The sequence below is a fragment of the Micromonospora sp. LOL_025 genome, from assembly GCF_048060285.1.
Taxonomy (GTDB): domain Bacteria; phylum Actinomycetota; class Actinomycetes; order Mycobacteriales; family Micromonosporaceae; genus Micromonospora.
The window spans coordinates 1-55569 of record NZ_JBHMIR010000002.1 but is presented as its reverse complement, the minus strand read 5'-3'; the positions used below and the strand labels follow the sequence as shown (position 1 = coordinate 55569).

52 protein-coding genes (1 of these 52 only partly in view) are annotated in these 55569 nt (G+C 74.9%); 27 read left to right on the top strand and 25 right to left on the bottom strand.

Features of this window, described 5'->3' with window-relative positions:
* The 3 genes in view from hemE to hemQ are tightly spaced (at most 5 nt apart) and all read left to right on the top strand, a layout consistent with a single transcriptional unit that may run on beyond the window.
* Nucleotides 1-982: the 3' portion of a uroporphyrinogen decarboxylase gene (hemE, locus tag ACFHW0_RS03025; protein WP_416605320.1), read on the top strand. 116 nt of this gene lie to the left of the window's left edge; 982 of the gene's 1098 nt are visible here — the last part of the coding sequence; the start codon falls outside the window, past its left edge; its stop codon occupies nucleotides 980-982.
* A gap of 5 nt (nucleotides 983-987) precedes the next feature.
* Nucleotides 988-2394 (top strand): protoporphyrinogen oxidase, encoded by a 1407-nt coding sequence (hemG, locus tag ACFHW0_RS03020; RefSeq protein WP_416605319.1) that lies wholly within the window; start codon nucleotides 988-990, stop codon nucleotides 2392-2394.
* Nucleotides 2391-3092, top strand: coding sequence for a hydrogen peroxide-dependent heme synthase (gene hemQ / locus ACFHW0_RS03015; protein ID WP_366638648.1), 702 nt, complete (start codon nucleotides 2391-2393; stop codon nucleotides 3090-3092). The genes hemG and hemQ overlap by 4 nt, the downstream gene beginning before the upstream one ends.
* Nucleotides 3093-3381: 289 nt before the next feature.
* Here the strand turns inward: hemQ and ACFHW0_RS03010 are convergent, their stop codons facing one another.
* The 3 genes from ACFHW0_RS03010 to ACFHW0_RS03000 form a co-directional block, all read right to left on the bottom strand.
* On the bottom strand, nucleotides 3382-4485 hold the full coding sequence (locus ACFHW0_RS03010) for a lytic polysaccharide monooxygenase auxiliary activity family 9 protein (RefSeq protein ID WP_416605317.1): 1104 nt from the start codon (nucleotides 4483-4485) through the stop codon (nucleotides 3382-3384).
* A 111-nt stretch (nucleotides 4486-4596) separates the two neighbouring features.
* A complete protein-coding gene (locus tag ACFHW0_RS03005; RefSeq protein ID WP_416605315.1) occupies nucleotides 4597-5055 on the bottom strand; it encodes a GNAT family N-acetyltransferase in 459 nt (152 codons plus the stop codon).
* A 71-nt stretch (nucleotides 5056-5126) separates the two neighbouring features.
* Nucleotides 5127-5387, bottom strand: coding sequence for a Prokaryotic metallothionein (locus ACFHW0_RS03000; protein ID WP_121395918.1), 261 nt, complete (start codon nucleotides 5385-5387; stop codon nucleotides 5127-5129).
* A 161-nt stretch (nucleotides 5388-5548) separates the two neighbouring features.
* Here ACFHW0_RS03000 and ACFHW0_RS02995 point away from each other — a divergent pair, with 161 nt between their 5' ends.
* The 3 genes from ACFHW0_RS02995 (at nucleotide 5549) to ACFHW0_RS02985 (ending at nucleotide 7337) form a co-directional block, all read left to right on the top strand.
* Nucleotides 5549-5824, top strand: coding sequence for an isoamylase early set domain-containing protein (locus ACFHW0_RS02995; protein WP_366638651.1), 276 nt, complete (start codon nucleotides 5549-5551; stop codon nucleotides 5822-5824).
* Between the two features lie 119 nt (nucleotides 5825-5943).
* The gene (locus ACFHW0_RS02990; RefSeq protein ID WP_416605314.1) at nucleotides 5944-6684 is read left to right on the top strand and encodes a lytic polysaccharide monooxygenase; all 741 of its coding nucleotides are present in this window, start codon (nucleotides 5944-5946) and stop codon (nucleotides 6682-6684) included.
* Nucleotides 6685-6752: 68 nt separating this feature from the next.
* Nucleotides 6753-7337, top strand: a complete 585-nt coding sequence (locus tag ACFHW0_RS02985) for a DUF305 domain-containing protein (protein WP_416605312.1) — start codon at nucleotides 6753-6755, stop codon at nucleotides 7335-7337.
* A gap of 87 nt (nucleotides 7338-7424) precedes the next feature.
* Here the strand turns inward: ACFHW0_RS02985 and msrB are convergent, their stop codons facing one another.
* Nucleotides 7425-7838 carry a peptide-methionine (R)-S-oxide reductase MsrB gene (gene msrB, locus ACFHW0_RS02980; RefSeq protein ID WP_101414752.1) on the bottom strand — a complete coding sequence of 138 codons (414 nt, stop codon included), beginning with the start codon at nucleotides 7836-7838 and terminating at the stop codon, nucleotides 7425-7427.
* A 47-nt stretch (nucleotides 7839-7885) separates the two neighbouring features.
* Here msrB and ligD point away from each other — a divergent pair, with 47 nt between their 5' ends.
* On the top strand, nucleotides 7886-8911 hold the full coding sequence (gene ligD / locus ACFHW0_RS02975; protein WP_416605311.1) for a non-homologous end-joining DNA ligase: 1026 nt from the start codon (nucleotides 7886-7888) through the stop codon (nucleotides 8909-8911).
* Nucleotides 8912-9006: 95 nt separating this feature from the next.
* On the opposite strand, the gene ACFHW0_RS02970 is transcribed toward ligD, so the two are convergent.
* Entirely contained in the window at nucleotides 9007-9318 is a 312-nt protein-coding gene (locus ACFHW0_RS02970) for a hypothetical protein (RefSeq protein ID WP_416605310.1), read from the bottom strand.
* 152 nt (nucleotides 9319-9470) lie between these two features.
* On the opposite strand from ACFHW0_RS02970, the gene ACFHW0_RS02965 reads away from it, so the two are divergent.
* Genes ACFHW0_RS02965 through ACFHW0_RS02945 form a run of 5 tightly spaced genes read left to right on the top strand, consistent with a single transcriptional unit; the run spans nucleotide 9471 to nucleotide 17418 of the window.
* Nucleotides 9471-12665, top strand: coding sequence for an FtsX-like permease family protein (locus tag ACFHW0_RS02965; RefSeq protein WP_416605309.1), 3195 nt, complete (start codon nucleotides 9471-9473; stop codon nucleotides 12663-12665).
* Between the two features lie 37 nt (nucleotides 12666-12702).
* Entirely contained in the window at nucleotides 12703-15414 is a 2712-nt protein-coding gene (locus ACFHW0_RS02960) for an FtsX-like permease family protein (RefSeq protein ID WP_416605308.1), read from the top strand.
* Between the two features lie 2 nt (nucleotides 15415-15416).
* On the top strand, nucleotides 15417-16415 hold the full coding sequence (locus ACFHW0_RS02955) for an ABC transporter ATP-binding protein (protein ID WP_416605307.1): 999 nt from the start codon (nucleotides 15417-15419) through the stop codon (nucleotides 16413-16415).
* Complete coding sequence (locus ACFHW0_RS02950; protein ID WP_416605306.1) at nucleotides 16412-16681, top strand: hypothetical protein; 270 nt, start codon at nucleotides 16412-16414, stop codon at nucleotides 16679-16681. The genes ACFHW0_RS02955 and ACFHW0_RS02950 overlap by 4 nt, the downstream gene beginning before the upstream one ends.
* Nucleotides 16678-17418, top strand: coding sequence for an ABC transporter ATP-binding protein (locus ACFHW0_RS02945; RefSeq protein ID WP_416605305.1), 741 nt, complete (start codon nucleotides 16678-16680; stop codon nucleotides 17416-17418). Before ACFHW0_RS02950 ends, ACFHW0_RS02945 begins: the two co-directional genes overlap by 4 nt.
* A gap of 274 nt (nucleotides 17419-17692) precedes the next feature.
* On the opposite strand, the gene ACFHW0_RS02940 is transcribed toward ACFHW0_RS02945, so the two are convergent.
* The gene (locus tag ACFHW0_RS02940) at nucleotides 17693-18145 is read right to left on the bottom strand and encodes a GNAT family N-acetyltransferase (RefSeq protein WP_416605303.1); all 453 of its coding nucleotides are present in this window, start codon (nucleotides 18143-18145) and stop codon (nucleotides 17693-17695) included.
* Nucleotides 18146-18219: 74 nt separating this feature from the next.
* Between ACFHW0_RS02940 and ACFHW0_RS02935 the strand changes: the two genes are divergently transcribed.
* Nucleotides 18220-18732 carry a potassium channel family protein gene (locus ACFHW0_RS02935; protein ID WP_416605301.1) on the top strand — a complete coding sequence of 171 codons (513 nt, stop codon included), beginning with the start codon at nucleotides 18220-18222 and terminating at the stop codon, nucleotides 18730-18732.
* On the opposite strand, the gene ACFHW0_RS02930 is transcribed toward ACFHW0_RS02935, so the two are convergent.
* Nucleotides 18659-20248 carry an alpha/beta hydrolase gene (locus ACFHW0_RS02930; RefSeq protein WP_416605300.1) on the bottom strand — a complete coding sequence of 530 codons (1590 nt, stop codon included), beginning with the start codon at nucleotides 20246-20248 and terminating at the stop codon, nucleotides 18659-18661. The genes ACFHW0_RS02935 and ACFHW0_RS02930 overlap by 74 nt on opposite strands.
* 32 nt (nucleotides 20249-20280) lie before the next feature.
* Nucleotides 20281-21393, bottom strand: coding sequence for an ATP-dependent DNA ligase (locus tag ACFHW0_RS02925; protein WP_416605299.1), 1113 nt, complete (start codon nucleotides 21391-21393; stop codon nucleotides 20281-20283).
* Between the two features lie 135 nt (nucleotides 21394-21528).
* On the opposite strand from ACFHW0_RS02925, the gene ACFHW0_RS02920 reads away from it, so the two are divergent.
* Together ACFHW0_RS02920 and ACFHW0_RS02915 are read left to right on the top strand one after the other, a co-directional pair.
* Complete coding sequence (locus ACFHW0_RS02920; protein WP_121395905.1) at nucleotides 21529-21741, top strand: hypothetical protein; 213 nt, start codon at nucleotides 21529-21531, stop codon at nucleotides 21739-21741.
* Nucleotides 21742-21938: 197 nt separating this feature from the next.
* Nucleotides 21939-22361 carry an SRPBCC family protein gene (locus tag ACFHW0_RS02915; protein ID WP_416605297.1) on the top strand — a complete coding sequence of 141 codons (423 nt, stop codon included), beginning with the start codon at nucleotides 21939-21941 and terminating at the stop codon, nucleotides 22359-22361.
* Here the strand turns inward: ACFHW0_RS02915 and ACFHW0_RS02910 are convergent.
* The gene (locus ACFHW0_RS02910; protein ID WP_416605295.1) at nucleotides 22336-22827 is read right to left on the bottom strand and encodes a GNAT family N-acetyltransferase; all 492 of its coding nucleotides are present in this window, start codon (nucleotides 22825-22827) and stop codon (nucleotides 22336-22338) included. The two genes, ACFHW0_RS02915 and ACFHW0_RS02910, sit on opposite strands and share 26 nt — an antisense overlap.
* Nucleotides 22828-22912: 85 nt before the next feature.
* Here ACFHW0_RS02910 and ACFHW0_RS02905 point away from each other — a divergent pair, with 85 nt between their 5' ends.
* Complete coding sequence (locus ACFHW0_RS02905; RefSeq protein WP_416605294.1) at nucleotides 22913-23416, top strand: DUF1990 family protein; 504 nt, start codon at nucleotides 22913-22915, stop codon at nucleotides 23414-23416.
* Between the two features lie 124 nt (nucleotides 23417-23540).
* Here ACFHW0_RS02905 and ACFHW0_RS02900 read toward each other — a convergent pair whose 3' ends face one another.
* The 10 genes from ACFHW0_RS02900 to ACFHW0_RS02855 all read right to left on the bottom strand — a co-directional run bounded on the left by ACFHW0_RS02900 (nucleotide 23541) and on the right by ACFHW0_RS02855 (nucleotide 35314).
* Nucleotides 23541-24461, bottom strand: coding sequence for a DNA-3-methyladenine glycosylase family protein (locus ACFHW0_RS02900; protein WP_416605293.1), 921 nt, complete (start codon nucleotides 24459-24461; stop codon nucleotides 23541-23543).
* 168 nt (nucleotides 24462-24629) lie between these two features.
* Nucleotides 24630-25259: a hypothetical protein gene (locus tag ACFHW0_RS02895; protein ID WP_416605292.1), complete on the bottom strand. Its 630-nt coding sequence runs from the start codon at nucleotides 25257-25259 to the stop codon at nucleotides 24630-24632.
* Nucleotides 25260-25477: 218 nt separating this feature from the next.
* On the bottom strand, nucleotides 25478-26257 hold the full coding sequence (locus ACFHW0_RS02890) for an anti-sigma factor family protein (RefSeq protein ID WP_416605291.1): 780 nt from the start codon (nucleotides 26255-26257) through the stop codon (nucleotides 25478-25480).
* A complete protein-coding gene (locus tag ACFHW0_RS02885) occupies nucleotides 26254-26949 on the bottom strand; it encodes a sigma-70 family RNA polymerase sigma factor (RefSeq protein WP_121395899.1) in 696 nt (231 codons plus the stop codon). Before ACFHW0_RS02885 ends, ACFHW0_RS02890 begins: the two co-directional genes overlap by 4 nt.
* Nucleotides 26950-27124: 175 nt before the next feature.
* Nucleotides 27125-27982, bottom strand: a complete 858-nt coding sequence (locus ACFHW0_RS02880) for a spermidine synthase (RefSeq protein ID WP_416605290.1) — start codon at nucleotides 27980-27982, stop codon at nucleotides 27125-27127.
* Nucleotides 27982-28941 carry a hypothetical protein gene (locus ACFHW0_RS02875; protein ID WP_416605288.1) on the bottom strand — a complete coding sequence of 320 codons (960 nt, stop codon included), beginning with the start codon at nucleotides 28939-28941 and terminating at the stop codon, nucleotides 27982-27984. The genes ACFHW0_RS02880 and ACFHW0_RS02875 overlap by 1 nt, the downstream gene beginning before the upstream one ends.
* Nucleotides 28942-28978: 37 nt before the next feature.
* Entirely contained in the window at nucleotides 28979-31453 is a 2475-nt protein-coding gene (locus ACFHW0_RS02870; RefSeq protein WP_416605286.1) for an AAA family ATPase, read from the bottom strand.
* The gene (locus ACFHW0_RS02865; protein WP_416605285.1) at nucleotides 31453-32601 is read right to left on the bottom strand and encodes an exonuclease SbcCD subunit D; all 1149 of its coding nucleotides are present in this window, start codon (nucleotides 32599-32601) and stop codon (nucleotides 31453-31455) included. The genes ACFHW0_RS02870 and ACFHW0_RS02865 overlap by 1 nt, the downstream gene beginning before the upstream one ends.
* A 67-nt stretch (nucleotides 32602-32668) precedes the next feature.
* Nucleotides 32669-34423, bottom strand: coding sequence for an ATP-binding protein (locus ACFHW0_RS02860; RefSeq protein ID WP_366638699.1), 1755 nt, complete (start codon nucleotides 34421-34423; stop codon nucleotides 32669-32671).
* 144 nt (nucleotides 34424-34567) lie between these two features.
* Entirely contained in the window at nucleotides 34568-35314 is a 747-nt protein-coding gene (locus ACFHW0_RS02855; protein ID WP_416605283.1) for a pyrimidine reductase family protein, read from the bottom strand.
* A 150-nt stretch (nucleotides 35315-35464) separates the two neighbouring features.
* Here ACFHW0_RS02855 and ACFHW0_RS02850 point away from each other — a divergent pair, with 150 nt between their 5' ends.
* From ACFHW0_RS02850 to ACFHW0_RS02825, 6 genes are all read left to right on the top strand, one after another.
* On the top strand, nucleotides 35465-36010 hold the full coding sequence (locus tag ACFHW0_RS02850; protein WP_416605281.1) for a plasmid pRiA4b ORF-3 family protein: 546 nt from the start codon (nucleotides 35465-35467) through the stop codon (nucleotides 36008-36010).
* 353 nt (nucleotides 36011-36363) lie between these two features.
* The gene (locus tag ACFHW0_RS02845) at nucleotides 36364-37656 is read left to right on the top strand and encodes an ABC transporter substrate-binding protein (protein ID WP_416605280.1); all 1293 of its coding nucleotides are present in this window, start codon (nucleotides 36364-36366) and stop codon (nucleotides 37654-37656) included.
* A 156-nt stretch (nucleotides 37657-37812) separates the two neighbouring features.
* Nucleotides 37813-38784, top strand: coding sequence for a carbohydrate ABC transporter permease (locus tag ACFHW0_RS02840; protein WP_121395890.1), 972 nt, complete (start codon nucleotides 37813-37815; stop codon nucleotides 38782-38784).
* 11 nt (nucleotides 38785-38795) lie between these two features.
* The gene (locus ACFHW0_RS02835) at nucleotides 38796-39638 is read left to right on the top strand and encodes a carbohydrate ABC transporter permease (RefSeq protein WP_121395889.1); all 843 of its coding nucleotides are present in this window, start codon (nucleotides 38796-38798) and stop codon (nucleotides 39636-39638) included.
* Nucleotides 39635-41068, top strand: coding sequence for a GH1 family beta-glucosidase (locus ACFHW0_RS02830; protein ID WP_416605277.1), 1434 nt, complete (start codon nucleotides 39635-39637; stop codon nucleotides 41066-41068). The genes ACFHW0_RS02835 and ACFHW0_RS02830 overlap by 4 nt, the downstream gene beginning before the upstream one ends.
* Before the next feature lie 85 nt (nucleotides 41069-41153).
* Entirely contained in the window at nucleotides 41154-42200 is a 1047-nt protein-coding gene (locus ACFHW0_RS02825; protein WP_121395887.1) for a LacI family DNA-binding transcriptional regulator, read from the top strand.
* A 151-nt stretch (nucleotides 42201-42351) separates the two neighbouring features.
* On the opposite strand, the gene ACFHW0_RS02820 is transcribed toward ACFHW0_RS02825, so the two are convergent.
* Entirely contained in the window at nucleotides 42352-43566 is a 1215-nt protein-coding gene (locus ACFHW0_RS02820; protein ID WP_416605276.1) for an acyl-CoA dehydrogenase family protein, read from the bottom strand.
* On the bottom strand, nucleotides 43566-44654 hold the full coding sequence (locus tag ACFHW0_RS02815) for a phosphotransferase family protein (protein WP_416605721.1): 1089 nt from the start codon (nucleotides 44652-44654) through the stop codon (nucleotides 43566-43568). Before ACFHW0_RS02815 ends, ACFHW0_RS02820 begins: the two co-directional genes overlap by 1 nt.
* A 151-nt stretch (nucleotides 44655-44805) precedes the next feature.
* On the opposite strand from ACFHW0_RS02815, the gene ACFHW0_RS02810 reads away from it, so the two are divergent.
* The gene (locus ACFHW0_RS02810) at nucleotides 44806-45510 is read left to right on the top strand and encodes an amino acid-binding protein (RefSeq protein ID WP_416605275.1); all 705 of its coding nucleotides are present in this window, start codon (nucleotides 44806-44808) and stop codon (nucleotides 45508-45510) included.
* 123 nt (nucleotides 45511-45633) lie between these two features.
* On the top strand, nucleotides 45634-46695 hold the full coding sequence (locus tag ACFHW0_RS02805) for a GNAT family N-acetyltransferase (protein WP_416605273.1): 1062 nt from the start codon (nucleotides 45634-45636) through the stop codon (nucleotides 46693-46695).
* 34 nt (nucleotides 46696-46729) lie between these two features.
* On the opposite strand, the gene ACFHW0_RS02800 is transcribed toward ACFHW0_RS02805, so the two are convergent.
* The gene (locus tag ACFHW0_RS02800) at nucleotides 46730-48295 is read right to left on the bottom strand and encodes an aldehyde dehydrogenase family protein (RefSeq protein ID WP_416605271.1); all 1566 of its coding nucleotides are present in this window, start codon (nucleotides 48293-48295) and stop codon (nucleotides 46730-46732) included.
* 444 nt (nucleotides 48296-48739) lie between these two features.
* Here ACFHW0_RS02800 and ACFHW0_RS02795 point away from each other — a divergent pair, with 444 nt between their 5' ends.
* Together ACFHW0_RS02795 and ACFHW0_RS02790 are read left to right on the top strand one after the other, a co-directional pair.
* A complete protein-coding gene (locus ACFHW0_RS02795) occupies nucleotides 48740-51676 on the top strand; it encodes a glycoside hydrolase family 9 protein (protein ID WP_416605269.1) in 2937 nt (978 codons plus the stop codon).
* Nucleotides 51677-51848: 172 nt separating this feature from the next.
* Nucleotides 51849-52373, top strand: a complete 525-nt coding sequence (locus ACFHW0_RS02790; RefSeq protein WP_416605267.1) for a DUF488 family protein — start codon at nucleotides 51849-51851, stop codon at nucleotides 52371-52373.
* A gap of 81 nt (nucleotides 52374-52454) precedes the next feature.
* Here the strand turns inward: ACFHW0_RS02790 and ACFHW0_RS02785 are convergent, their stop codons facing one another.
* The 3 genes from ACFHW0_RS02785 to bioB are packed head-to-tail and all read right to left on the bottom strand — an operon-like array spanning nucleotide 52455 to nucleotide 54191.
* The gene (locus ACFHW0_RS02785; RefSeq protein ID WP_416605265.1) at nucleotides 52455-52961 is read right to left on the bottom strand and encodes a GNAT family N-acetyltransferase; all 507 of its coding nucleotides are present in this window, start codon (nucleotides 52959-52961) and stop codon (nucleotides 52455-52457) included.
* A gap of 4 nt (nucleotides 52962-52965) precedes the next feature.
* Nucleotides 52966-53199, bottom strand: coding sequence for a hypothetical protein (locus ACFHW0_RS02780; protein WP_416605263.1), 234 nt, complete (start codon nucleotides 53197-53199; stop codon nucleotides 52966-52968).
* A complete protein-coding gene (gene bioB / locus ACFHW0_RS02775; RefSeq protein ID WP_132233178.1) occupies nucleotides 53196-54191 on the bottom strand; it encodes a biotin synthase BioB in 996 nt (331 codons plus the stop codon). Before bioB ends, ACFHW0_RS02780 begins: the two co-directional genes overlap by 4 nt.
* A 156-nt stretch (nucleotides 54192-54347) precedes the next feature.
* Between bioB and ACFHW0_RS02770 the strand changes: the two genes are divergently transcribed.
* A complete protein-coding gene (locus ACFHW0_RS02770) occupies nucleotides 54348-55484 on the top strand; it encodes an 8-amino-7-oxononanoate synthase (RefSeq protein ID WP_416605261.1) in 1137 nt (378 codons plus the stop codon).
* Nucleotides 55485-55569 lie beyond the last annotated feature (85 nt).

Here is a 55569-nt window from a genome sequence, read left to right as displayed (position 1 = left end):
CTGGTTCATGCGCCAGGCCGGCCGGTCGCTGCCGGAGTACCGCGAGATCCGGGCCAACGTGGCGATGCTGGAGTCCTGCCGCCGCCCCGACCTGGTCACCGAGATCACCCTCCAGCCGGTACGCCGGCACGGGGTGGACGCCGCGATCCTGTTCAGCGACATCGTGGTGCCGGTCGCCGCCGCCGGGGTGGACCTGGACATCGTGCCCGGCACGGGCCCGGTGGTCGCCGAGCCCGTACGCACCCTGACCGACGTGGAACGGATCCGGCCGATCACCCGTGACGACGTCTCCTACGTGGACGAGGCGGTCCGGATGCTCGTCGCCGAGCTGGGCGACACCCCGCTGATCGGCTTCGCCGGCGCGCCGTTCACCCTGGCCAGCTACCTGGTCGAGGGCGGCCCGTCGCGTACCCACGCGAAGACCAAGGCGATGATGTACGGCCAGCCGGAGCTGTGGCACGCGCTCTGCGCCCGGCTGGCCGAGGTGACGCTCGCGTTCCTGCGGGTCCAGGTGGCCGCCGGGGTCTCCGCGGTGCAGCTCTTCGACTCGTGGGCCGGGGCGCTGTCGGAGGCCGACTACCGCCGCTTCGTGCTGCCGCACTCGGCGGGCGTGCTGGCCGGGCTGGCCGACGCGGGCGTGCCCCGGATCCACTTCGGGGTGGGCACCGGCGAGCTGCTCGGCGCGATGGGCGAGGCCGGCGCCGACGTGGTCGGCGTCGACTGGCGTACCCCGCTGGACGCGGCGACCCGGCGGATCGGGCCGGACCGGGCGGTGCAGGGCAACCTCGACCCGTGCGTGCTGTTCGCGCCGTGGCCGGTGGTCGAGGGCGAGGTGCGGCGGATCCTGGAGCAGGGCCGGGCCGCGCCCGGGCACGTGTTCAACCTGGGGCACGGTGTGCTGCCGGAGACCGACCCCGACGTGCTGACCCGGGTGGTCGCCCTGGTGCACGAGCTGTCCGCCCAGCCGGCCGACCGGGGCTGAGCGGCATGCGGGCGCCGTGGCGGGTGGCGGTGGTCGGCGGCGGGATCGCCGGGCTGGCCGCCGCGGTCCGGTTGCGCGACCGCGCCCCCGGCACCGAGATCACGGTGTACGAGCAGTCCGGCGCGCTCGGCGGCAAGCTGCGCACCGGGGAGCTGGCCGGCTCGGCGGTGGAGTTCGGCGCCGAGTCGTTCCTGATGCGCGACCCGGCCGGGGGCGAGTCCGCCGCCGTGGCCCTGGTCCGCCGGCTCGGCCTGGGCGAGCGGATCGTGCACCCCACCGTCGGGCGGGCCGCGCTCGTCGTCGACGGGGGGCTGCGCCCGATCCCCGGCGGCACCCTGGTCGGCGTACCCGGGGACCTGGAGCGGGTGGCCACGGTCGCGCGGCCGGCGGCGGACGCCGACGTCGACGCCGGCCGTCCGCTGCTCGGCGCGGACGAGGACGTCTCCGTCGGCGCGCTGGTCCGGGCCCGGTTCGGCGACGAGGTGGTCGACCGGCTGGTCGACCCGATGCTCGGCGGCGTCTATGCCGGCCGGGCCGACGACCTCTCCCTGACCACCACCATGCCCGCGCTGGCCCGGGCCGCCCGGGTGGAGCACACCCTGGTGGGCGCGGTGCGTGCCGCGCAGGCTGCGGCCCCCCGCGCGCCGGGGGCGCCGGTCTTCGGCACCCTGGCCGGCGGGCTCAGCACGCTGGTCGAGGCCGCGGCGGCGGCCAGCGGAGCGACGATCCGGCGGGGCGCGGCGGTGCGCGAGCTGACCCCGGCCGGGGCCGGGTGGCGGCTGACCGTCGGCCCCACCCGGGATCCGGAGTCGGTCGACGTCGACGCCGTGGTGCTGGCCGTGCCGGCCCGCCCGGCGGCCCGGCTGCTCGCCGGCCCGGCCCCGCAGGTGGCCGAGGGCGTCGGCGGGCTGGACTACGCCAGCGTCGCGCTAGTCACCCTGGCGCTGCCCGAGCCGGAGCTGCCGGAGCTGTCTGGCTTCCTGGTGCCGAGCACCGAGGGTCTGCTGATCAAGGCGTCGACCTTCTTCACCACCAAGTGGGGTCACCTGCGCCGGACCGACCGGCTGGCGCTCGTCCGCGCCTCCGTGGGCCGCTACGGCGAGGAGCGGCAGGTGCAGCGCACCGACGAGGACCTGGCCGCCACCGTGCACCGGGAGCTGTCGGCGGTGCTCGGCGTGCCGCTGCCCGCACCGGTCGCCGGCCACGTGCAGCGCTGGGGCGGGTCACTGCCGCAGTACACCCCGGGTCACGCCGACCGGGTGTCCACCGCGCGGGCGGCCCTGCGGGCGAGCCATCCGACGCTGGTCCTAGCCGGCGCCGGGTACGACGGGGTCGGCATCCCGGTCTGCGTCCGCTCCGGCGAGACGGCGGCCGAGGAGATCATCACAGCACTGGGAGGATCGGGGACATGACCGAGCAGACCAACGCGGCCCGGCTGCGGGAGCTCAACGACAGCATCCGCTACACGATGTGGTCGGTGTACCGGGCCACCAGCCCGCTGCCGTCGCTGCGCGAGAACGTCACCGGCGAGGTCGAGGCGCTCTTCGCGGAGCTGGCCGGCAAGGACGTGGTCGTCCGCGGCACGTACGACGTCTCGGGGCTGCGCGCCGACGCCGACCTGATGATCTGGTGGCACTCCGCCTCCAGCGACGACCTCCAGGACGCGTACCTGCGGTTCCGCCGCACCACGCTGGGCCGGGCGCTCACCCCGGTCTGGTCGCAGATGGCCCTGCACCGGCCGGCGGAGTTCAACAAGAGCCACATCCCGGCGTTCCTGGCCGGCGAGGAGGCCCGCCCGTACGTCTGCGTCTACCCGTTCGTCCGCTCCTACGAGTGGTACCTGCTGCCGGACGCCGAGCGGCGCGAGCTGCTCGCCGAGCACGGCAAGATGGCCCGCGGCTACCCGGACGTGCGGGCCAACACGGTCGCCTCGTTCGCGCTCGGCGACTACGAGTGGATGCTCGCGTTCGAGGCCGACGAGCTGCACCGGATCGTCGACCTGATGCGCGACCTGCGGGGCTCGGGCGCCCGCCGGCACGTCCGGGAGGAGATCCCCTTCTACACCGGTCGTCGCCGCTCGGTGGCCGACATCGTCAACTGCCTCGTCTGACGCGCGACTGCCCGTCGAACGCCGTACGCCGTACGCCGTACGTCGCCGGAGTGGACTGGCGGCGGTGGTCGGCGTTCCGGACCAGGCGCACCACGTGACCGGGGCGGGCGGCGGTCGTTCGCGTTCCGGCCCTGTCGAGCTGCCCCGTGGGGCGGGGCGGCTGCCCGCCGGGTGGCGGTCCCACCGGTGGGGCAGCTCGACAGCGGCCTGATGGTGCCGGTGCGCGGGCCGGCCGGGGGCGCGCCCCGGAGGGAGTGGGACGCGACCCCGGCCGGGGTTCCGGTGCGGATCAGACGACGGTCGTGCAGGTGAGCGTCGGCACGCTGTTGGTGCCGGACCACGAGCCGAGGAAGCCGAACGTGGTGCTCGCCGCGGGGGCCAGCGCCCCGTTGTGGGCCGCGTTGCGGGCGACGACCCTGGTTCCGCTGGTGGTCAGGGTCGCGTTCCACATCGACGTGACCTGCTGGCCGTCGGCGTAGGTCCAGGTCGCGGACCAGCCCTTGACGGCCCCGCCGCCGGCGGTCACCGTCACCTCACCCTGGAAGCCTCCACCCCACTGCCCGGTGACCCGGTAGGCGGCCGTGCAGGCCCCGGCCGGCGGCGGGGTCGTCGGCGGCGGGGTCGTCGGGGGCGGCGTGGTGGGCGGCGGCGTCGTGGGCGGGGGAGTGGTCGGCGGCGGCGTCGTGGGCGGCGGGTTGGTCGGCCCGCCCGAGAAGTCGACGTCGCTGCACAGGTAGTACGACTGGTCCAGGTGGCTGGCCTGCCAGATGGTGTAGACGACGTGCCGCCCGGTCCGCCCCGGCGCGCTCGCCGGGATCTCGATGGACACGCCGGTGGGCTCCGGCTTCCACCCCGACGCCGGGGTGTTGCCGATCTGGCCGACCAGTTCCAGGTCGTCCCAGCCCAACGGCTCGGTGAGGGCGTCGAAGCCCTGCTTCGTCACGTACACCCGGATGTAGTCCGCGCCGTGACTGGCCTGGTCGTGCAGGCGGACCCGGAAGTTGCTGGAGACCGGGGCGGTCTTCCAGGCGCCGACCGTGTCGAGGGCGTTGTAGCGACCGCCCTCGGTCCGGCCGCCGGAGCAGAGCTGACCGTTCGGGATGGCGGCCTGGTGGTTGCCGGCGACGCCCTCGCGGAACAGGCCGTTCCAGTTCCACATGGCGTTCGGGTTGGCCTGCCAGGCCTGCCAGCACATCGGGTCCTCGGTGGCCATCCGGGGATTCTGGAAGTCGCTGCCCCAGCGCTGCCAGCAGCCGTAGTTGCGTGACGCCGGGTCCACCACGGAGCCGTGCGCCGACACGGGGTTGGCCAGGGCCGTGGTCAGCAGCAGCACGGCGGTCGCCGCGACGGCGAGCAGCCACGCCAGGCGGGAGGATCGAAGTTGAGTGGACATGGAGCCCCCCGGGGGGAGAGGTCGGACGACGACGCCCGGACGGCCCGGGAGTTGCCTCTCCCGTGCGCGCTGCGTGGCTCCCGCGACGGCTCTGCCCGGAGGTTGCCACATTTATCGGCTTCGGTCAATGCCTTCCCGGCGCATGGGGGTGTGCGGGATGCCGTCCTCGACGTACTCGGGGCCGGCGACGGCGAAGCCGTGGCGGGCGTAGAGGCCGACCAGGTGGGACTGGGCCTCCAGCGCGCAGGGGCGGTCGCCGACCAGCTCCAGCGCCGCGGTCATCAGCCGGCCCGCGTGCCCACCCCCGCGCGCCTTCGGCGCCACCACCACCCGACCGATCCGCGCCACGCCGCCCGGGTCGGCGAGGATCCGCAGGTACGCCAGGGGTGCGCCGCCGTCGTCGAGCCAGAGGTGCCGGGTGCCGGGCTCGACGTCGCGCCCGTCGAGTTCCGGGTACGGGCACGCCTGCTCCACGACGAACACGTCGATCCGGAGCCGGAGCAGGTCGTGGAAGGTGCGGGCGTCGAGGTCGGCGAACGAGGCGGTCCTCGTCACGGGGGGCTGCGGCACTCCGCGATGGTAGGCCGCGCCTGCCGGCCTGCCGGCCGCCGCCCCGCCGGGCGTCCGGTCCGGTGGCCGCCTCAGGCGGGGCGGGCGCCGACCGCGTCGCGGATCTCGGCGCCCCGGGTGCCCTCCTCCGCGCGGGCGCAGTGCGCGCAGCAGAAGAAGCGGCCGGACACCTCCACCCCGTGCCCGACGATCTTGACCTCGCAGTGCTCGCAGATCGGCGCCAGCTTGTGCGCCGCGCACTCGAAGCAGTCGAAGGTGTGCACGTCACCGCTGACGGTCCGCACCTCGAACGCCATCCAGTAGTCGTTACCGCAGACCTCGCACGTCGCCACGACAGATCCCCCCGAACGCCGACACGTTTCCCCGAGCGTGCGACAGCCGAACCGTGCCGGGTGGGCGGAACGGCCCGGGTCACTCCGGGGTGGCGGCGTGTCGCCCCCGGCGTGTCGGGCGTTGTACCGGGTGACCGCGCACGACCCCGGAGGAACACGACATGATCAAGCGGAACAAGCTCTTCGGCAACCAGGTACGGGTCACCTTCAGCCTGCCCCGCGACACCCCGCCCGGCGCGGTCAGCGTGGTCGGCTCCTTCAACGGCTGGGAGCCGGGGCGGCACGAACTCGTCCCGCGCCGCGACGGCACCCGGACGGTCACCGTGCGGCTCGGCCCGGGGGAGTACCGCTTCCGCTACCTCGCCACCGGCGGCGTCTGGCTGGACGACGAGTCCGCCGACCGGGTGGACGAGCGGGGCAGCCTGTTGCTGCTCTGACGGTCACCCTGCGTACTCAGGTGGATCGATGATTTTATCGACAGGAGTCTTTACTGTTAACAAGCTTTAATTTATGTTGAGGGCACCTCACCAGGCCGAAGTCCGAAGGAGCTGCCACCATGCGCCGAAGAATCACGATCCCGCTCGTGGCGACGGGCGCCGTCGTCTCCGCACTCGCCGTCGCGGCGCCCGCCCAGGCGCACGGCTACGTCTCCGGCCCGCCCAGCCGCCAGGCGCTCTGCGCGCAGGGTCGGGTCCCCGACTGCGGGCAGATCAAGTACGAGCCGCAGAGCGTCGAGGGGCCGAAGGGGCTGCGCAGCTGCCACGCGGGGATCGCCCAGTTCGCCGTCCTGAACGACGACAGCCGGGGCTGGCCCGCCACCTCCGTCGGCAGCTCCGTCACGTTCACCTGGACCAACACCGCCCGGCACGCCACCAGCAACTGGGAGTACTTCATCGGCGGCACCCGGGTGGCCGTCTTCAACGGCGGCGGGCAGCAGCCCGGAGCCACCGTCTCGCACACCGTCAACCTGGGCGGCTACCCGGGGCGGCAGAAGGTCCTCGCCGTGTGGAACATCGCGGACACCGCCAACGCGTTCTACTCCTGCGTGGACCTCCAGGTCGGCGGGGGCGGCAACCCGTCGCCCACCCCGAGCCCGACGCGGCCGGCCCCGTCGCCGACCCCCACCGCCGCCCCGACCACCCCGCCCGCGCCGGGCGGCAGCTGGACGGCGGGCCGGGCCTACCAGGCCGGCGACCAGGTCACCTACGGGGGGCTGACGTACCGCTGCCGGCAGGCGCACACGGCGATCCCCGGCTGGGAGCCGCCGCACGTGCCGGCGCTCTGGTCGCAGGTCTGACCGGACGGGTGCGGCCCGCCTGCCGGCGTCCGCCGCACCCGTCACCCCTCCCCGGATCGGAGTACGCCATGCGACGGCTGCCCACGGTCGCCCTGCTCGCCGCCCTGCTGATCGTCCCCGGCTGCGCCGCGCAGACCGCCCCGGCGTCGCCCGCCCCCGCGCCGCCGGGGACGGCCGCGACCAGCGGGACCGGGATGAACGGCCTGGACGTGGTCTTCCTGGCCACCCTGGCGGCACACACCGAACAGACGCTGGAGATGGTGCGGCTCAGCCGCGACCGGGTGACCGACCCGAAGCTGCGCACCCTCGTCGCCGCCATCGAGGTCACCGAGACCGACGAACTCGCCACCATGCGCGGCTGGCTGACGGACGCCGGACCGGCCGCGGCCGAGGCCGCCCGCCGGCACGACCACGGGCACCACGGGACCGCCGCCGAGGACATGGCACGCCTGCGGGCCGCCCCGGACGGCGAGGTCGACCGCGTCCTGCTCGACCTGCTCGCCCCGCACCAGGACGCGGCGGCCGACCTGGCCCGGGCGCACCAGACGGTCGGCGCCGACCCGCACGTACGCGACTTCGCCGGGCGCGTCGAGCGGTCGCGTACGGCCGAGGTCTCGCTGATGGCCGGCCTGGCGCCCGGCCGGCGGGCCTGACCCACGGGGGCACGCCGGCGTCGAGCCACCGGAGGCCGGGGCTCCCAGGAGGCCCGCCGGACCGCCGTCGTGGTCGAGCCGGGCGCCTCAGGCGTCGGCGCGCGGCTCCAGCCGGATGGAGACGGAGTTGACGCAGTGCCGGGTGTCCTTCGGGGTGAAACCCTCGCCCCGGAAGACGTGACCCAGGTGGCTGTCGCACCGGGCGCAGCGGATCTCGGTGCGGCTCATTCCCAGGCTGCGGTCCTCGATCTCCTTGACCGCGCCGGGGATCGCGTCGTCGAAGCTGGGCCACCCGCAGTGCGAGTCGAACTTCGTGTCGCTGGGGTAGAGCTGCGCGCCGCAGGCCCGGCAGTGGTAGGTCCCCGGTGTCTTCGTGTCGACGTACTCGCCGGTCCACGGGCGCTCGGTGCCGGCCTCCCGCAGCACCCGGAACTCCTCCGGGCTGAGCCGGACCCGCCACTCTTCCTCGGTACGGGGCAGTTCACTCTCGTCAAGACTCACCCGCCAACGGTACGCCGGACGTCGGGGGTGTGGCATATGGTCGCGCAATGGGTGGCACGAAGGCCTCGGCCGAACAGATCGAGGTGGCCGGGCGCGACGTCCGGCTGACCAGTCCCGACCGGGTGATCTTCCCGCAGCGCGGCTTCACCAAGGCCGACGTCTTCCACTACTACCTCGCGGTGGGTGAGGGCATCATGCGCGCCCTGCGCGAGCGCCCCACCACGTTGCAGCGCTTCCCGGAGGGCGTCGAGGGGGAGGCGTTCTTCCAGAAGCGGGTGCCCGCGCGGGGCGTGCCGCCGTGGGTGCAGACGGCCACGATCAGCTTCCCGAGCGGGCGCAGCGCGGCCGAGCTCTGCCCGGCCGACCTGGCCCACGTGGCGTGGGCCGCCCAGATGGGCACCATCGTGTTCCACCCGTGGCCGGTGCGCGCCGCCGACGTCGACCGCCCCGACGAGTTGCGCATCGACCTCGACCCGCAGCCCGGCACCGACTTCGCCGACGCGGCCTCCGCGGCCGCCGAGCTGCGCGGGCTCCTCGACGAGCTGGGCGTCACCGGCTGGCCGAAGACCTCCGGCGGCCGGGGCGTGCACGTCTACCTGCGGATCGCGCCGCGTTGGACGTTCACCGAGGTGCGCCGGGCCACCATCGCGCTGGCCCGCGAGCTGGAGCGGCGCCGGCCGGAGCTGGTGACCACCGCCTGGTGGAAGGAACAGCGGGGCGCCCGCGTCTTCGTCGACTACAACCAGATGGCCCGCGACCGCACGATCGCCTGCGCGTACTCGCTGCGGGCCAACGCCCGGGCGACCGTGTCCACCCCGGTCACCTGGGACGAGCTGCCCGACGTCGACCCCGACGACTTCGACCTGCGCACCGTCCCGGCCCGGCTGGCCGAGCGCGGCGACCCGCACGCCGGCATCGACGACACCGCGTGGGACATCACCCCGCTGCTGGAGTGGGCCGACCGGGACGCCACCGCCGGCCAGGGCGACATGCCCTACCCGCCGGACCACCCGAAGATGCCCGGCGAGCCGAAGCGCGTGCAGCCCTCCAAGGACCGCGACCGCCCCCGCTGACCGGCCCGCCCCGTCCTGGCGTCGTCACCCGACGCCCGGCCGGTGCGCCCGGCCGCACCGGCCGGATCAGCCGAGGCGCGGGCGGTGGCGCGCCGTCACCGCCCGTCGCCGTACGCCTCCACCGCCTCCTTGGCCGAGCGCAGGTCCGCGCCGGTCGCCTTCCGGTACGCGGCGATCGCCTTGATCTTGTCGCCGCGGGCCAGGTGCCGTCCCACCTCCGGCGGCACGGGCGAGGCGTCCACCACGCCCAGGTGGTCCATCACCAGCCGGAGCCGGCGCTCGATCTCGGCGAGCCGGTACGCGGTGCGCGCCTGCTCGGCCCTGCCCGGCAACTGTGCGACGAGCAGCGCGACGACGGCCGCCATCAGGACGGTGAGGGCGATCTCCATCCGGTGATCGAAGCACATCCGCGCCATCGTGCTCCCCGATCGCCGGGTCGCCGGCCCGGCGACCGGCCGGCGCCGCCGGATAACGATCATGTAACGGGCGCGAACCTTTCCCGGCACGTCGCCGCTCTCCCTGATCGTCGGCCCGACAGCGGGCCAGGGGAGGGCGTCGGATGAAGCTGGTGTGGAGGCGGGCCCGCGAGGCGCGTGGGCTGCTGCTCGCCGCGGTGGTCGCGGCCCTGGTGGCGGTCGCGTTGGTCACCGGGCTTTCTGACTACAACCGGCGGGCCGTCGAGGCAGGCCAGCGTGCCCTGCTCAGCGGGGCGTCGTTCGAGGAGCGCAGCCTCCTGGTCAGCGGCACGGCCGGCCGGGACGCGGCCGAGTTCGCCACCCGGGACCGGGCCATCCGGGACGGGTTCGCCGCCGGCCTCGGCGGCGCGCCGGTCACCGTCGACGCCGCCCGGTACGGCGGTGGCCGCGAGCTGACGGGCGACCTCGGCACCGTGGTCCGCGACGACGACGACCCGGTCTTCGCCACCCTGGCGGCCCTCGACGACCTGCCCCGCCACGCCGAGCTGAGCGGCGGCGCCTGGCCCGCCCCGGGAGCCTCGCCGTTGCAGGTCACGCTGCCGGAGAAGGTCGCCGGCCTGCTCGGGATGACCGTCGGCGACCGGGTGCCGATGCTGGACCGCCGGTCCGACGAGGCCAGCACCGTGGTGCTCGTCGGGACCTGGCGGCCCCGCGACCCGACCGACCCGTACTGGCGGCTGGCACCCGGGGTCGGGGCCGGCAGCGCCGCGGACGCCGGCACCTCGTACGGGCCGTTCGTGCTGGACCCGGCGGATTTCGTCGCCACCTACCCGGGCGCGGTGTCGGCGTCCTGGGTCGTCGAGCCGGACCTCGCGGCGGCGGCCGGCGCGGGCCGGCTGCCCGACGTGCGGCAGGCGCTCACCGCGGCCCTCGCCGAGGTGCCCGAGGCGGCCGGACTGGGCTCCTCCGGCCAGACCGTCACGGCGATCGACCGCCTCCTCGACCGCGTCACCCGGGCCGACCTGGTGGGCCGTTCCTCGCTGGCCACCCCGCTGCTGCTGATCGTCGTCCTCGGCGGGTACGCGCTGGTGCTCGTCGCCGCCCTGCTGCACGAGGACCGGCGCGGCCAGACGGCCCTGCTGAGGGCCCGGGGCGCCGCACGACGGCAACTGGCCGGCCTGGCGGCCCGGGAGGCGGCCCTGGTCGTCCTGCCCGCCGGCGTGCTGGGGCCCCTGATCGCCGGCGAGGCGCTGCGGCACGTGGGCACCGGCGGTGCCACCCCGCTGACGCTCGCCGCCGGCAACACCACGCTGGTCTGGGCCGCCGCGGCCGCCACCGCCGCCGGCTGCCTCGTCGCGATGGTCGTCCCGACGTTGCGGGGCGCCGGGACCTACGTCGCCGACATGGCGGCCCGGTCCCGGCCCACCCGCGCCGCGAGCGTCCAGCGGGCCAGCCTCGACCTGGTGCTGGTCGGCTTCGCGGTGCTGGCCTGGACCCAGCTGCGCCAGTACTCGTCGCCGGTCGCCGGGGCGGCCGGCCGGTTCGGGGTGGACCCGCTGCTGGTCGCGGCGCCGACGCTGGGCGTACTGGCCGGCGCGGTCGTGGCGTTGCGGCTGCTGCCGCCCGCGACCCGGTTCGCCGAGCGGTTCGTCGACCGCAAGCCGTGGACCGCGACCATGTTCGGCATGTGGCAGGCGGGGCGGCGCCCGCACGCCGGCCCGGTGCTGCTGCTCGCGCTCGCCGTCGGCGGCAGCACCCTGGCGTGGTCGCTGGTGACCACGGGCGAGCTGTCGCAGGCCGACCAGGCCGACCACACCGTCGGCGCCGACCTGCGGGTCATCGAGCGCACCGGCTCGGCGCCCGACGGCCGGGCCGGTCAGCTCGCCGCGCTGCCCGGCGTGGGCGAGGCGCTGCCCGCCTGGCGGGACGAGATCCGCCTCGGCCGCGCCGACCTGCCGACGACGGTGGTGAGCCTCGACGCCGCGGCTGCGGCCGACGTGCTGCGACTCAACGAGAGACTGGCCGACGAGCCGGCGGCGGCGCTGCTCGACCGGCTGACCCGGGCGCGCGGCGCGCCGGCCGGGGTGGAACTGCCCGCCGGCACCCGCTCGCTCACCGGCACGGTACGCACCCCCGTGCGCGACGCCGTCACGCCGCACCAGATCGGCCTCTGGGTGTTGCTGACCCGGGCGGACGGGCTGGTCTTCCGGCTTCCGGCGGGCAGCACCGGCAGCGACGGCCGGCCGGCGGCGTTCACCGTCGCCGTCCCCCCGGGGGAGGGCTCCGTACGACTGTCCGGCTTCGAGGCCGACGGCGGGAGCGCGCGCGGGCAGGCGTACCGCCTGGAGGTGTCGGACCTGCGGCTGGTCGGCGCCGACGGCATGGCCCGGCCGGCGTCGCTGGACGGCGAGTGGACGGCCGTCGACGGCCAGGGCAAGCCGGTCGGCGCGCCGGTCTCGGCCGCCGGTCTGAGCGCCGACTGGGAGGTCGAGTACCGGGCGGGTGGCCGGTTCGCGTTCCAGCCGCCGAGCCGTTTCGCCGTGGTGCCGGCCGGCGAGGACCGGCCGGTGCCCGCGCTGATGACCCCGGCCGTGCGCGACGCGTTGAGCCTGAAGGTCGGTGAGACGGTCGACCTCGTGCTGTCCGGGGCGACCGTGCCGGTCACGCTGGTCGGCGAGCTGGACGAGGTGCCGTCCACGGCCGGCGAGGGCGTGCTGCTGGATCTGCCGGCGGCAGCGGAGTGGCTGATCCGGGACCGGGGCGGCGTCCGACCGGTCGGGGAGTGGTGGCTGAGCACCGACGGCGGCGGCCACGCCGAGGCGGCCCGCGCGGCGGCCGGTCTGGCCGGCACCACGCTGCTCGACCGGCGGGAGGTGGCCGCGCGGGCCGCCGACGACCCGTACTGGCAGGGGGCCCGCACGGGGTTGCTCGCCGCCGCGCTCGGCTCGGTGCTGCTGGCCCTGGTCGGCCTGATCGTCGACGTCTGGGCGACCGCCCGGCACCGGCTGGGGGAGTTCGCCGTGCTGCACACGCTCGGCGCCAGCCCCCGGCTGCTGGCCCGGGCGCTGCTGGCCGAGCAGACCTTCCTGGCCGGGATCGGCGTCGGTGTGGGCCTGCTGCTGGGCGCCGCGGTCGGCGCGACCATGGCCCCGCTGGTCATCCTCACGCCGTCCGCGGGCCGGCCGGTGCCGGAGGCCGCCTTCGTGCTGCCCTGGCTGCCCATCGGCCTGACCGCGCTCGGCCTGCTGCTGGCGGCACTCGCCTTCAGCGCGTTCATCGCCCTCGGCATCCGGCAGCGGGTGGCCGTGGCGCAGCTGCGGATCGGGGGAGACCGGTGACCGGGAGCGTAGGGACGACCAGGAGCGGAGACGGGGCGTGGTGAGCATCGGGGCGGTCGTCCGCCGGGTCCGGGCGTACGGCGGGCAGTTCCTGCTCCTCGCGGCGCTGACGCTGGTCGCCACGCTGGTGATCAGCGGGGTGCCCAGGATCGTCAACGGCCACGCCCAGGAGGGCCTGGAGGCCCACCTGGGTGCCGTGCCGCCGCAGCAGCGGGACGTGACGTACTCGTCCGGGCCGCTCGCCGCGGCGGACAACGGCACCTCCCCGGTGGCCGCGCACCAGAACGACCTGGCGGCGATCGAGAGCGCGATGCCGCCGGTCGTCCGGCGGATGGTCGAGCAGCGGTGGTACGCCGGGGAGACCCCGGCCAGCCTGGTGCGGGGCCCGGACCTGGCGGCGAAGAACCTCCTGGTCCACCTCGGCCTGCGGTCCGTGACCGGGATCGAGGAGGCCGGCACGCTGGTCGAGGGGCGCTGGCCGGCCAACACGCCGAAGGACCAGCCGGTGCAGGTGGCGCTGGCCGCGGACGTCGCCGGCAAGCTGAACCTGCGGCTCGGCAGCCGGCTCACCCTCGCCCCGCCGGAGCCGCTCACCGCCGACTCCCCGCCCCCGACCCGGATCACCGTGGTCGGCCTCTTCCAGCCCCGTGACGCCGCCGACGGGTTCTGGGACGGGCTGCCGCCGCTGCTGCGCATCGTCGAGCCGGTGGGGGACGGCCAGCCCTTCATCGCCGTCGGCGTCGTCGACGGCGCCGCGCTGAACCGCCAGGCCGTCGCCGGCTGGCCGCTGACGTTCAGCTGGCGTTACCGCCTGGGCGCCGACGGCGTCGACGCCCGCGAGCTGGACCAGGTGATCGACGGCCTCCAGCAGATGACCCGGGAGGCGGGTGGCCGCAACCTCGTCCAGGGGCTGGACATCCCGCTGCGGCAGTTCTCCGCCGAGGTGGACAGCGCCCGGACGGTGCTCGGGGTCATCGCCGCGGGCGTACTGGCCACGCTGACCGGGCTCGTCGTGCTGGCCGCCGGGCTGCTGGTGCGCCGCCGCCGCTCGGAGTTCACGCTGCTGCGTGCCCGGGGCGGGGCGGCCACCACGAACGCGGGCCGCAGCCTGACCGAGGCGCTGCTGGTGGTGCCGCCCGCCGGCGCGCTCGGCTGGCTGGTCGGTGGCCTCGCCCCGGGGGCACCGGGTGAGACCCTGTGGCTCGCCGTCGCCGCGACCGTCCTGGTGGCGTTCGCGCTGCCGGTGGCCACCCTCGCCGCGTCCAGGGGCGGTGCCGGTCGGCGCGACCTGATCCGGTCGCGCCCCTCCGCGCGTCGCCTCACGGTGGAGGCGGGACTGCTGGTCCTCGCGGGTCTCGCGGTCGTGCTGCTGCGCCGTCGCGGCCTCACCCCCGGGGAGGTCGATCCGCTGCTGGTCTCGGTGCCGGTGCTGCTGGCCGTCGCCGCGGCGGTGGTCGCGATGCGGTTGTACCCGTGGCCGCTGCGGCTGGTCAGCCGGCTCGCGGCCCGGGCCCGGGGCAGCGTCGCCTTCCTGGGCACCGCCCGGGCCGGCCGGTCCGTCGTCGCCATGCCGCTGGTGGTCGTCGTGCTGGCCATCGCGACCGCGGCTTTCTGCGCGGTGACGGCCGCCGGGATCGAGGCGAGCCGGGACCGGGCCGCCAGCCGGGTGGTCCCGGCCGACGCCCTGATCCTGGGGGACCGGATCGCCCCGGACACGGGCGCCGAGCTGGAGCGGCTGCCGGGGGTCCGCGCCGCGAGCCCGGTGCTGTACGAGGCGGGCCAGCGCCTGGCGAAGGACGCGGTCGGCACCGAGACCCGGCTCGGCGGGGTGACCGTGCTCATGGTCGACGGTCCGGCCCTGGCCCGGATCGTCCGCGAGTCCGGCGTCGACGTGACGGTGCCGGCGGCGCTGCTCGCGCCCGTCGGGGCAGGCGGTCCGCTGCCCGCGGTGGTCTCCCCGACGGTCGCCGCCGAGCTGGCCGACGCCGGTCTCGACGGCTCCGCCTTCGTCAGCGCCCAGGGCCAGCGGTACGAGTTCCGGGTCGCCGGGCAGGCGGAGAGCTTCCCGCTGCTGCGCGCGGACAGCAGCCGGTTCGTCGTCCTGCCCTGGCAGTCCCTGCCCCGGCGGGACTACGCCGCCGTGCCGACCGGCTTCCTGGTGGCCGGCGAGGACCTGGACGGCGACGCGCTGCGCCGGGCCGGCGACGCGGGACAGTCCCGCTTCCAGACCGGCGGGGCGGTCACCGGCCGGGAGCGCCCGCGCGGCGTGGAGGTGCTGACCTTCGCGGACACCCGCCGGCAGGTGGGTGAGGGCGGCGCGAACGGGGTGCTCGCCTTCGGCTTCACCGCCGGCGCGGCCGGCGGGACGGCGCTCGGCCTGCTCGCGATCGCCTTCACGGTGCTCGCCGGCGCCCGCGAGCGCGGCCAGGTGCTCTCCCGGCTGCGCACCCTCGGCCTGTCGAGACGCCAGTGGCGCGGACTGCTGCTGGTGGAGCTGGTCCCGCTGGTGGGCGTCTCGGTGGTGACCGGTGCGCTGGTCGGCACGGCCCTGCCGCTGTTGCTCACCCCCGTGCTCGGACTGTCCGCCTTCACCGACGGCGTCGAGGTCCGGGTGGCGTTCGAGCCCGGCCTGGTGGGCGCGGTCGTCGCGCTCGGTGCGCTCGCCCTCGGCTTCGCGGTCGCCGTCGAGGCCCTGAACAACCGCCGGATGCGCCTCGGCGAGGTGCTCCGGCTCGGAGAGGAGAACTGACAATGACCGCTACCGCGGAGAGCACCGCCGTGCCGGACCTGGCCGCCCTGCAACAGCGGGCCGCCCAGCGTGCGGCCGAGCGGGCCGGCGGCCGGGACCGGTTGCGCGGGCACATCGTCTGCGACGGGCTGGTCCGGATCTTCAAGACCGAGGGGGTGGAGGTCGTCGCGTTGCAGGGGCTCGACCTGGTCATCGACCGGGGTGAGCTGGTCGCGATCGTCGGCGCCTCCGGTTCCGGGAAGTCCACACTGCTGAACATCCTCTCCGGGCTGGACACGCCCACCGCCGGCATCGCCCGGGTCGGCGACTACGACCTGCTCAACCTCTCCACGCGGCGGCGACAGAGCTACCGACGGAACATGGTCGGGTTCGTCTGGCAGCAGACCGGCCGCAACCTGCTGCCGTACCTGACCGCGCGGGAGAACGTCGAGCTGCCGATGCGGCTCGCCGGGCGGCGCGGCGGCCGGCGGGCCCACCGCGAGCGGGCCCGGGAGTTGCTCGACATGGTCGGGGTCAGCCACTGCGCCGACCGCCGGCCCGGGCAGCTCAGCGGCGGTGAGCAGCAACGGTGCGCGGTCGCGGTGGCGGTGGCCAACGATCCCGAGGTGCTCTTCGCCGACGAGCCGACCGGTGAGCTGGACGAGGCGACCGGGGCCGACGTCTTCGCGGCGCTGCGCACCATCAACGCCGAGCTCGGCGTCACCATCGTGGTGGTCACCCACGACCACGCCGTGGCCGACCAGGTCCGCCGGACCGTCGCGATCCGCGACGGCCGGACCGCCTCCGAGGTACGCCGGACCGCGCGGATCGGCGCGGACGGCAGCACCGAACTGGTCAGCGAGGAGTACGCCGTGCTCGACCGCAGCGGCCGGATGCAGCTGCCGGCGCCGTTCGTGGACGCGTTGTCGCTGCGTGACCGGGTGCGGCTCAACCTGGAGCCGGACCACGTGGAGGTGCGCCCGGGCGACCGGCCGCAGGACGAGCGGGAGACGCCGCGGTGAGCGGGCGGGTCGTCGTGGCGGTGAGCGGGCGGGGAGCCGTCGCGCCCGGCGGGCGGGTCGTCGTGGCGGTGAGCGGGCGGGGAGCCGTCGCGCCCGGCGGGCGGATCGTCGTGGCGCTGGACGTGCGGCAAGCCGCCGCGCCGGGCGGGCGAACTGCCGGCGCGGTGGGTGGGCGGAAGGCCGTCGCCGTGGGTGGGCGGGGCATCAGTCGGTACCGCGTGGTCGACTCGGTCGACCGCGCCGAGCACAGCGGGGCGGGATCATGAGCGAGCACGACGTGACGCGGGACGGACGGTCGGCCGGGGCGGTGGCGGGCGCCACCGTCACCGACGAGGTGGTCCGGGTGGAGAGGGTCAGCCGCACGTTCGGTCGCGGCGAGCACGCCGTGCACGCCGTACGGGACGTGTCGTTCTCGGCCGGGCGGGGCGAGCTGGTGGCCGTGCGCGGTCGCTCCGGTGCGGGCAAGACGACCCTGCTGAACCTGGTCGGCGGGCTGGACCGGCCCGACTCGGGTCGGGTGGTGGTGGCCGGGCACGACGTCACCGGCGCCGGTGAGAAGGAGCTGCTGGAGCTGCGCCGGGGCACGGTCGGCTTCGTGTTCCAGACCTTCGGGCTGGTGCCGATCCTGTCCGCCGCCGAGAACGTCGGCGTACCGCTCCGGCTCGCGCGGGTCGCCGCGGCCGAGCGGGAGGAGCGGGTGGCGGTGCTGCTCGAGCTGGTGGGCCTCGGCGGGCACGCGGGCCAGCGCCCGTACGAGCTCTCGGGCGGGCAGCAGCAGCGGGTGGCGGTGGCGCGGGCCCTGGCCAACGAGCCGGACCTGCTGATCGCCGACGAGCCCACCGGTCAACTCGACTCCGAGACCGGCCGGTCGATCATGGACCTGCTCCGGGCGGTCGTGCACGCCCGAGGCATGACCGCGCTGGTCGCCACCCACGATCCGGCCCTGATCGATCTCGCCGACCGCGTCCTCACCCTCCGCGACGGCCACCTCCTCCCCACCTGAAACCCACCCCCCACCTGAACCCACCCCCTCACCCATCCCCACCCCTGGCCCTCCCCCCGCCCCCGCCGGCCCGGCCGGCCCCGCCCCGCCGAGCTGCGCCCGCCCGGCTCTGCTGCCCGCCCCGTCCGCCCCGTCCGCGTCGATCATGCAGTTGTGGTGGGAGTTTGCAACTGTTTCGTCCCTTTTGTCGAGCACCACAACTGCATGATCGACGGGCCGGGCCGGGCGGGAGAGGGGGGAAGGGGAGAGGGGGGGAGAGGGGGGGAGAGGGGGGTTAGAGGGGGAGCTTCATGCCCTCGTGGGTGGGGAGGAAGCCGAGGTTGAGGTAGAAGCGGTGGGCGTCGTGGCGGGTCTTGTCGGTGGTGAGCTGGACCAGGGCGCAGCCACGCTGCTTCGCCTGGTCGACCGCCCAGGTGATCATCTGCTGGCCGAGGCCCCGCCCGCGTAGGTCGGAGCGGACCCGGACCGCCTCGATCAGCTGCCGCTCCGCGCCGTGCCGGCCCAGGCCGGGGATGTAGGTGAGCTGCATGCAGCCGAGCAGCTCACCGTCCGCGTCGGCCACGATCAGCTGGTTGCGCGGGTCGGCGTCGATGTCGGCGAACGCCTTCTCGTACCGGGCGTCGACCTGCGGGAAGTCGCGGGTCCTGCCGAGTACGTCGTCGGCGAGCAGGGCGATCACGGCGGGCAGGTCGGCTCGGACGGCCTCGCGGAAGATCACGTCACTCATGCCGCTCAGCGTGGCACAGTGAGCCGGACCGATGGGCGGGCAGCGCTCGCGTACGGGGGGCACCATGACTGTTCATGGACGTCCTGCTGCTGCCGTTCCGGTTGATCTACCGAGGGCTGGTCTGGTTCGCCAACTCGCCCCGGACGTTGATCGTTTCCTACCTGCTGATGATCGTGGTGGCCGGCGTGATCTACGGCCACGTGGAGAAGCGCAGCCCGGCGGACGCCGTCTGGTGGGCGGTGGTGACCGCGTCCACGGTCGGCTACGGCGACATCTCCCCGGTGAGCTGGCAGGGCCGCACGCTCGCCGCGCTGCTCATCTCGACCATGGTGCTGCTGGTCATCCCGTTGATCACCGCGCACTTCGCCAGTCAGCTCATCGTCGACGACGACGCCTTCGAGCACGAGGAGCAGGAGCAGCTCAAGGCCGACGTACGCCGGATGCGGGCGCTGCTGGAGGAGATCGCGGTCCGGCAGGGCATCGACCTGCCCGACCTGCCGCCGGAACGACCGGTCAGCGGGCCGGGCAGCGCAGCCCTTCCCTGGGCACGACCAGGTCGATCAGGTAGGCGTCAACCGCCCGGGTGACGCAGGAGGTCTGCGGGTACGCGGTGTGCCCCTCGCCCTCCCAGGTGAGCACCCGGCCCACGCCCAGCATCGCGGCCAGCGCCGGGGTCTGCTCGTAGGGCGTCGCGGGGTCGCCGGTGGTGCCCACCACCAGGATCGGCGGCGCCCCGGTGGCGGGGCCCGTCGGGTACGGGTCGCGGCCGCCGGGCCACTCGGCGCAGGAGAGCAGGCCGACGGCCAGGGCCGGCCCGAACAGCGGATACTTCGCCCGCCACTGCGACTGGAGCTGCCGGATGCGCTCCCTGCTCGGCTTCTGCTCCTCGTCGGCGCAGTTGACCGCCAGGTTGGCGTCGAACATGTTCGAGTAATGCCCGTCGGAGTCCCGGTCGGCGTATGCGTCGGCGAGGCGGAACACGTCTGCCGGGTTGCCGCCCTCCAGCTTGTCGATGGCGCGGGCCAGCTCCTGCCACCCCGACTCCGTGTAGAGCGACGAGATGATCGCGTAAAAGACCCAGCCCGCGGTCGCCTCGCGGCCGTCGTCCCCGCGCACCGGGGACACCCGCGCCTTGTCGATCGCCGAGGTGACCGCGGCCCGGGCGTCGGGGGCGATCGGGCAGCGCCCGGCGTTGGCCGCGCACCACGTGGTGAAGTTGCCGAAGGCCCGCTCGAAGCCCTTGGCCTGGCCCTCCGAGCCGGCGATCAGGTCCTGCTTCGGGTCGACCGCGCCGTCGAGGACCAGCGCCCGTACCCGCTGCGGGTAGAGCTGGGCGTAGGTGGCCCCGAGCAGGGTGCCGTAGGAGTAGCCGAGGTAGGTCAGCTTGTCGTCGCCGACGGCGGCGCGGACCGCGTCCATGTCCCGGGCGGCCTGCTCGGTGCCGTAGAGCGGCAGCTGGTCGCCGTAGCGGTCGCCGCAGCCGCGCCCGATTCTATGGCTGAGCGCGACGAACCCGTCGAACGACTCCTGGCTCTCCGGGTCGGGGTCGTAGCCGAAGCTGGCGTCCAGGTCGGCGTCGGGGATGCACTTGACCGGGCTGGAACGGGACACCCCGCGTGGGTCGAAGCCGACGATGTCGAACCGGTCGGTGATCGAGGCGGGCAGGCCGCCGAACGCCGGGCCGAAGGAGAGGTAGACGGCCGTGTCCACGCCGGAGCCGCCGGGCCCGCCCGGGTTGATCACCAGCGAGCCGATCCGGTCGCGCTGCTTGGTCGACCGGGCCCGCAGCAGCGCGATCTCGAAGGTCTGACCGACGCCCGGCCCGGCGGTGGCCCCGCCGCCCGGGCCCGTGCCCCAGTCGCGCGGGACCTTGATCCGTGCGCACTCGTAGCGGATGTCCGGCGCGCCGCGCCCGACCAGCTCCTCGGCCACCTCTGGGCAGGCGCGCCAGGTGGGCGCCGTGCCCGGGGCGGCGGCCTCGCCGCCGGCCTCCGTCCGAGGGGCGATCGCCGGGATGGTGCAGCCGGCGGCGACCAGCGCGGCGGCGGCCAGCCCGGCGAGGGTGAGCCGGAACCGGCGGATCCGGTCGGGGGTGCGGGTCACGAGCGAGCCTCCGTGTCGGGTCGACGGCCAGGCTACGCCGGACCGGCGGCGGACCCCACGGTCACCGTGGGATCGCCGCGCAGCACCTGGTCCACATCGAACCGTACGGGCCGGTCGAGCTGGTCGTAGCGGCAGGAGCGGGGATCACGGTCGGGCCTCCAGCGGACGAACCGGGCGGTGTGCCGGAACCGGTCGCCCTCCATGGCGTCGTAGCCGACCTCGACCACCAGCTCGGGGCGCAGCGGCTCCCACTCGAGGTTGCGGGCGCCCGTCCAGCGGCTCACCCCGCCGGGGAGGCGCTGGCCGCGTTCGTGGTCGCCGTGCACCCACGGGTGGTCGGCGCCGACGTCACGGTAGGGCTCCAGCTCCTCCAGCAGCTCCGCGCGGCGGGCCATGGTGAACGACGCGCTCACCCCGACGTGGTGCAGGACCCCGTCGTCGTCATGCAGGCCGAGCAGGAGCGAGCCGACCACCGGGCCGGACTTGTGCCAGCGGAAGCCGGCCACCACCACGTCGGCCGTGCGGGCGTGCTTGACCTTGAACATGAGCCGCTTGCCCGGCTCGTAGGGCAGGTCGGCCGGCTTGGCGATCAGGCCGTCCAGGCCGGCGCCCTCGAAGACGTCGAACCAGCGGTGCGCCGTGTCGACGTCGGTGGTGACCTGGGTGACGTGCACCGGCGGGCGGACCCCGGCCAGCGCCGACTCCAGCCGGGCCCGACGCCGCGGATAGGGCTCGTCGAGCAGCGTCTCGTCGTCGAGGGTGAGCAGGTCGAAGGCCACGAAGTCGGCCGGGGTCGTCTCGGCCAGCAGCTTCACCCGGGACGCGGCCGGGTGGACGCGCTGGGCCAGCAGCTCGAAGTCGAGCCGGGGCTGCCCGCCCGGACCGTCGCGCCGGATCACGATCAGCTCGCCGTCGACCGCGCACCGCTCGGGCAGCTGGCGGCGGGCCTGCTCGACCACCTCCGGGAAGTAGCGGGTCATCGACTTGCCGCCCCGACTGGACAGCTCCACCTCGTCGCCGTCGCGGAACACGATGCACCGGAAGCCGTCCCACTTCGGCTCGTAGGTCATCCCGGGCGCGGTGGGGACCCGCGGGACGCTCTTGGCCAGCATCGGCTCGACCGGCGGACTGATCGGCAGCTTCACGGCGACAGTCAACCAGACCGCACCGACAGTCGTGAGGCAGATCACGTTCGACCGGCTTGTGGTGTGTCCGTCCGCGCGCCGCTCGTGCCGCGCCGGGCGAATCGTAGAACCGCAGGTCAGAGCTACCTTCGCGGGGTGTCGGAGTGGGTGTGCGGGTGCTGTGGGCGGTGGCGGGTGAGCGTCGAGCTGATCCGGGGCCGCTACCGGTACCGGCTGGTGCGCCGCTATCCCCGCCAGTTCGGCGGGGGCAAGGACGTGCTCGGCGAGGCCGGCACGGTGGCGGAGCTGGAGGAACTGCTGCGCCGGCGTACCCCCCTCGGGCTGGCCGACCTGCGCGAGGCCGCCTGACCCGGCGGCGGCCGAGCCCGGCGGACACCCCGACACCCCGCCGGCCCGGCACCCCGCCGGCCCGGCACCCCGCCGGCCCGGCACCCGGGCGGCGCGGCGGGACGGGCCGCCCGGCGGACGCCCCGTCACGATTCCCCAGCCGGAGTCGTCAAGACTGGCAGCGGCGCCGCCGGGCGCCGACACGGGGAGGGGGCGCGATGCGGTTCGAGGCCGGTACGGAGGTGGCCGCCGAGGCGGGACGGGTCTGGGCGGTGCTGGTCGACGTCGAGCGGTGGCCGGAGTGGACGCCCTCGGTGCGCCGGGTGCTACGCGGGGAGGCGGGACCGCTCGCGGTGGGCGCCACCGCCCGGCTGGAGCAGCCGAAGCTGCGACCGGCGGTATGGCGGGTGACCGAGTTGACCGAGGGCCGGTCGTTCTCCTGGGTGTCGGGCAGCCCGGGGGTGCGCACGCTCGGCGAGCACCGGGTGCTGCCGCTGCCCGACGGGCGCAGCCGCGTCGAGTTGACCCTCACGCAGTCCGGGCCGCTCGCCGGGCCCGTCGGCTGGCTCTACGGCGACCTGATGCGCCGCTACCTGCGGATGGAGGCCGACGGGCTCAGGCGTCGCTGCGAGCGGGACTGACCGCCTTCGCCAGCAGGGCGAGCCGGATGCCGTTCGGGTCCGGCCGGTGGCCGACCACCCGGTAGCCGTGCCGCTGGTACAGGCGGAGGTTCTGCGCGCTGTCGGCGCCCGTGAAGAGCGCGAAGCGGCGCACCCGGGCGGCGCAGGCCGCCTCCACCGCGCGCAGCAGCCGCCCGCCGACGCCCCGACCCTGCTGGTCCGGGGCGACGGAGAGCCGGCCGACGTGCGCGGTGTCGCCGTCGACGTGCGCCCGCACGGAGCCGACCAGCCGGTCGCCGAGCCGGGCGGTGAGCACCGTCGCCGGGCCCGCCAGCGCGGCCCGCACCTCGTCCAGGGTCTCGGTCAGCGGGGGCAGGAACGGGTCGGCGTAACGCTGGGCCTCGGTGAGGTACGCGGCGCGCTGCACGGTGAAGATCTCGCCGGCGTCCGTGACGTCGGCGGGGGCGATGCGCGGCTCGATGATCACCCCGACAGCCAACCACAGGTCGCCGGGCGGGCCGCCCGCGCCGCCCGTACGCTGGCGGTGTCCCGTCGAGCCGTGGGGGTGCGCCGTGCCGGCACTGTCCTATCCGCACGTCGGCGCCACCGAGACCGGCGAGCTGCCGGCCGGCTGGCGGCACGTGCGGTACCGGGTCCGGCTGCCCGACTCCTGCTTCCCGACGGCCGGGGACGCCGTGCTCGGCTGGCGCCTGCACCGGGCGGCCGGCATCCGGATCGACGCCGCCGCCGAGCGGGCCGCGCCCGGGGTCCGGGTGGTCTCCGGGCTGGGCGTCGGCCCGCTGCGGCTGGCCGCGCCCTGCGAGGTGGTCTGGGCCGTCGACGACGGGCGGCGGGCCGGCTTCGGGTACGGCACGCTGCCCGGGCACCCGGCACGCGGCGAGGAGGCGTTCGTGGTCAGCCGCGACGCCGCCGGCCACGTCTGGTTCGAAGTGGTTGCGTTCAGCCGGCCGGACCGCTGGGTCATGCGCGCCGCGGGGCCGGCCGGCCGGGCCTTCCAACGGGCGTACGCCTGGTGGCTCGGCCGCACCCTGCGCCGCCTCTGCGCCCGCCCCTGACCCGCACCGCCGCCACCCGACGGCCGTCGTCGCGGCCCGCCACGACGACCCGCATGCCGGCCGTCAGCGCGCTGCACAGTGGCGGCACCCCCGGCGCGAAGCCCCGACGGGCGGCGGGACCCGGTCAGAACCGGGCGAAGGAGCGGATCGGCATCCGCGGGCCGTACTTCGGCGCCTGCACGCCGCCGGCCGCCAGCAGCACGCAGACCCGCCCCCGGTGCCCCCGGAACGGCTCCAGCAGGGCCAGCATCCGGGCGTCGTCGCCGCGCGGCTCGCCCGCCAGGGCCCAGGCCACCGTGTTCGGCACGTGGAAGTCGCCGACGCTGACCGCGTCCGGGTCCCCGTACGCGATGCGCACCACCTCGGCGGCGGTCCACGGGCCGATGCCGGCGACGGCGGTCAGCCGACGGGTGGCCTCGGCGGAGTCCGCGCAGCGCTCCAGCCGGTCGGCGACGGCCGCCGCGCGGCGCAGCGTCTCGGCCCGGCGCTGCTCCACGCCGAACGGGTGGAACACCCAGTACGGGGTGGCGGCCACCGCCGCCGGGTCCGGCGGCAGCAGCAGCGGCTGCATCGGTCCGGGCGCCGCCTCGGCGAAGTGCCGCACCGTCGCCGCGTACGCCCGGTACGCCTCCTTGCCGGTCACCTTCTGCTCGAAGACCGCCCGCAGCAGCCGGGGGAAGACCTGCCCGGTGGCCGGCATGCGCAGTCCCCGGTGCTGGGCCGCGAGCCGCGCCACCACGGGGTGGGCGGCGGCGAGCGCCGCGAACCCGCCCACGTCGTCCCGGAGCCCGGCGACCGCGTCCGCCGACTCCACCACCCGGTCGGCACCCGGGCCGTAGCCCTCGGCGAGCAGGGCGCCGCCGGCCGACCGCAGGGCGAGGGTCGCCGGACCGTCCGGGGTGCGGGCGGCCCACCAGAAGGTGCCGGCCGCGACGCGCGCGCAGGGGTCGTACGGGCTGAAGGTCAGCGCCCGGACCGACGCGGCCAGCCGGTACCCGGCGGGCGGGCGCAGCTCCCGACGCGCGGTGGGTTCGGTCCCGGTCACCCGCACATGCTGTCACGTCCCCGCCCCGTGACCGGCGACACCGCCGGGCGCGGCCGGTCCGGCGGTGTCGCCGGTCCGATGTCGTTGCCGGTCCGGCGTCGTGGCCGGGCACGGGGCGGGGACCGGCCGCGCCCTCCCCGGCCACGACCGGCCACCGGGTCCCGTGGGTCAGTACGAGTAGTTCGAGTCGCCCTGCCCGGCCTTCTCATCGGACGGCGGGGCGACCGGCTTCGGGGTGCCCGTCGGCAGGCAGCTGAGGTTCTTCCTGCCGTCCGGGGCCACCACGAACCAGGTGCCCCCGACACCCTGGCCCTTCCACTGGCCGGGCTTCTTGTCCCCGACGTAGCGGTACAGCGGCCAGCCGTCGAGGGTGATCTGCCGGCTGCCGTCCTGGCGGGTGACGGTGCCGACCTTGTCGTCGGAGACACCGTTGAGCTCCGGGTTGCCGTCGGTCAGGGCCGGGGGCCACACCTGGGCGCACTTGTCGACGCAGTTCGACGAGGGCGGGTCGTTGGTGTCCTTGTCGAAGCGGTAGAGGATCCACCCGTCCTGGTCGGTGACCACGCTGCCCATCCGGGCGACCTTCCGGCCGTTCAGCTCCTCGGTCAGGTCCGCGTCGGCGGGCGGCGCGGCCGGGGACGGCGAGGCCTCCGGCTCGGGCGTCGCGGTGGGCTCGGCGGCGGTCACGGCGACCGGCTCGGCCGCGCCGGGGTTCGCCCCCTCGTAACCGGCGGGAGCGCAGGCCGTCAACGCGACCATCGCGCTCGCGACGATGGCGGTTCGCTTCATCTGTGCCACGTGCCCTCCTCGTTTATGGCGTTCACCGGTTGATACGGAGGGGACGTTGTCAAGGTTGAATCCCTGACCGTGGTCGATGTCACGGAAAACCGTTGAACCGAACGGGCCCGGAATCCGTTTCCCGCGACGAGGGGAAAACGCGCCGGTGCGATTCCGGAAACGGCACGCGGGATCGACGCCGGTCGTCGTGCTGGCCGGCGCCGATCCCGCGGCGGGCGCTACATCTGCACGGTGACCAGCGGGCTCGCCACCCCGCCGGCGTCCACCGACTGCACCTGGAACTGCTTGATTTCGTCGAGTCGCGTCGACGTCGAGGCCGACAGGCTCAGCTTTTCGGGGCGCGCGTTGGTGCCGTACCCGGTGCCGGGCACCGACCACGTGGAGATCACCTCGGTGCTGTTGTTCTTCCGCACCACGACGAGCCGGCACGTCCGGGGGCCGGGCAGCTTGGCGAGGATGAAGTCCACGCCCGTGCCGAAGTCCTTCGACACGACGAAGAAGGTCGCCTCGACGCCGGTGGTCGGGTCGACGACGTTGACCGGGTCGCCCTCGGGCAGCGTCCCGCCGATGTCCGGGTCGTTCGGGTCGCTGGAACGGCTGGCCGTCGGCGGGGCGACCGGCGCGGTGGCGGTCGGCTCGGCCACCACCTCGGGGGCGCTGTCGCCGGCGATGCTGGCGAAGCCGAGCCCGGTCGCGCCACCGAGGACCAGCACCGCCGCCGCCGTGGCGAGCAGCTGCCGGAACCAGTTGCGCCGCCGGTGGGCGCGGACCGCGACCAGCGTCCGGTCCAGCAGGGCCGGGTCGGTACGGGTCTGCTCCAGCGCGGCCATCGTCTCGCCGTCGATGTCGGAGAGCAGGCCCACGACCGGCACCATCGTCTCCAACTCTGCGGCGCACGCCCAGCAGGTGGCGAGGTGCTCCTCGAACCGTTCCGTGTCGCGCTCGTCCAGCACGCCGAGCGCGTACGCCGCGACGTCCATGTGGTCCGCCCGGCTCATTCCGTCACCCCCCGTTCCTGCAGAGCCGTGCGCAGCGCGCGCAGCGCGTAGTAGACCCGCGACTTGGCGGTGCCGAGCGGAAGGCCCAGCTCCTCGGCCGCCTCCGGCACCGTCCGACCCCGGAAGTACGTGGCCACCAGGATCTCCCGGTGCGACTGGCTCAGCGTACGCAGCGCGTCCGCCACCGTCATCGTGCGCAGCACCCGGTCGGTGCTGTCCGCCTCGGCGAACGCGGTCAGGTCCCGGTCGTACGTCTCGGCCGGCCGGGCCTGCTCGCTGCGGTGCTCGTCGATGGCGATCCGCCGGGCCACCGTGACCAGCCACGGCCGCAGCGAGCCCTGCCCCTGCACGCCCAGCCGGTGCGCGTTGCGCCACGCCCGCAGCAGCGTCTCCTGGACGATGTCCTCCGCCCGCTGCCGGTCGCCGCCGGTGAGCCGCATGACGAACGCCAGCAGCGGCCCGGCGTGCTCGGCGTAGAGCAGCCGGATCAGCCGATCCGAGTGACCCGCCTCGGTGGACGGTGCCGCCTGGTGGCGCCCCGGGGCGGATTTCGGCGTCACCGGCCCATTCTGGCGAGGCGCCTGGCGGGCGTCGACCCCGCGTGCCGCCGCGCCCGGCCGGGACTGGGACCGCGCGGACATCCAGTCCGGTCGCGCCCTGTCGCCGTGCCAACCGGCCGCCACCGCGTGCATGCAGACCTCCGGGTGTCCGATGACATCGGCCGCCTCCCACGGGCACGGCCGCCCGTTGGTACGCAGCGCCCGGGCGAACGGATCAACGACGCGCGGAAAAGATTCCGCTTCCGCACCCGCCGCGCCGGTGGCCGGCGTGGCCACCGCGCTCAACGAGGCGCGGCGGAGACTCCGTTCAACGACGCACGGAGAAGATCCCGGGCGGCGGCGGGGTCGAGTCGGTGGCGTCGGCGTCGCGGACGACCGGTGCCCCGCTCGCGAAGCGGTCGAGTTCCCCGCCGGCCAGCACCCGGCCGGGGAACCAGTCCCCGGCCGCGCGCCGGGTCAGCTCCGGCACCGGCGGCTCGACCCGGCCGGCCACCAGCACCAGGTTGCCGTACCGCCGCCCGCGCAGCACCGCCGCGTCGCCGACCAGGCAGGCCCGGGGCAGCACCGACCGGACCGTGGCGACCTGCGCCCGGGCGTGGCGCAGCGGCGGGCCGTCGGCGACGTTCGCCAGGTGGAACCCGGTCGGCCGCAGCACCCGGGCCACCTCGGCGGCGTACTCCGCCGAGGTCAGGTGGGCCGGGGTGCGGGCACCGGCGAAGACGTCGGCCACCACGACGTCGTAGCTGGCGTCCCGGCTGGCGGCGAGCACCGCGCGGGCGTCGGCCACCCGCACCTTGAGCCGGGGATCCGGCTGCCACGGCAGGGCCTGCCGGACCAGCTCCACCAGCGCGCCGTCCACCTCGACCACGCGCTGGGTGGAGCCGGGCCGGGTGGCCGACACGTAGCGGGGCAGGGTCAGCGCGCCGCCGCCGAGGTGCAGCACCCGCAGCGGCGCGCCGGCCGGCGCCACCAGGTCGATCGCGGCGGCGAGCCGCCGGACGTACTCGAACTCCAGGTGCGTGGGATCGGCCAGGTCCACGTGCGACTGCGGGGCGCCGTCCAGCAGCAGGGTCCACGACCCCGGCCGGTCCGGATCGGGCACCAGCTCGGCCTGGCCGGTGTCCACCCGCGCGGCCACCGTGTCGGCCGCCCGCTTGCGGCCCATCAGCGCCTGCCCCGGGCGGCGGCGGTGAGCACCCGGTGCAGCAGCCGCGCGTCGCCGAGCAGCGCCCGCAGCCGGCGCTCCAGGCCGGCGATCGGGATCAGGTTCTGCGGCGCGCGCGGGTCCTTGTAGGGGGTGGAGGCGAACCGGGGCAGCGTGACCAGCGACAGGTCGGCCAGGCCCACCGCCTCGTCGATGCTCAGCTCGGCGGAGCACTCCATCCGGACGATGCCCGCCCACGGCGCGCCGAGGGCCACCGGCAGCCGCAGGTACCACGACCAGCCGCCCCAGGCCGTGCCGAGCTTGAACACCGGGGAACGCTCGCCGGCCGCCAACTGCGTGACCACGGCGGTCAGCCGGGCGTCCAGGTACTGGCTGTGCTGCGTCTTGATGTAGCCGACCGTGCGCGGCAGCTGCCGCCGGTTGCGCAGCGGGCCGTCGACCACCAGCAGGTCGCCGTCCGTGCGGGCCGCCCCCGAGACCTCCACCTCGAGCGCGGTGAGCGGCCCCTGCACGGCGGCCGGGAGCTTGTTCAGCTCGCCCGTGCCGCTGACCCGGTGCACCGGGTAGCGGACGCTGCCGGCCACCACGTCCACCGCCGAGGGACTGGCGGTGAACAAACCCCGGCCCACCCGCGCGCCGGCCAGCTGCGCCGCGCCGCGCTCCAGGTCGCACCGGACCACCCCCGCGGCGTACGACGCGGCCAGGCCGGGGAAGGACGCCCCGTCGTCCTCCGCCGTCCACACGCTCGCGTCGATCCGGCGCACCCCGTCGACGAGCAGCACCACGTCGGGGGCCCGTACGCCGGGACGCGGCCCGATCGCCCGCCAGTCGACCGCCGGCAGCTCGGCGTCCGGGTCGACCTGGGCGCTGCTCGGTGCGGCGGGACCGCCGCCGGACGCCTCGAACGAGGCGCCGTACGCCGGATCCCACGCGTCGACGAAGAACCGGGGATCGGTCACCGCAGCGGCCCTCCCGTCGCGGACGCCGGGGCCCCGCTCACCGGCCGGTCCGTTCCACGCGCGCCGACCGGGCGTCCTTGCTGACCTCGAAGCGGACCGGGATGCGTTCGGCCAGCGCCGGCACGTGGGTGACCACCCCCACCATCCGGTCGCCCCGCGCGGCCAGGTTCTCCAGCGTGGCGGCCACCGTGTCGAGGGTGGCCGCGTCGAGTGTGCCGAAGCCCTCGTCCAGCACGATCGACTCCAGGCTCGCCGCCGTCGTGGACATCCCGGCGAGCTGCTCCGACAGCGCCAGCGCCAGCGCCAGCGACGCCTGGAACGTCTCGCCGCCGGAGAGGGTGCGCACGCCCCGGCGCAGCCCCGCGTCGTGGTGGTCGACCACGAAGAACTCGCCCTTGTCGTGCACCAGGTCGTACTGCCCGCCGGAGAGTTCCCGCAGGATGCCCGAGGCGCCGTCGACCAGCAGGTCCAACGCCTCGGCGAGTAGCCACCGCTCGAAGTTGTTGGCCCGCAGGTGCCCCGCGAGGGCCCGCGCCACCTGCGCCTCGCGCTCGTAGCCGGCCCGCTGCTCGCGCAGGTCACCCGCCTGCTCCCGGCGCCGCTCCAGCTCGCGCAGGTCGGCCTCGGCCCGCTCCAGGGCACGGTCGGTGGCGCGTAGCGGATCGTCGGCGGGTGGCAGCCCGGCGGCGGCGAGGACGCCCGCGATGCGCTCGCCGACGCCGGCGGCCACCGCCTCGGCCTGCGTCACCGCCGCGGCCCGCCCGGCCCGCTCCGCGCGGCGGCGCGCCGCCTCCTCGCCGGCCCACCCGGTCAGGGCGGCCCACGCGGCGCCCAGGTCCTCCCGGTCCGCCGTCGGCGGCCCGAACCGGGCCAGCCCGTCGCGGGCCGCGTCGAACGCCCGCCAGGTCGCCCGCAGCCGCTCCTCGGCGGCGTCCACCGCCGCCCGGGCCCGCCGGGCGGCGTCCCGGCCGGCCCGCACCGCCGCCGCCGACTCCTCCAGCGCCCGGCGCAGCCGCGCGTGGTCGTCCAGCTCGCGGCGCAGCACCGCCGGCTCGGCCGCCCCGGCCAGCTGGTCGTCCAGCTCGGCCAGGCGGGCCTGCACCTGGTCCTGCCGGGCCCGCGCGCGCAGCAGCACCCGCTCCAGCTCCCGGGCCGCGCCGTCGCGCTCCTGCACCACCGACTGGGCGGCCTTGCTGGCGGCCCGCGCCGCCCGTCCCGCCGCCGTCGCGGCGGCCACCGCCGAGTCGGCCGGCACCGCCGGCACCGCCGCGACGGTCTGCTCGCAGACCGGGCAGGTGGCCCCGTCGCGCAGGTGCGCGCGCAACGCCACCGCCTGGTCGGTCGCCTTCGCCTCCTCGTGGGCGCGGAAGGCCGCCTCCAGCCCCGCCTCGGCCCGCTCAGCCGCCGCCCGCGCCTCGGCCAGCGCCGCCACCGCCGTGCCGTGCTCGGCCTGCGCCCCGGTCACCGCCGCGCGCACCGCCGCCGCCTCGCCGGCCAGCTTCTCCCGGTCCGTGTACGCCCGCAGCAGCAGCCGCAGCGCGCTCTCGTCGCCGGCGGCGGCCAGCTCGCCGCGCAGCTTCTCCTCCCGCTCCTCGGCCAGCGACACCGCCGTCGCCGCCTCGTCCGCGCCGGCCCGCGCCGAGGCCACCGCCCGGGCCACCTCCGCCACCCCGTCCGGCGCGCGCACGGCGGCCAGCACCGCCAGGTCGGCGTCCAGGGCCGCCAGGGCCGCGCCCGCCTCCCGCGCCGTCGCCCGGGCCGCCTCCAGCTCCGGTACGGCGCTCGCCACCGCCCCGGCCAGCTCCCGCATCCGGTCGACCCGCCCGGTCGCCGCCTCCAGCGCGGCGTCGTCGACGTCGGTGAGCCCGGCGAGCGCCTGGTCGACCGCCTCCAGCTTCGCCTCGGCCTGCGCGGCCCGCGCGGTCGCCCGCTTCTGCACGTCCTCGTAGACGCCGAGGCCGAGCAGGTTGACCAGGATCTGCTGCCGGGTGGCCGGCTTGGCGTGCAGGAAGTCAGCGAACTGCCCCTGCGGCAACACCACGCAGCTGGTGAACTGCTCGTACGGCAGCCCGACCGCCTCCAGCACGGCCTGCTCCATCTCGGCGGGGGTGCCGGCCACCGCCTCGCCGAGGTCGTCCGGGCTCAACCCGGTGTCGAGCTTGGTCACGTCGAAGCCGGCCGGCATCAGCTGCAACCCGGCGTTGGCCGTCTTGACGTTGCCCCGGCCGTCGCGGCGGACCACCCGGGTCGCCACGTAGCGGGAACCGGCGGACTCGAAGACCAGCCGGACCCGCGCCTCGGTGGCCGACGGGGCCAGGGCGTTGGACAGGCCCCGGGCCCCACCCCAGCGGGGCACCGTGCCGTAGAGGGCGAAGCAGATGGCGTCCAGCACCGTCGACTTGCCGGAGCCGGTCGGTCCCACCAGCGCGAAGAAGTCGGCGTCGGTGAAGTCGACCGTGGTCTCGTCGCGGAAGACGGTGAAACCCGCCATGTCCAGCCGCATCGGCCGCATCAGTGGTCGACCTCCTCGAAGAGCTCGTCGAAGAGCTCCCGCACCCCGTCGTCGGTGTGCCCCCGGCTGTCCAGGTAGTCGGCGAAGAGCTGCCGGGGCGAGCGGCCCGCCCGCTGCGCCACCCGCGCGCCGCTGCCCGGGGCGGGCACCAGCTCGGGATCGATCCGGATCTCCAGGGCCGAGGGGAGCAGCTCCTGCACCTCCTCGCGCAGCCCGGCGCGCGGCTGCTCCCGGACGAACACCCGCAGCCAGGCGTCCGGCACCTGCATCTCGGCGAGCTGGGCCAGGGTGCCCCGGACCGTGCGCAGCGTGGTGGCGGCGGTCACCGGCACCTCCCGCACCTGCGCCGCCGTGGTGGCGGTGACCTCGACGACGGTCACCGACGGCACGTTCTCCTGCTCGCCGAAGTCGACCGCCAGCGGGCTGCCGCTGTAGCGGATCGGGCAGGGACCCTGCACCCGCTGCGAGCGGTGCAGGTGGCCCAGCGCCACGTAGTGCGCCGTCCCCGGGAACACGGTCGCCGGCACCGCGTAGCCCAGCACGGTGTGCGCGTCGCGTTCCCCGCCGCCGGTGGTCGCGCCCACCACGGTCAGGTGGGCGGTGACCAGGTGCACCCGGTCCGGCTCGGTGAAGCTCTCGGTCAGCCGGCCCAGCACCCGGCCCAGGTGGTCGGCGTACGTCTGGGTGGTCTCGGCGGCGGTCAGCTCGTACATCTCCACGGCGCGGATGGCGTAGCGCTGGGAGAGGAACGGCAGCGCGGCCAGCCGCCAGCGCTCGCCGCCGGCGGTGGTGCCGTCGATGACGTGCTCGTCCGGGTTGTCCCGGACCCCGCCACGCAGGGTGATCCCGGCGGCCTCGGCCCAGGGCCGCAGCGCGTCGAGGGCCTGGCCGTTGTCGTGGTTGCCGCCGATGGCCACCACGTCGGCGCCGGTGCGGCGCAGCGCGGTCAGGGCCCGGGTGACCAGCCGGGTGGCCTCGGGCGTCGGGGCGGCGGTGTCGTAGAGGTCACCGGCGACGATGACCAGGTCGGGCGCCTCGGCGCGGGCGACGTCGATCACGCCGGCCAGGACCCGCTTGTGCTCCTCGGCCCGCGACTGCCCCTTGAGGACCTTGCCGACGTGCCAGTCCGAGGTGTGCAGGATCTTCACGGTGCCAGCCTTTCGTTCGCGACTGCGGGGCTCGCAAGCTCACTCCTCGCGCTCACCGGTGTCTCCCCTAGAACGGGATGTCGTCGTCGCTGGTGCCGCCGCCGGAGCCGACGACCGCGAACGGGTCGACGGACTGGGTGATCGACCGGAGCGTCTCGGACGGGGCGCGGCCGGCCTCGGAGACCCGGGTGGCCCAGGCGGGGAACGGGAACTCCAGGCAGAGCGGCACCGGGATGTCGGGCTGGTTGACGAACATCGTGCCCGGCTTGGCCAGCAGGGCGCGCTGCCGCTGGGCGGGCGGCAGGAAGCCGTACTCCGGGCGGGACGCCTCGGCCGGGTCGAGCCGGCCCACGACCCGGATCGCCGAGTTGGTGACGATCCGCCGCTCCACCTCGCTCGCCGTCTGCTGGGCACCGACCAGGATCACCCCGAGGGAGCGACCCCGCTCGGCGATGTCGAGCAGCACCTCCTTGATGGGGGAGGAGCCCTCGCGGGGGGCGTACTTGTTGAGCTCGTCGAGCACCACGAAGAGCAGCGGCTTGGCGGTGCCGGACTTCTCCTTGCGCTCGAACTCGCTCTTCAGCGTCACGCCGACCACGAACCGCTGCGCGCGGTCGGGGAGGTTGTGCAGGTCGACGACGGTGACCTGGGCGCTCTCGGCGGTGTTGATCGAGTGCGGGCGGCGGGTGGCCAGGTCGCCCCGGATAAGCCGGGACAGGTCCTTCTTGCTGCCGATCAGCCGGCGGGCGAACGCGTTGACCGTGCCCAGCCCGACGGCGCTGCCGGCCCAGTCGGAGCGGGTCTCGTCGTCGTTGAGCTGGTCGACGACGTGGTCGACCAGGTCGGCGTACGAGCCGAGCCGCACGCCGTCGATGCTGATGCCGCCGTCGGCGGGCTGGGCGTGCCGGGCCAGGTGGGCGGTGACCGAGTGCACCACCATCGTGTATTGCTGGCGCTCGTCGTCGGCGTCGGCGAACACGTAGGGCAGCAGGCGGTCGGCGCAGAACTCGCTCAGCGTCCAGTAGAAGCTGTCCACCCCGGTGAGGCGGCTGCTCACGTCGGGCGTGCCGGAGGAGTCGCCCACCCGGGGCGGGGCGTAGACCCGCACGTCCGGGAACGCGCCGGCGACCAGGCCGAGCTTCGCGTACGCGGCGCGGGTCGGGTCGTCCAGCCGCGTGTTGGGATGGTCGAGGAAGAGCAGGTCCTCGCCCTTGACGTTGAAGATGAGCGCCTTGGCGTTGACCGCGTCGCCGCCGAGCACCCCGGAGCGGAAGACCGAGTAGAGCAGGAAGGTGGCGAAGCTCGTCTTCGTGGCGACCCCGGAGATGCCGGAGATCGACACATGTGCGCCCCGGCTGCCGTCGAGGAAGTCGGCGTTGAGGTAGACCGGCACCCCGTCGCGGCCCATGCCCATCGGGATGCGCCGCTCCATCCGGTCGAAGTGCAGCGCCCGGGCCCGGGCGTCGCCCTCGGCGCGGTGCACCACCGCACCCGGCGACGGCGGCACGTAGAGCTCCGGGTCGACGCGGGTGGTGGTGATCTCGGCGGCCTCCTGCACCTGGGCGGGCAGCGTGCCGTCGGCGATGGCGAAGACGTCGGAGTCGAACTGGGCGCCCTCGTGCCGGGCGCGGACCTGGGTGACCACTCCGGCGATCGTCACCGGCTCGCGGTCGGGCAGCTCCCGCCGGGTCACCACGACGTCGTCGAGCTGGAGGTAGCTGCCGGGGGAGACCGCGGTCCAGAACTGCAGGGGGGTGGCGTCGGCGGTGCCCAGCACCCGGCCGACCACCTCGCCCGGGCCGTCGAACCCGTCGTCAGTCATCGGGCAACTCCGGTCGGCTGGTCGTCGCGGTCGGGGCACACGCCCTGCATCCTGCCCGAGGAGTACGACACGTTGCCACGCGACGCGGCGGACGCCACGCCGCCGCCGACGGCCCTCAGCCGCAGGGTGCCCGGCCGACCACGGTCAGTCGCGGGCGTAGCGGAGCATGAGCACCCCGTCGGCGGCGGCGAGCACGTGTCGCAGCGGCAGGTGGCGCACGTCGCTGGCGTCGCCGGCGGTGATCCGCCCCGGGCCCGCCCCGGCGAGCAGCGGGGCGACGGTGAGGCAGACCTCGTCCACGAGATCGGCGGCGGTGAGCGCGCCGAACAGGTGCGGGCCGCCCTCGCAGAGCACCTGCCCGAGGCCCCGGCGGCGCAGCTCGGCCAGGCCCGCCGCGAGGTCGACCCGGTCGTCGCCGCAGCGCACCACGTCGGCGACCCCGGTCAGGCCGGGCGGGGCCACGGCGTCGGCCCGGGTGAGCACCACGGGCCGCACCGGCGCGTCGGCGAAGGCGGCCTGCGCCGGGTCGAGATCGAGCGAGCCGGAGACGACGACCAGCGTCGGGTACTCGGGCAGGCCGTGCTCGCGGCGCCACGCCCGGCGCCGCTCGTTGAGGCGTACCGCCCGGTAGCCCTCGTGCCGCAGCGTCCCGGCGGCCACGACCAGGGCGTCGCAGAGCATGCGCAGCAGCCCGAAGACGCGCTTGTCCGGCTCGCCGGAGAGCCCGGCGGAGTAGCCGTCGACGGAGACGCCGCCGTCCACGCTGGTCACGAAGTTCACCCGCAGGTGGGGGCGGTCGGACCGGCCGTAGAGCGCGGTGAGCGCGGCGTCGTCCAGCGGCCGGGCCGACGGCTGCGGCCACAGCGCCGTGATCGGGATTCCGACGCTCATTCGCCGGCCGGACCGGTGACCGGAGGGGTGGGTCGGGGGGTACGGTGCTGGCAGTCGCACCAGTTCCGCCCCGGACAGTCGTCGTGCCGCCTGGCCCGGCACGCTCGGCAGATCATGCCCGCAGCCTATGCCGAGGAAGGATGGGACAGCATGCCGCGTCAGATCTTCCAGCTGAAGATTTCCCTGGCCGGGGTCCGACCGCCCGTCTGGCGCAGGGTGCTCGTCCCGGGCGGCTACACCCTCGACCGGCTGCACCGGGTGGTGCAGCACGCCATGGGCTGGCGGGACTGCCACCTGCACTCGTTCGAGATCGAGGGTCGCCAGTACGGCGAGCCCGATCCCGACGGCGAGCTGGCCCTGCACGACGAGTTGGACGTCCGGCTCGACGCGGTGGTCGGCAAGGGCAGCCGCCTGCACTACACGTACGACTTCGGCGACTGGTGGGAGCACGGCCTGGTGGTGGAGGACGCCTTCACGGCCGACCCGGACGAGCGGTACCCGTCCTGCCTGGACGGCGAGCGGGCGTGCCCGCCGGAGGACGTCGGCGGCCCGGCCGGCTACCAGGCGCTGCTGGCCGCGCTGGCGGACCCGGGCCACCCGGAGCACCCCCAGGCGCGGGACCGGGTGGGCGACCGGTTCGACCCGGCCGCCTTCGACGCCGGCCGGGCCGGCACCCTGCTGCGCCGCTTCTGCTGAACCGTTTCGGCTGAGGCGCTCTCCGGCCGCACGTGGCGTGGCCGACGGACTGCTCAGCGTGTCCGTCGCCCCTGATCGGGCGTGCTGAACCGCTTCAATGGAACGTCTCCCCAGGTGGCATCGCTCGGCGGGTCGGCCCCGCGCACTCGCGGTAACGATCTGGGAACGCTCCCAAGGGCCTATTGACACCCCCGACACCCGCCGGCAATCTCATGGGAGCGCTCCCGCGAACGTGGCACGACTCACCCGCGCCCCGCTCCGGACGTCGACCGCCGGCCCCGACCGGTGTCGACGGCGCGCACGGCACCCCCCACCACACCCAGTCAGCCTCACCACCGAAAGAGGGGTCTCCGATGAGCCTCACCACGCGGCGCACCCGCATGGCGGCTGCCGCCTTGGCCGCGATAACCGCCATCGGCGGTCTCGCGGCCTGCGGCAAGGACGACGACGCGCCCGCGGCCGGCGAGAAGCCCGCCAAGCTGGTCGTCGACACGTTCGGCGAGTTCGGTTACGACGAGATCATCAAGCAGTACGAGAAGGACACCGGCATCAAGGTCGAGCTGCGCAAGACCGCCCAGCTCAACGAGTACCGGCCGAAGATCGTGCGGGCGCTCGCCACCGGCAAGGGCGCGGCCGACGTGGTCGCCCTGGAGGAGGGCATCCTCAACGAGTTCAAGGCCAACCCGGCCAACTGGGCCGACCTCGCCCCGCTGGTCGCCGACCACAGCAAGGAATACCTGCCCTGGAAGTGGGAGCTGGGCAAGGCGCCCGACGGCCGGCTGATCGGCCTGCCGACCGACGTCGGCAGCCTCGCCGTCTGCTACCGCCGGGACCTCTTCCAGGCCGCCAAGCTGCCGGTCGAGCGGGACCAGGTCGCCGCCCTCTGGCCGGACTGGAACGCCTTCATCGAGACCGGCAAGAAGTACCGCGCCGCCACCGGCAAGGGCCTGCTCGACTCGGTCACCACCGCCGCCAGCGCGGTCATGTTCCAGCAGGGCGGCGAGCTGTTCTACGACAAGGACGACAACATCGTCGCCGACAAGAGCGCGGCGGTGAAGACCTCCTGGGACACCGCGGTCGCGATGGCCGACGCCAACATCACCGCCGAGACGGCCACCTGGTCGCCGGAGTGGTCGGCCGGCTTCAAGCAGGGCACCTTCGCGGCGACCTTCTGCCCGTCCTGGATGCTCGGCATCGTCGCGGACAACTCCGGCCCCGAGAACAAGGGCAAGTGGGACGTCGCCCCGGTGCCCGGCGGCGCCGGCAACTGGGGTGGCTCCTGGCTCGGCGTGCCGACCCAGAGCAAGTACCCCAAGGAGGCGGCGAAGCTCGCCGAGTACCTGACCAACGCGCAGAGCCAGGTGGCCGCGTTCAAGCTCAAGGGCCCGCTGCCGACCAACCTGGAGGCGCTGAAGAACCCGGAGTTCCTCGCCTACACCAACGAGTACTTCAACAACGCGCCGACCGGCAAGATCTTCGGTGAGAGCGTCGCCAAGATCCAGCCGCTGCACCTCGGCCCGAAGCACCAGGCGGTGAAGGAGAACGCGTTCGAGCCGGCGCTGCGCTCGTACGAACAGGGACAGGCCACCAAGGACAAGGCCTGGGAGCAGTTCGCGAAGGACGCCAAGACGCAGGGCGCCTTCTGACCCACCTCGTCGCCAGGTGGCGTCCGGGTCCACACACCCGGACGCCACCGGCGCCGTCCCCGTTCCGCCCCGGACGCCATCGGCGCCGTCCCGTTTTCGCGTAAGAGCGCCTGGGCGTCGGCGCGCGCCCGTGCCGACGCCGGGAAAGGACCCCGCATGAGCCTCTCGGCCACGACGGCGCCGCCGTCGCCCGCCGCACCGCCACCCCGCCCGCCCGCGCGGCGCCGGTCCCGGTCGCACTCGCTGACCCGGCTGGACCTCAAGTACTCGCCGTACCTCTACATCGCGCCGTTCTTCGTGATCTTCGGCATCTTCGGGCTCTACCCGATGCTGCGGACCGCCTGGATGTCCCTGCACGACTGGAACCTGATCGGCGACCACAGCTTCATCGGGTTCGACAACTACGTCGCCCTGGTCAAGGACGAGTACTTCTGGAACGCCACGCTCAACACCTTCGGCATCTTCCTGCTGTCGACCATCCCGCAGCTGCTGCTCGCCCTGTTCCTGGCGAACCTGCTCAACCGCACCTTCCTGCGCGCGCGCACGCTGTTCCGGATGGCGATCTTCATGCCGAACGTGGTCTCGGTGGCCGCCGTGGCGATCGTCTTCGGCATGCTCTTCCAGCGCGACTTCGGCGTGATCAACTGGCTGCTGAGCTTCGTCGGCATCGACGCGGTCGACTGGGACGCCGAACGCTGGAGCTCCTGGACCGCCATCGCCTCCATGGTCAACTGGCGGTGGACCGGCTACAACACCCTGATCCTGCTCGCGGGCATGCAGGCCATCCCGCGCGACCTGTACGAGGCGGCGGCGCTCGACGGCGCCAGCCAGTGGAAGCAGTTCTGGCGGATCACCCTGCCGATGCTCACGCCGACCTTCGTCTTCGTGGTCATCCTCTCCACGATCGGCGGGCTCCAGCTCTTCACCGAGCCGCTCGTCTTCGCCAACGGCAACATCATCGGCGGCGACCAGCGCGAGTTCCAGACCCTGGCCATGTACATGTACGAGCTGGGCATCGAGAACCTCAACACCGCCGGCTACGGCGCCGCGGTCGCCTGGGCGATGTTCCTGATGATCGCCCTCGTCTCGGGGATCAACTTCCTGCTCGTCCGCCGCACGGTGAAGTGAGGAACGCCCAGATGAACTCGGCATCCCGGCGCCTGTGGCGCACCAGCCCGCTGACCTACGTCGCGCTCGTCCTGGCGACGCTATTCTCGATCTACCCGTTCTACTACATGGTGGTCATCGCCACCCGCAGCCTGGACTCGATCAACGACGTCCCGCCGCCGGTCACGCCGGCCGGGTCGTTCGGCGACAACTTCGGCCGCGTGCTCGACAACGACGCGGCGAACTTCCTCACCGGCCTGCTCAACTCGGTGATCGTCTCCGGCATCGTGACGGTCTCCGTGGTGATCACCGGTTCGCTGGCCGGCTTCGCCTTCGCCAAGCTGCGCTTCCGGGGCCGCAACGCCCTGCTGCTGACGATCATCGTCACCATGATGATCCCGACGCAGCTCGGCCTCATCCCGCTCTGGGGCATGATCCAGGACCTCAACTGGTTCGACACCCTCTACGCGGTGACCGTGCCGTTCCTGGTCAGCGCGTTCGGCGTGTTCATGATGCGGCAGTACGCCACCCAGGCCATCTCCGACGAGCTGATCGAGGCGGGCCGGGTGGACGGGGCGAGCACGTTCCGCATCTACTGGAACATCGTGCTGCCCGCGCTGCGGCCGGCCGCCGCCGTGCTCGGCCTGCTGACCTTCATGGAGACCTGGAACTCATTCCTGTGGCCGTACGCGGTGCTGACCTCCGAGAACCCGACGCTCCAGGTCTCGCTGGCCTTCCTGTCGTACGCCTACTACACCGACTATTCGCAGGTGTTCGCCGCCACGGCGGTCGGCACTCTACCGTTGGTGATCGTGTTCATCGTGTTCGGCCGCCAGATCGTGGGCGGCATCATGGAAGGTGCCGTCAAGTCGTGAGCAACCCCGCCAGCCCGCCCGCCGTCGGTGTCGTCGACGACCGTCCGCCGCTGACCTTCCCGCCCGGCTTCCTCTGGGGCGCGGCCACCGCCGCGTACCAGATCGAGGGCGCGGCGGCCGAGGGCGGCCGGACCCCGTCGATCTGGGACACCTTCAGCCACACCCCCGGCCGGGTGGTCGAGGGGCACACCGGTGACGTGGCCTGCGACCACTACCACCGCATGGGCTCCGACGTCGCGCTGATGGCCGAGCTGGGGCTGAAGTCGTACCGGTTCTCGGTCTCCTGGCCCCGCGTACAGCCGGGCGGCACCGGCCCCGCCAACGCCGGGGGGCTCGACTTCTACCGGCGGCTCGTCGACGAGCTGCTGGCGCACGGGATCGAGCCGTGGCTCACCCTCTACCACTGGGACCTGCCGCAGCCGCTGGAGGACGCCGGCGGCTGGCCGGCCCGGGACACCGCCGCGCGGTTCGCCGACTACGCCACGCTGGTCGCCGACGCGCTCGGCGACCGGGTGCGCTACTGGACCACGCTCAACGAGCCGTGGTGCTCGGCGTTCCTCGGCTACGGCTCCGGGGCGCACGCGCCGGGCCGCTCGGACGGCGCCGACGCCGTACGGGCCGGACACCACCTGATGCTCGGCCACGGCCTCGCGGTGCAGGCGCTGCGCGCGGCCCGGCCGACCGCCGAGGTCGGGGTGACGGTCAACCTCTACCCGGTCACCCCGGCCAGCGTCGCGCCCGCCGACGTCGACGCCGCGCGGCGCATCGACGGGCTGGCCAACCGCTTCTTCCTGGACCCGCTGCTGCGTGGGTCCTACCCGGCGGACCTGATGGCCGACCTCGCCAAGGTCACCGATTTCGGGCACGTGCGCGACGGCGACCTGGCGACCATCTCCACCCCGCTGGACGTGGTCGGCGTCAACTACTACAGCCGCCACGTGGTCGCCGCGCCGGTCCCCGGCGCCGAGCCGGAGCCGTACTGGCGGGCGCCGTCGTGCTGGCCGGGCAGCGAGGACGTCCGGTTCGTCACCCGGGGCGTCCCGGTCACCGACATGAACTGGGAGATCGACGCCCCCGGTCTGGTGGAGACGCTGCGCCGGGTGCACGAGGAGTACACCGACCTGCCGCTCTACGTCACCGAGAACGGCTCGGCCTTCGTCGACGAGGTGGTCGACGGGCAGGTCGACGACGTCGACCGGCTGGCGTACTTCGACGCCCACCTGCGCGCCGCGCACGAGGCGATCGAGGCCGGGGTGCCCCTGCGCGGATACTTCGCCTGGTCACTGATGGATAATTTCGAGTGGGCCTGGGGCTACACCAAGCGGTTCGGGATGGTCCACGTCGACTACGACAGCCAGGTCCGCATTCCCAAGTCCAGCGCCAGGTGGTACGCCGAGGTGATCCGACGCAACGGTCTGGCCGCACAATAGGCCAGGGCCAGCCATCAACGGGCGGCCCCGGCGCCACCCCACACGGGGTGGTGCCGGGGCCGGTCCGCCGTCGGAGGAGCAGACAATGACAACGCAGCGCACCCGGTCGCTCGGGCGCCCGACCCTCGACGCCGTCGCCGCCCGCGCCGGCGTCGGTCGCGGGACGGTCTCCCGGGTGGTCAACGGTTCACCCCAGGTGAGCCCCGAGGCGCGCGCCGCGGTGCAGCAGGCCATCGCCGAGCTGGGGTACGTACCGAACCGGGCCGCCCGCGCCCTGGTGACCCAGCGCACCGACTCGATCGCCCTGGTGGTCTCGGAATCCGGCGACCGGGTCTTCACCGAGCCGTTCTTCGCCGGCATCGTTCGGGGCGTCAGCTCGGGGCTGCTGGAGACCCCGTTGCAGCTCTGGCTGGCCATGGTGCAGTCGCCGATCGAGCGGGAGCGGGTCGAGCACCACCTGACCAACCAGCACGTCGACGGGGTCCTGCTGCTGTCGCTGCACGACTCCGACCCGCTGCCCACCCTGCTGGAGGAGCGCGGCCTGCCCACCGTGCTCGGCGGCCGCCCGGCCCGGATGCTGCAACCCGGCGCGCAGCCTGCGTACTACGTCGACGTGGACAACGTCGGCGGCGCCCGGCGGGCGGTGGAACACCTGGCCGGCCGGGGGCGGCGGCGCATCGCCACCATCGCCGGCCCCCAGGACATGGGCGCCGGCCTGGGCCGGCTGACCGGCTACAAGGAGGCGGTCCGGGCCGCCGGGGGCGGGGTCGACCCCGCCCTGATCGCGTACGGCGATTTCAGCGAGGGCAGCGGGGCCGCCGGGATGCGTCGGCTGCTGGAGGACTGCCCCGACCTCGACGCCGTCTTCGTCGCCTCCGACCTGATGGCGTTCGGGGCGCTGCGCGCGCTGCGCGAGGCGGGCCGGCGGGTGCCGGAGGACGTCGCGGTGGTCGGCTTCGACGACGCCCCGATCGCCCGGCAGTCCGAGCCGCCGCTGACCACGGTCTTCCAGCCGGTGGAGGAGATGGGCCGGCAGATGGCCCGCCTGCTGGTCAGCCGCATCCGCGGCGACGAGCTTCCGTCGCCCCACATCCTGCTCGACACCCAGTTGATCGAACGCGCCTCCGCCTGACCGGTGTGCCTGTCGAGGTGAGTCGGCGACACCGCAGCATGCCCCGCCGCCCGCCGCCCGCCGCCCGCCGCCCGCCGCCCGCCGCCCGCCGCCCGCCGCCCGCCGCCCGTCCGGGCGGGCGTGTGGCGGGGCGGTCCGGCCGGTGCCGTGGTCAGTCAGACCAGCGGCGCAGTTCGCGCTTGGCCAGCGAGGACCGGTGGACCTCGTCGGGACCGTCCGCCAGACGTAGCGTCCGTGACTGGGCCCAGAGGGCGGCGAGCGGGGTGTCCTGACTGACGCCGGCTCCGCCGTACGCCTGGATGGCCTTGTCGATGACCCACTCGGCCATGGCGGGAGTGGCGATCTTGATGGCCTGGATCTCGGAGTGCGCGCCCTTGTTGCCGACCGTGTCCATCAGCCAGGCGGTCTTGAGCACCAGCAGCCGGGCCTGCTCGATGCGCACCCGGGACTCGGCGATCCACTCGCGCACCACGCCCTGCTCGGCGAGCGGCCGACCGAACGCGACCCGGTCGAGCGCCCGCCGGCAGAGCAGCTCCAGGGCCCGCTCCGCCATGCCGATCAGCCGCATGCAGTGGTGGATCCGGCCGGGGCCGAGCCGGGCCTGGGCGATCGCGAAGCCGGTGCCCTCCGCCCCGACCAGGTTCTCCGCCGGTACGCGGACGTCGGTGAAGTCGATCTCGGCGTGGCCGCCGTGCGAGGCGTCGCTGTAGCCGAACACCGTCATGCCCCGCCGCACGGCGACGCCGGGGGTGTCCCGGGGCACCAGGATCATGCTCTGCTGGCGGTGCCGGTCGGCCTCCGGGTCGGTCTTGCCCATCACGATGAAGATCTCGCAGCGCGGGTCCATCGCCCCCGACGACCACCACTTGCGCCCGTTGACCACGTAGTGGTCGCCGTCGCGGGTGATCCGGGTCGCGATGTTTGTCGCGTCCGAGGACGCCACCTCCGGCTCGGTCATGCAGAACGCGGAGCGGATCTCGCCCTCCAGCAGCGGCCGCAGCCAGCGCTCCTGCTGCTCCGGCGAGCCGAACTCGGCCAGCAGCTCCATGTTGCCCGTGTCGGGCGCGGCGCAGTTGAGCGCCTCCGGGGCCAGGTGCGGGCTGCGCCCGGTCAGCTCGGCCAGTGGGGCGTACTGGAGGTTGGTCAGGCCGGCGCCGTGGCGCGGGTCGGGCAGGAAGAGGTTCCACAGGCCGCGCTTGCGCGCCTCGGCCTTCAGCTCGGCCATCACCGGAGGCCGGGCCCAGGGGTCACCGGCGGCGGCCACCTGCGCGGCGTGCACCGGCTCGGCCGGGTACACGTGCTCGTCCAGGAACGCGGTCAGCTCGGCCCGCAGCTGCTCGGTGCGGGTGTCGTAGGCGAAGTCCATCAACGCTCCCTGGCGGCGGTCAGCCCGTGTTCGACCAGCGGTGCCGCCATGTCGCCGATCCGGTCGAAGCCCTCGCCGAGCGTCTGCCCGAGAGTGTGCCGGTAGTGGATGCCCTCGCAGATCACCGCGAGCTTGAAGCAGCCGAGCGCGACGTGCCAGTGCAGCGGCCCGACGTCGACGTCGCCGCGTCCGGCGTACCGGGCGATCAGCTCCGTGCCGGTGGGGAACCCGGCGCGCGGGCCGAGCCCGTCGGCGACCGGGTTGCCGGCGGCCGACTCGCTGCCGCCGAGCACGTCCCAGTAGGTCAGCAGCAGCCCGAGGTCGGCCAGCGGGTCGCCGAGGGTGGCCATCTCCCAGTCGAGCACGGCCCGCACGGCCACCGGGTCGACGGTGGCGAGCAGGTTGTCCAGCCGGTAGTCGCCGTGCACGATCCGGCCGGCGTTGGCGCCCTCCGGCACGGTGCCGGCGAGCAGGTCCCGCAGCTCATCGATGCCGGGCAGCGGCCGGCTGCGGGACCGGTCGAGCTGGCCGGCCCAGCGGCGGACCTGCCGCGCGAGGTAGCCCTCCGGCCGGCCGAAGTCGCCCAGCCCGACCGAGGCGGGCTCGACCGCGTGCAGGGCGGCGAGGGTGTCCATCATCGCCAGCGCCAGCTCCCGCCGCTGGTCGGCGGTGAGCGGGTCGGTCTGGGCGCGGGTGCGGAACACCTCGCCGCGCACCCGCTCCATCAGGTAGAAGGGCGCGCCGATCACCTCCGCGTCCTCGCAGAGCAGCAGCGCGGCGGGCACCGGCACGTCGGTCGGCGCCAGCGCGGAGATCACCCGATACTCCCGGGCCATGTCGTGCGCGGTGGCCAGCACGTGCCCGAGCGGCGGGCGGCGCAGCACCACCTCCCGCTCGCCGACACCCAGCACGTAGGTCAGGTTGGACTTGCCGCCGGCGATCAATTGGGCGCGCAGCGGGCCGTCGGCCAACTCGGGCCGGTGCCGGGCCAGGTAACCGGCGAGGCGGTCGAGATCCAGCCCGCGGGGGGTGGCGGCGGGGGCAGTCGCGCTGCCCGGCCCGTGCGCGTCGACGGCCGGCTCGGTCATCCGAATAGTTGATGGCAGCTCCGCCATGTTGTCAAGGTCGGGATTTGACCCTCGGGACATGCCGCGGCAACAGGGGCGAAACGGCCACCGCCCAGGCTGGGGCCCAGCCTGCCGGCCAGCGGTGCCGGCCCGCCGAGCGGAGGGTTCAGACATGTTGCTGCGAGTTCGGGTCACCCTGCCGGACCGTCCGGGCACGCTCGGTCAGGTGGCGCGCACCATGGGCGTGTCCGGCGCGGACATCGTCCAGGTGGTCGTCCTGGAGCGGCTCGGCGGGCGGGCGGTGGACGACTTCACCGTCGTCTGGCCGGGCGCGGCGCGGGTCGAGCGGCTGCTCGCCGGGCTGGCGGCGATCCCCGGCGTCCGGGTGGACGGGGTGTGGCGGGCGATCGGCGCGCCCACCACCTCCGGGCAGGACGCCGAGCTGCTGGCCCAGGTCGCGGCCAACCCGGTCGACGGCGTGGCGACCCTGGTCGACGCCGTACCCGGGCTGCTCGCCGCCGACTGGGCGGTCGCCGCGGCGGTGCCGGTGGACTGGGCCGCCCGGACCGGCGCCCCCGGGGAGGCGACCGTCGGGTACGCGAGCTGGCGCGCGCCCGTACCGCCGCCGCTGCCGGAGGTGACCCCGCTGCGGGCCCGGGCGCTCAGCACGCCCGGCGGCGCGCACTTCGCGGTCGCGCCGTTCGGCCGGGCCGGCCTGGTGCTGGTGGTGGCCCGGGAGTGCGCCGGGACGCCGGCCGCGGCGGCGTTCCACGCCACGGAGGTGGACCGGCTGGCGCAGCTCGTCCGGGCCGCCGCGGTGATCCTCGGCGACCGGCTCGACCTGGTCGGGGCGCCGCCGGTGGCCGTGAACCCCTGAGCCGGGCCGGCCGGGCGGCGGTCGCTGTGGCGCAGGTCGCGCCGCCGGACCGGAGCCGTCACCCCGGGGCAACCGGCCCGCAACAGCGACCGGCGAGTCTCGTACCGGGGAAGGGAGCGAACCATGACGCTGTGGCGGATCCGGGCGACCGTGGACGACCGGCCGGGCTACCTGTCGGTGCTGACGGCGAGCCTGGCGCTGCGGGGGGTCAACATCCTCGCCGTGCAGGTGCACACCACCGAGCGGGGTGCCGTCGACGACTTCCTGGTCGACGCGCCCGACGCGCTCGACGAGGCCGGCCTCGTCGCCGCCGTGCACCGGGGGCGGGGGCGGGACTGCTGGGTGGCGCGCAGCGAGGCGCGCGGGCTCGCCGACCAGCCGACCCGGGCCCTCGGCCTGGCCACCCGGCTGGTGCGGGACCCGGACGCGACCGGGGAGGCGCTGCGCGCCCTGCTCGGCGCGGACGCGGTGACCTGGCGACCGGCGTCGGCCGGCCCCGGCGGCGGGCTCGCCGACACCACCATGCTGCTGGACGACCCGGCCGGCGGGTCGTACGCGCTGCGCCGCGCCGTGCCGGGCTTCACCCCGGCCGAGTACGCCCGGGCGCAGGCCCTGGTCGAGCTGTCGGCCGCCGTCGCGCGCCGGGCCGCCGAGCAGGTCACCCTGGTGCTGCCCGACGGCGCGGAGGCGGCCGTACGGCCCGCGACGGTCGACGACCTGCCCGGCGTGGTCGAGCTGCACGAGGGCTGCTCGGCGCGCAGCCGGCACCGCCGCTACCTGGGCGGTGCGGCGGTTCCCCCGCCGGCCCGGCTGCGCCGGCTGCTGGAGCCGGCCCGGGGCGTGACCCTGCTCGCCACGGCCGGCGACGCCGGGGCGACGGAGCCGGTGGTGGCGATGGCCAACCTGCTCGCCGAGGGCGACGAGGCCGAGGTGGCGCTGCTGGTGCGCGACGACTGGCAGCGCCGGGGCCTCGGCTCGGCCCTGCTGCGCCGGCTGGTCCGGCACGCCGAGCAGGCCGGCTACGCGGCCCTGGTGCTGCACGTGCACGCGGAGAACGCCCCGATGCTGCGCACCGTGCGGCGGCTCGGCCGGCGCACCCCGGCCGAGCGGGACGGCGCGCTGGTCACCCTCACCGTCCCGCTCACCGTGGGCGTGCCGGTGGTGAACGGGAGGGGCCCCTGCTGACGTCTCTCGCGCAGGAAGGGCCCTTCCTCGCGCCTCAGGTCGTCGGGTAGCTGCTGTAGTCGGGGAAGTTGCCGTAGAGCCGGCCGTCGCCGCCCTGGGTGACCGCCTGCACCAGCAGGTCGCCGCCGACGAAGGCGCCCTTCCAGGACGCGCCCCGGCCGCCGAACGGCTCGTCGCGGTCGCCCCGGGAGCGCGGCTTGTTGATGCCCACCTTGAACGCCTGGAGGTCGACCGCGAGCTTGCCGGCCAGCTCCTCGTCGTCGCAGGCCAGGGAGGCGACCAGCGCGCCGTTCGAGGCGTTCATCGCGGCCAGCAGCTCGTCGGTGGTGTCCACGACGACGATGGTGTCGACGGGGCCGAACGGCTCGGCGTGCATCAGCCGGGACCGCCCCGGCGGGGCCAGCAGCACCGACGGGGCCACGTACGCGGAGGTGTCCTGCCCGTCGAGGAACGGCGCGCCGTGCAGCTTGCCCCGGTGCAGCGGCACGGCGCCGCCGCGTACCGCCTCGTCGACCTTGCGGCGCAGCTCGTCGGCCTTGGCGGCGCTGATCAGCGGGCCGAAGTCCAGCTCGGGCAGCGGGTCACCGGCGGTCCAGTCGTCGCCGACGGCGAGCGGGTGTCCGAACCGGACGGAGCGCACCACCGGCAGGTACATGTCGAGGAACTCGTCGACGAGGTCCCGCTGGACGACGAAGCGCGGGTACGCGGTGCAGCGCTGCTTGCCGTACTCGAAGCCCTTCTTCAGGTGCCCGGCGAGCGGGTCCCACTGGGAGAAGTCCCAGATGCCCCACGCGTTGAGGCCCTCCTGCTCGATGAAGTGCCGCTTGTCCGAGTCGAGCAGCGCGGCGGCGACCTTGCCGCCGTTGGAGCGCCCGCCGACGAACGCGACGGCGCCGATCTCCGGCGCCCGGACCAGCACCTCGGACAGCTCCTCGCCGCCGCCGGAGACCAGGGTGGCGGGCAGTCCGGCCCGGCGCATCAGCGCGTGCGCGACGGTGAGGCAGACCGCCCCGCCCTGCGACGGGGTCTTCGCGATGACCGCGTTGCCGGCGAGCAGCTGCACCAGCTCGGCGTGCACGAGCACGCTCATCGGGTAGTTCCACGACGCGATGTTGCTGACCGGTCCCGGCAGCGGCTCCCGGCCGTCGGCGAGCATCCGGTCGATCTCGTCGACGTACCACCGGACGCCGTCGAGCGCCCGGTCCACGTCGGCGCAGGCCAGCCGCCACGGCTTGCCGATCTCCCAGACCAGCAGCAGGGCGAGCAGGTCGCGGTGGGCGGTGAGCGCGTCCAGGGCGTCGGTGACCCGGGCCTTGCGGTCGGCTAGCGGGGTGTCGGCCCAGACCCGGTGCGCGGCGGCGGCGTGCGCGACCGCGGCGCGGGCGGACTCCGCGTCGAGGCGGGCCAGGTTGACCAGCACGGTGTTGTCCACCGGCGTGCGGACGGGGCTGGGCGAGCCCACGGCGTGCCAGTCGCCGAGTACGAGGTTGTGCAGCGTGGTCACACCGTCGACCGGGGAGCCGAACGCCTCGGGCGCGGCGGCCACCGCGCGGGCGAGGGTGTCGGACCAGGCGGTGCCGTCGGCGAGTCGTAGAGCCATCGCGATCTCCTCAGGATTGGCCGGGGGAGCGGCGGCGTCGATGGCACCGCTGATGTGGCGTACTGTCGCGCGCCGGAAAGCGGTGCGGCAACAGTACGTTCGTATGCCGGAACGCCCGGCCCGGTGCCCGCCCGCCGCAGCGCGCCTCTTCGCCCGCCTGCCCCGGCGCTGACCTGCCCGTACGCCGCGAGGCAATTTATGTTTTTCGATGGTGTGACGAATGTCCGGTGTACAGGTAAGGGCTTTCCTGTCGGCGGCCCCGCGCGGGCGCCCCGCCGCGGGCGTCTTCACAAACCGGCGACCGCCGCATTACATTGTCGGACATCCATGGGAGCGCTCCCGGGCCCGTGGCCGCACCCCCACCACCTTCGCCGGCACGCCCCGATCACGATCCCGCGCGCCGTCCCCGGTGCCGCCGGCGACGCCACCGACAGGAGCACCGTCATGCGCCACCCGAGACGTCCGCGCCGGCCGGGCGAGCAGCCCTGGCTGCCCCGCCTGCTGGCCGCCGGCACCGCCCTCGCCGCCGGCCTCGCCCTCGCCGTCACCGCCCCGGTGCCCGCCTCCGCCGCGGCGCCCGTCGCCGGGGGCGCCACGTGGACCGCGCCCGCCCCCGCCGCGGGGCCCGCCGCCGCCGGCGCCTTCAACTACGCCGAGGCGTTGCAGAAGTCGCTCTACTTCTACGAGGCGCAGCAGTCCGGCCCGCTGCCGGACTGGAACCGGGTCTCCTGGCGCGGCGACTCCGCGCTCACCGACGGCGCCGACGTCGGGCTCGACCTCACCGGCGGCTGGTACGACGCCGGCGACCACGTCAAGTTCGGCTTCCCGATGGCGTTCAGCGCCACCATGCTCGCCTGGGGCGCCGTCGAGTACCGCGCCGGCTACGTCGCCTCCGGCCAGCTGCCCCACCTGCTCAACAACCTGCGCTTCGTCAACGACTACTTCATCCGGGCGCACCCGGCCCCCAACGTCCTCTACGGCCAGGTCGGCAAGGGCGACGACGACCACAAGTGGTGGGGCCCGGCCGAGGTGATGCCGATGGCGCGGCCCGCGTACAAGATCGACGCGAGCTGCGGCGGCGCGGACCTGGCCGGTGAGACGGCGGCGGCGATGGCCGCGTCGTCGATGGTCTTCCGGCCCACCGACGCCGCCTACGCCGACCGGCTGCTCGGGCACGCGAAGCAGCTCCACACGTTCGCCGACACGGTGCGCAAGAGCTACCACGAGTGCATCACCGACGCGACCAGCTTCTACCGCTCCTGGAGCGGCTGGCAGGACGAGCTGGTCTGGTCCGCCATCTGGCTGCACCGGGCCACCGGCGACGCCGCCTACCTCGCGAAGGCCGAGAGCGAGTACGACAAGCTCGGCACCGAGAACCAGAGCACCACCCGCTCCTACAAGTGGACCATCGCCTGGGACAACAAGCAGTTCGGGGCGTACGTGCTGCTGGCCAACCTGACCGGCAAGCAGAAGTACGTCGACGACGCCAACCGCTGGCTCGACTACTGGACCGTCGGCGTCAACGGGCAGCGGGTGCCGTACTCGCCCGGCGGGATGGCGGTGCTCGACTCGTGGGGCGCGCTGCGCTACGCCGCGAACACCGCCTTCGCCGCCCTCGTCTACAGCGACAAGACCACCGACGCCACCCGCAAGGCCCGCTACAAGGACTTCGCCGTCCGGCAGATCGACTACGCGCTCGGCGACAACCCGCGTGCCTCCAGCTACGTCATCGGCTTCGGGGCCAACTCCCCGAAGAACCCGCACCACCGCACCGCGCACGGCTCCTGGTGGGACAGCCAGACGGTGCCCGTCGAGACGCGGCACACCCTCTACGGCGCACTGGTCGGCGGCCCGTCGGCGGCCAACGACGCGTACACCGACAACCGGTCGGACTACGTGATGAACGAGGTGGCCACCGACTACAACGCCGGCTTCAGCTCCGCGCTGGCCCGGCTCACCCAGGAGTACGGCGGCACCCCGCTCGCCGGCTTCCCCCGCGCCGAGACGCCCGACATCGACGAGCTGACCGTGGAGACCACGGTCATGCAGGCCGAGCCGCGCGCCACCGGCCTCAAGGCCATCGTCTACAACAAGTCCGCGTTCCCGGCCCGCGCCCTGACCGACGGGAGGTTCCGCTACTACTTCCGCCCCGACGGCACCGGCCCGGTCACCGTCACCCCCGGCTACACCCAGGGCTGCCCGTCGCCGTCCAGCGCCAAGCAGTTCTCCGGCGACATCTGGTACGTCGAGGTGAACTGCACCGGGCACACCATCGCGCCCGCCGGGCAGTCGCAGCACCGCATGGAGGTGCAGTTCAAGATCGGCGTGCCCGAGGGCGGCACCTGGGACCCGACCAACGACCCGTCGTACCAGGCGGCGGCGGGGCCGAACCGGAAGGTCACGCTCTACTCCGGCGCCACCCGCGTCTGGGGCGAGGAGCCCGCGCCGGCCACCCCGGACACCACCGCGCCGACCGTGCCCGGCACCCCCGTCGCCTCGGCGGTCACCGCGACCGGGCTGACCCTGACCTGGCCCGCCTCCACCGACGCGGGCGGCAGCGGGCTGGCCGGCTACGAGGTCACCCAGGCGCAGGTGGGCAGCGACGCGCTCGTCCTGCTCAACGCCGCCACCAACTCCCTGGCCGTGACCGGGCTGCTGCCCGAGCGCACGTACCGGTTCACGGTGCGGGCGCGCGACGGCGCCGGCAACCGCTCCGCGGCCTCGCCCGTGGCCGAGGTGACCACGCCCGTCGCGCCGGCCCCCGACACCGTCGCGCCCACCCGCCCCGGCACGCCGACCGCCTCGGCGGTCACCGCCACCGGGCTCACGCTGAGCTGGGCCGCGTCGACCGACAACGTCGGCGTCACCGGCTACCGCGTCTACCGCGAGGCCGGCGCGACCGACGCGCTGGTCGGCACGCCCACCGCCACCACGCTGGCGGTGACCGGGCTGACCGCGGCCACCGCGTACCAGTTCCACGTGGTGGCCGTGGACGCGGCCGGCAACGCCTCGGCGGCGTCCGCGCCGGTCGCCGTCACCACCGCCGACCCGCCCGCGTCCGGCGGCTGCGCGGTGACCTGGACGACCAGCACCTGGGACAGCGGCTTCACCGCGAACGTCACCCTCACCAACACCGGCACGACCGCCATCGACGGCTGGACGCTCGCCTTCGCCTTCCCCAGCGCCGGACAGAAGGTCGGCCAGGGCTGGTCGGCGACCTGGACCCAGACCGGCACCGCGGTCACCGCCACCAACATCTCCTACAACGGCCGGCTCGCGCCGGGGGCGTCGACGAGCTTCGGCTTCAACGGCAGCCACACCGGCTCGAACCCGAAGCCCACGGCATTCACCCTCAACGGCACCCCCTGCACGGTCTCCTGACGCACAGTCCGGTGGCGCGGACGTCGCCGTCCGCGCCACCGGAGAACCTTGGACAGTTGCCGTTCCGCGGGAACGGCAACTGTCCAAGGTCTCGCCGCCCCGCGCGGAGATCCCGGGCCGTCTCCGCCTCGCGTGAGCGGTAGCCGCCCGGGAATCGGGGCATATCCTCCTCGTGACACTGCTGACGGTGGGGCACGGGGCGGCGGACCGGGAACGGCTCGGCGAGCTGCTGAGGGGTGCCGGGGTCGCGCTCGTCGTGGACGTGCGGCGGTTCCCGGCGAGCCGGACCAACCCCGACGTCCGCCGGGAGGAGTTGGCCCGCTGGCTGCCGGCGGCCGGCGTGCACTACCGCTGGGAGCAGCGCCTCGGCGGCCGGCGGCACACCCGGGCCGGCGTCGAGGAGCCGGACGGCTGGTGGACCGTCGCCGCCTTCCGGGCGTACGCGGCATACACCCGTACCGCCGACTTCCGCGCGGCGCTGGAGGCGGTGCTGGCCGACGCGGCGGTCCGGACCACGGCGGTGATGTGCAGCGAGAGCGTCTGGTGGCGCTGCCACCGGCGGCTGGTCGCCGACGTCGCGGCGTTGGGGCGCGGCGTGCCGGTGTCCCACCTGATGCCCGACGGCCGGCTCACCCCGCACCGCCCCGCCGAGGGCGCCCGCCGGCTGCCCGACGGCGACCTCGTCTGGGACGGGTGACCGACGGGCGGGGGTGCCGCGACCGTTGGTGAAGGTGAACCCGACCCCGGTGACACCGGCGTCCGGTGTGCGGTCGTCGGCTCAGTCGGCCAGTTCGTCGGCGAGCAGGTCCATCAGCAGCCCGTCGTGCCAGCGCCCGTCCTCGCCGCGCTCGTAGCGGCGCAGCACGCCGACGGGGCGGAAGCCGACCTTCGCGTACGCCCGCACTGCCGCCGTGTTCGCCGCCGCCGGGTCGATGGTGAAGCGGTGGTGGCCGTGCTCGTCGATCAGGTGCCGGACCAGGGTGCGGATCGCGTCCCCGCCGAGCCCGGCGCCGCGCACCGCCGGGTCGAGGAAGAGGTCCATGCTGGCGTGCCGGTAGTCGGGGTCGTCCTCGGCGTACCACTGGATCGCCCCGACCACCCGGCCGTCGTGTTCGATCGCGTACACCGACAGGGCCTCGTCGTCGAGGTCGGCCCGGACGGCGGCGGCGAGGTCGTCGCCGCCGCGCCACCAGCGCCGGACCTCCGGGGTGGCCCGGATCGCGGCGAGCGCCGGCACGTCCCCGGCCCCCGCCGGCCGCAGGGTCACCGCCCGGCCGCGCAGCATTCCCTCAGCCCCGGATCTCGCCGTGCTCGACGCAGACCGCCGCCCAGCCGACCGGCAGCACCTGCACCTTCATCCGGCGGCGGCAGTACGCGCAGAAGCGCGGCGGCTCCAGGACCCGGGCCGCCGCGCACCCGTCGTGCGACCCGACCGCCACGGCCTCGCCGCAGCGGTCGCACCAGGCGGCCGACACCCCGCCGGCCGCCGTCGCCGCGTCACTCGTCGTCACCGGAGCGCTCACAGCGTCGCGGAGAGCGCCTTGACGGGCATCTTCAGGTCGTCGAGCAGTTCCAGGTCGGCGGTCGCCGGCCGGCCCAGGGTGGTCAGGTAGTTGCCGACGATGACCGCGTTGATGCCGCCGAGCAGGCCGTCGCGGGTGCCCAGGTCACCGAGGGTGATCTCCCGGCCGCCCGCGTACCGCAGGATGGTGCGCGGCATGGCCAGCCGGAAGGCGGCGATGGCGCGCAGCGCGTCCTTGCCCTCCACGACCGGCCGGTCGCCCAGCGGGGTGCCGGGGCGGGGGTTGAGGAAGTTCAGCGGGACCTCGTGCGGGTCCAGCTCGGCGAGCTGCGCGGCGAACTCGGCCCGCTGCTCCACCGTCTCGCCGAGGCCGAGGATGCCGCCGCAGCAGACCTCCATGCCGGACTCGCGGACCATCCGCAGGGTCTCCCAGCGCTCCTCCCAGGAGTGCGTGGTGACCACGTTGGGGAAGTAGGAGCGGCAGGTCTCCAGGTTGTGGTTGTAGCGGTGCACGCCCATGTCGACCAGCTCGTCGACCTGTTCCTTGCTCAGCATGCCCAGCGACGCGGCCACCTGGATGTCGACCTCGGCCTTGATCGCGGCGACGCCCTCGCGCATCTGCTTCATCAGCCGGGCGTCCGGGCCGCGCACGGCCGCCACGATGCAGAACTCCGTCGCCCCGGTCGCCGCGGTCTGCTTCGCCGCCTCGACCAGCGAGGGGATGTCCAGCCAGACCGACCGGACCGGCGAGGTGAACAGGCCGGACTGCGAGCAGAAGTGGCAGTCCTCCGGGCACCCGCCGGTCTTCAGCGAGACGATCCCCTCGACCTCCACCTCGGGCCCGCACCACCGCATCCGCACCTCGTGGGCGAGCTGGAGGGCGGCGGGCAACTGCTCGTCGGGCAGGTTCAGCACGGCGAGGACGCCGGCCTCGTCGAGACCGACGCCGTTCTCCAGCACCTGGGTTCGGGCCTGGTCGAGGATCTCTGGCATGGCTCGTACCCTACAAGGCCAGCTGGCCGGGATGAACGGCCCGCGTGTCGGCACCCGGGGAGGCGGGGTGGACACGCCGGGCGCTGGCCGGCGGGTGGTAATTTCGCCCGGCGGAAGCGGCCGACGACGGCCGGCGCGGGCGGCGTGGGGGTGACGGTGGCGGACTGGCTGGCGGCGCTCGACCGCCGCGCCGAACTGCGCGCGAAGGCGGGGCTGACCCGCCGGCTGCGACCGCGGGCCGCCGGCGACGCCGTGGTCGACCTGGCCGGCAACGACTACCTCGGCCTGGCCACCCACCCCGAGGTCACCGCCGCGGCGGCGCGGGCGCTGTCGGCGTACGGGTTGGGGGCCACCGGGTCGCGGCTGGTGCGCGGTTCCACCGACGCCCACCACGCGCTCGAGGACGCCCTCGCCGACTGGATCGGCACCGAACGGGCACTCGTCTTCTCCTCCGGCTACCTGGCCAACCTCGGGGCGGTCCGGGCGCTGGTGCGGCCCCGTACGCTGCTCGTCTCCGACGCCCACAACCACGCGTCCCTGATCGACGGCTGCCGGATCTCCGGCGCGGAGACCGTGGTGACCCCGCACGCCGACGTCGCGGCGGTCGCCGCCGCGCTCGCAGCCGCGCCCGGCCGGCCGGCGGTGGTCGTCACCGAGTCGGTCTTCTCCGTCGACGGCGACCTCGCCCCGCTGGCCCGGCTGCACGCCGTGGCCCGGGAACACGGCGCGCTGCTGCTGGTCGACGACGCGCACGCCCTCGGGGTGACCGGCCCGGCCGGCGCCGGGGGTGTGGCCGCCGCCGGCCTCGCCGGCCAGCCCGACGTGGTCGTCACCGCCACCCTCTCCAAGGCCCTGGGCGGCGCGGGCGGGGTGGTCGCCGGGCCGGCGGAGTTCGTCCGGCACGTGATCGAGACCGGCCGGACCTTCATCTTCGACACCGCGCTGCCCCCGGCCGTGGCCGCCGGCGTGCACGCCGCCGTCGGGCTGGCCCGCGCCGGCGACGACCTGCGCGCGGAACTCACCGAGCGGGCCGCCCTGGTCGTACGCCGGCTGGGCGCCGCCGGGCTGGCGGTCTCCGCCCCCGACGGCGCGGTCGTCTCGGTCACCGCTCCCGGGCCCGAGGCGGCGAGCGCCTGGGCGGCGGACTGCCGCGACCGGGGAGTCGCCGTCGGCTGCTTCCGGCCCCCGTCCACGCCGGACGGCCGGTCCCGGCTGCGGCTGACCATCGGCGCCGGCACCTCCCGGGCGGACTTCGAGCGGGCCCTGGAGACCATCGTGGAGTGTGCCCCGTGAGCGCGAGGAGTGAGCCGGGTCTGCGGGCCCCGCAGTCGCGAGCTGAGGTGGCGCCCGTGAGCGCGAGGAGTGAGCCGGGTCTGCG

Coding starts and splice junctions, on each gene's coding strand:
- hemG (WP_416605319.1), top strand. CDS start 988: ATGCGGGCGCCGTGGCGGGTGGCGGTGGTCGGCGGCGGGATCGCCGGG.
- hemQ (WP_366638648.1), top strand. CDS start 2,391: ATGACCGAGCAGACCAACGCGGCCCGGCTGCGGGAGCTCAACGACAGC.
- ACFHW0_RS03010 (WP_416605317.1), bottom strand. CDS start 4,485: ATGTCCACTCAACTTCGATCCTCCCGCCTGGCGTGGCTGCTCGCCGTC.
- ACFHW0_RS02995 (WP_366638651.1), top strand. CDS start 5,549: ATGATCAAGCGGAACAAGCTCTTCGGCAACCAGGTACGGGTCACCTTC.
- ACFHW0_RS02990 (WP_416605314.1), top strand. CDS start 5,944: ATGCGCCGAAGAATCACGATCCCGCTCGTGGCGACGGGCGCCGTCGTC.
- ACFHW0_RS02985 (WP_416605312.1), top strand. CDS start 6,753: ATGCGACGGCTGCCCACGGTCGCCCTGCTCGCCGCCCTGCTGATCGTC.
- ligD (WP_416605311.1), top strand. CDS start 7,886: ATGGGTGGCACGAAGGCCTCGGCCGAACAGATCGAGGTGGCCGGGCGC.
- ACFHW0_RS02970 (WP_416605310.1), bottom strand. CDS start 9,318: ATGTGCTTCGATCACCGGATGGAGATCGCCCTCACCGTCCTGATGGCG.
- ACFHW0_RS02965 (WP_416605309.1), top strand. CDS start 9,471: ATGAAGCTGGTGTGGAGGCGGGCCCGCGAGGCGCGTGGGCTGCTGCTC.
- ACFHW0_RS02955 (WP_416605307.1), top strand. CDS start 15,417: ATGACCGCTACCGCGGAGAGCACCGCCGTGCCGGACCTGGCCGCCCTG.
- ACFHW0_RS02945 (WP_416605305.1), top strand. CDS start 16,678: ATGAGCGAGCACGACGTGACGCGGGACGGACGGTCGGCCGGGGCGGTG.
- ACFHW0_RS02940 (WP_416605303.1), bottom strand. CDS start 18,145: ATGAGTGACGTGATCTTCCGCGAGGCCGTCCGAGCCGACCTGCCCGCC.
- ACFHW0_RS02935 (WP_416605301.1), top strand. CDS start 18,220: ATGGACGTCCTGCTGCTGCCGTTCCGGTTGATCTACCGAGGGCTGGTC.
- ACFHW0_RS02915 (WP_416605297.1), top strand. CDS start 21,939: ATGCGGTTCGAGGCCGGTACGGAGGTGGCCGCCGAGGCGGGACGGGTC.
- ACFHW0_RS02890 (WP_416605291.1), bottom strand. CDS start 26,257: ATGAGCCGGGCGGACCACATGGACGTCGCGGCGTACGCGCTCGGCGTG.
- ACFHW0_RS02885 (WP_121395899.1), bottom strand. CDS start 26,949: ATGCACGCGGTGGCGGCCGGTTGGCACGGCGACAGGGCGCGACCGGAC.
- ACFHW0_RS02880 (WP_416605290.1), bottom strand. CDS start 27,982: ATGGGCCGCAAGCGGGCGGCCGACACGGTGGCCGCGCGGGTGGACACC.
- ACFHW0_RS02870 (WP_416605286.1), bottom strand. CDS start 31,453: ATGCGGCCGATGCGGCTGGACATGGCGGGTTTCACCGTCTTCCGCGAC.
- ACFHW0_RS02860 (WP_366638699.1), bottom strand. CDS start 34,423: ATGACTGACGACGGGTTCGACGGCCCGGGCGAGGTGGTCGGCCGGGTG.
- ACFHW0_RS02855 (WP_416605283.1), bottom strand. CDS start 35,314: ATGAGCGTCGGAATCCCGATCACGGCGCTGTGGCCGCAGCCGTCGGCC.
- ACFHW0_RS02850 (WP_416605281.1), top strand. CDS start 35,465: ATGCCGCGTCAGATCTTCCAGCTGAAGATTTCCCTGGCCGGGGTCCGA.
- ACFHW0_RS02845 (WP_416605280.1), top strand. CDS start 36,364: ATGAGCCTCACCACGCGGCGCACCCGCATGGCGGCTGCCGCCTTGGCC.
- ACFHW0_RS02840 (WP_121395890.1), top strand. CDS start 37,813: ATGAGCCTCTCGGCCACGACGGCGCCGCCGTCGCCCGCCGCACCGCCA.
- ACFHW0_RS02835 (WP_121395889.1), top strand. CDS start 38,796: ATGAACTCGGCATCCCGGCGCCTGTGGCGCACCAGCCCGCTGACCTAC.
- ACFHW0_RS02825 (WP_121395887.1), top strand. CDS start 41,154: ATGACAACGCAGCGCACCCGGTCGCTCGGGCGCCCGACCCTCGACGCC.
- ACFHW0_RS02820 (WP_416605276.1), bottom strand. CDS start 43,566: ATGGACTTCGCCTACGACACCCGCACCGAGCAGCTGCGGGCCGAGCTG.
- ACFHW0_RS02815 (WP_416605721.1), bottom strand. CDS start 44,654: ATGACCGAGCCGGCCGTCGACGCGCACGGGCCGGGCAGCGCGACTGCC.
- ACFHW0_RS02810 (WP_416605275.1), top strand. CDS start 44,806: ATGTTGCTGCGAGTTCGGGTCACCCTGCCGGACCGTCCGGGCACGCTC.
- ACFHW0_RS02805 (WP_416605273.1), top strand. CDS start 45,634: ATGACGCTGTGGCGGATCCGGGCGACCGTGGACGACCGGCCGGGCTAC.
- ACFHW0_RS02800 (WP_416605271.1), bottom strand. CDS start 48,295: ATGGCTCTACGACTCGCCGACGGCACCGCCTGGTCCGACACCCTCGCC.
- ACFHW0_RS02795 (WP_416605269.1), top strand. CDS start 48,740: ATGCGCCACCCGAGACGTCCGCGCCGGCCGGGCGAGCAGCCCTGGCTG.
- ACFHW0_RS02785 (WP_416605265.1), bottom strand. CDS start 52,961: ATGCTGCGCGGCCGGGCGGTGACCCTGCGGCCGGCGGGGGCCGGGGAC.
- bioB (WP_132233178.1), bottom strand. CDS start 54,191: ATGCCAGAGATCCTCGACCAGGCCCGAACCCAGGTGCTGGAGAACGGC.